Origin of the sequence: Rosenbergiella australiborealis (genome assembly GCF_018494035.1) — a bacterium.
Classification (GTDB): domain Bacteria; phylum Pseudomonadota; class Gammaproteobacteria; order Enterobacterales; family Enterobacteriaceae; genus Rosenbergiella; species Rosenbergiella australiborealis.
Genome location: NZ_JABBFO010000009.1, coordinates 1 through 57,671, shown reverse-complemented (window position 1 = coordinate 57,671; position 57,671 = coordinate 1). Strand labels below are relative to the sequence as shown.

Genomic DNA, 57,671 nt, shown 5'->3' with positions numbered 1-57,671 from the left:
TAGCGACGGGGAGCTTACTCCCTGTCATTCATCAGAAGGATTAATTAATAATGCATTGGCTTGGATCAATTCCTGCCGGATTATTCGCCTGTTATCTCTTTTGGATAGTCAGTAAACTTTTACGCTTGTCGCATAGAAAATCTATGCTGCATCGACGCTTATTCTCCCGTCACGGACGAGGTAAGCGCGGTGGTAAAACCAACGTAAGAGGTAAGCATGTTACCAGTCGAATGGGATCAGGCCCTGATCGAAAAGTATAATTCTTCGAGTCCACGCTATACGTCTTACCCCACCGCAGTAGAGTTCACGCCGCATTTTTCTGAAGAAGATTTTCGTCTCGCGACAGGCCGTTATCCGAATCGTTCTCTTTCTCTTTACCTGCATATCCCTTTTTGCCATCAGCTTTGTTACTTTTGTGGGTGTCATAAGGTGATTACGCGTCACCCTGAGAAGGCGGAACGCTATTTACAGCAGTTAAAAGCAGAAATTCGGCAACGTGCCACGCTTTTTAAGCAGCGGTTATTGACGCAAATTCATTTTGGCGGCGGAACACCGACGTTCTTAAATGATGAGCAATTAGCTGAATTGATGACATTAATACGTGAGGTGTTCAGATTACATAAAGATGCAGAGATCTCTCTTGAGCTAGACCCACGTCAATTTTCCGTAGAGCGATTGTCGGCATTACGTGCAATGGGATTTAATCGCTTAAGTATGGGGGTGCAAGATTTTAATCCCGCCGTTCAGCAACGGGTAAATCGTGAGCAAGATGAGGGACAGATTATTCAGTTACTCTCAACAATGAAGCAGCTCGGTTTTCGCTCAATCAATGTCGATTTAATTTATGGTTTACCGCTACAAACGGTTGAGAGTTTTGCGCACACGATCAAACAGGTAACCGCTTTACGCCCAGATAGGATGAGTGTGTTTAATTATGCTCATATGCCTGATTTATTCGCTGCTCAGCGTAAGATTAAAGTAGAAGAGCTACCGACGGCGGCTCAAAAGCTGAGAATACTGCAGCAGACCATTGACCAGTTACAGACGAGTGGTTATCAATTTATCGGTATGGATCACTTTGCCTTACCTGATGATGAACTCGCTCAAGCACAGCGTGCGGGCCGTTTACATCGTAATTTTCAGGGCTATACCACTCAAAGTGATACAGATCTATTAGGCGTCGGTGCCTCGGCGATCAGTATGGTCGGCGATACTTATAGCCAAAACGAGAAATCATTGACCGGCTGGTCAACAGGCTTACGCCAGAAGGGGAGTGCATTAGTTCGAGGGCTACGCTTGAGCGCTGAAGATATTTTGCGGCGTGACATCATCAAAAACTTAATGTGTCACTTTTCGCTAGAGATAGCAGAGATAGAAGCTTTAATCGATCAGCCTTTTTCCGATTATTTTGCCCAAGAACTCGGCTTACTCTCACCGATGGTACAGGATGGGTTGGTGACCATCACGGCCGAACGTTTGCAGGTGACAGCGAAAGGGCGTTTACTGGTTCGACATATCTGTTTGTGCTTTGATCACTATTCTCGAAAGCGTGCAGTACAGCAGGCTTTTTCCCGTGTTATTTAAAATAGGGCCTAAGGGATTTAGGCCCTATTAGGAGGTTACTCCATACCAAGTTCTTTGAGTTTACGGGTCAGTGTGTTACGTCCCCAGCCCAATAAGCGTGCAGCCTCTTGTTTATGGCCTCGAGTATGTTGTAGCGCGGTGGTTAATAGTACACGCTCCATTTCAGGTTGAGCCTCAGACAGTAAATCTTGATGGCCCGATCGTAGCGCGCGTTCCGCCCACTGTGCTAATAGTCCTGACCAGCTATCGGGAACATGGCTGGTGGAGGGTGCCTCATTAGGTACGGTGATATCAAAAAGTTCTGGAGGTAAGTCCTGCAGTAATACCTCTTGACCGGCAGCCATGACCGTTAACCAGCGGCAAGTATTTTCTAATTGCCGCACATTACCGGGCCAAGCCATATGTGTTAAAGCACCGATAGTATCGTTATGCAGAATTTTGGTTTCCACCCCTAATTCTCTCGCCGCGGTTTGAAGAAAATAGTTGGCTAAGCGCGGGATATCTTCGCGGCGTTCACGCAATGGCGGGAGATGTATACGAATTACATTGAGCCGGTGGAATAAGTCTTCGCGAAATTTACCTTCTTGTACGCGCAGTTCAAGATTTTGGTGAGTTGCCGCAATAATTCTGACATCCACTTTTACCGGCGCATAGCCCCCAACACGGTAAAATTGACCATCGGCTAATACACGCAGTAGACGGGTCTGTACGTCTAATGGCATATCACCAATTTCATCTAGAAATAATGTACCGCCATCGGCTTGCTCAAAGCGGCCTTGTCGTACTTGTCCAGCACCGGTAAAAGCGCCTTTTTCATGACCAAAGAGTTCTGACTCGATTAAATCTTTGGGAATCGCAGCCATATTTAGGGCGATAAACGGCGCTTTCACACGCGGGCTATGGCGATGTAAGGCATGGGCCACCAGCTCTTTACCGGTACCTGATTCACCATTAATTAAGACACTGATAGAGGAGCGTGATAGCCGACCAATAATCCTAAAGACATCCTGCATGGCAGGTGCTTCACCGATAATATCGGTAGTCGGGCCATCTTCTTGTTGATGACGCGGTTGCTGTTGTTCTTGGTAATGGCTAATCGCGCGTTCAGTAAGCGCGACGGCTTCGTCAATATCGAAAGGTTTTGGCAGGTAGTCGAAGGCACCTTGCTGATAAGCGCTGACTGCCGCATCAAGATCGGAATGAGCGGTCATAATGATGACCGGAAGCATAGGGTGGCGTTTTTTAATTTGTTTTAGTAACCCTAATCCATCCATACCAGGCATACGAATATCGGACAGTAAAACGTCTGGAGTTTTCGTTGCCAACGCATCAAGTACATCATGACTACTTTCAAAGGCTGTGCAGACTAAGCCTGCTCCTGTCAGTGCGCGTTCAAGCACCCAGCGGATGGAACTATCGTCATCGACGATCCAAACTATCCCTTGTTGCATAGAAACCTCACTGGCGTATAGGGAGAAAAATTGAAAATTCGGTATGACCTGGCCAACTCTTAAAGTCGATTTTACCGGAGTGTTGGTCAATTAAGCTGCGCGCGATAGAAAGACCCAACCCCGTTCCATTTTCGCGACCACTGACCATCGGGTAAAAGAGCGTATCGTGCAAATGTGTCGGGATACCTGGGCCGTCGTCTTCAATATCGATTTGTGCGACGAGGCGATACCGATTGCCGTGCAGTGTCAGTTGGAAGGCGGTTCGGGTACGCAGAGTGATGGTTCCGCCTTCACTTCCTAACGCCTGCAACGCATTGTTTACCATGTTGAGCAATACTTGCTCGATTTGGTCTGGATCATGCTGTAGTTCGGGTAGGCTTGGATCGTAGTCGCGTACTAAGGTGACATTATCGGGCAACTCCATCGACACGAGTTTTACGACACGCTCAGCAACCTGATGGATATTTTGCATAACATGCATTCCCGGTTGCTGTGGTCCCAACAAGCGGTCAACGAGATTTCTAAGCCGATCTGCCTGTTCGATAATGACGTTGGTATATTCTTTCAAGGCAGGATCAGGTAAGGCTTTAGAGAGTAGTTGTGCAGCCCCGCGTAACCCGCCTAAGGGATTTTTAATTTCATGCGCGAGTCCCCGAACGAGGTCGCGTGCAGCAATCTGTTGGGCGTGTTGTAGCTGCTCTTGGCTGAGACGGCGTTGATTATCCATCGGTGCCATCTCAAGTAGGATCTGTTGATCAGGTAAGGGCTGGGCGGTAAGTGCGAGGGTATGCGCACGTCCGTCGACAACGAGGGTGACTTCGCTATCGGTAAAGCCTTGTCCAACGCTTAGGCTTTCATGCATCACGTCGACATTCAGGGAAAAATAACCAGTGAGTTCTGGAAGTGGGGTTCCGAAGAGTTTACGAGAACTTTGGGCAAGTAATTGCTGCGCCGCGGGATTGGCATAATGAATCACTAATTCATGGTCGACCACTAAGACACAGTTGATCATTGAATTAAGGATCTGCACGGCATCTGAGGCGGTATTGCTAAGCATTACATCTCTCCAGAATAGGGGGCCCCGAGTTATTCGCGTAACCATTGCTTACTAGTATTGAGAAAAAAGCCCATCCGAAGATGGGCTAAGACTTCACGGCAACAGACTACAAGCGAAAATTAAACGCTGTAGTAAAGTTCAAATTCAACCGGGTGTGGCGTCATACGAACACGTTCACTTTCTGCTTTACGTAATTCGATGTACGCGTCGATAGTATCGTCGGTAAATACACCACCACGGGTTAAGAATTCGCGGTCTTCGTTCAGTGCATTAAGCGCTTCTTCTAAAGAACCTGCTACTTTTGGAATCTCTGCATCTTCTTCTGGAGGCAGATCGTAGAGGTTTTTGTCCATTGCATCGCCAGGATGGATTTTATTAATCACACCATCAAGGCCAGCCATGAGTAGCGCGGCGAAAGCTAAGTATGGGTTAGCCGCTGGGTCAGGGAAGCGCGCTTCGATACGACGTGCTTTCGGGCTAGCTACCACTGGGATACGGATTGAGGCAGAGCGGTTACGCGCTGAGTAAGCCAACATAACAGGTGCTTCATAACCTGGGACTAAACGCTTGTAGGAGTTAGTCGTTGGGTTAGTTAATGCGTTAAGCGCTTTAGCATGCTTGATGATACCGCCGATGTAGTACAGGGCAATATCTGAAAGGCCGCCGTATTTATCGCCTGCGAACAGGTTATTGCCGTCTTTAGAGAGCGACATATGGCAGTGCATACCTGAACCATTATCGCCAAACATTGGTTTTGGCATAAAGGTCGCCGTTTTACCGAAAACGTGTGCAACGTTATGTACGACATATTTATAGATCTGAATTTCATCCGCTTTTTTCACCATAGTGTTAAAGCGAGTCGCCACTTCGTTTTGACCTGCGGTCGCGACTTCATGGTGATGAGCTTCAACAACTAAGCCCATTTGCTCCATGGTTAAACACATGGCTGAACGGATATCTTGTGCTGAGTCGACAGGAGGAACTGGGAAATAACCACCTTTTAAACCTGGACGGTGGCCTTTGTTGCCGCCTTCGTACTCTTTACCTGTGTTCCACGCCGCTTCAATATCATCAATAGCAACGTGTGATCCTGAGGTTGATGAGCCAAAACGAATATCATCAAATAAGAAGAATTCTGGTTCTGGTCCAAAAAGAACGGTGTCTGCAATACCTGAGCTGCGTAGGAAATCTTCTGCACGTTTAGCGATTGAACGTGGGTCACGATCATAGCCTTGCAGTGTACCTGGCTCAAGAATATCACAACGAATAATTAGAGTAGGGTCTTCAAAGAAAGGATCAAGCACGGCGGTGGTAACGTCAGGCATCAGTACCATGTCGGATTCGTTAATACCTTTCCAGCCACCGATGGATGAGCCATCGAACATTTTGCCTTCTTCAAAGAAGTCTTCATTTACCTGATGTGCAGGAATGGTAACGTGCTGTTCTTTACCTTTACTGTCTGTAAAGCGTAGATCAACAAACTTGACTTCATGTTCGTTCATCAACGAAAGAACGTGTTCAACGGACATATCTACTCTCCTGAAAGCTCTATTGTCGTAGGGGGATGCGGGAAGCACTATGCTTATGAGGGCTCTCCCCTCTGACCCGTTATCCGGCAAGCGCCTAAAAACGTTTTTAGCTATCGTTTTCGCTTATTTATCTTAAAGCGAAAAGCGTGCCAACTTTTAAATAAACGAGAGAAAGCACAGCAGTAGCGTCTTCAGCTCATTATTGCTTCTGCGACGTAATGTAGCATTGCACTATTTATGTGCGTACTATTCAATATTTATGATCTTATTTGGTGCATTGCGGCGAAATCATGCTCATATTGCACTAGAAATGCACAAAATAAATGTAAAAATAGTGATACGAAAAAAAAACCGTATAAAGTGGCTGTGAATCGTGTGATCGTGTTCAGTCTTTCGCCTAATCCGTGTACAATAGCGCGCTATTTCTAATGCCTGAGGCAAAGCTGTGATCGAAAAATTGCGTAACATCGCCATCATCGCGCACGTTGACCATGGAAAAACCACCCTAGTCGACAAACTTTTACAACAGTCCGGTACCTTTGACGAGCGTACTGAAGCGACTGAGCGCGTGATGGACTCCAACGACCTGGAGAAAGAGCGTGGAATTACTATCCTCGCAAAAAACACCGCTATTAAGTGGAATGATTACCGTATCAACATCGTTGATACCCCGGGACACGCCGACTTCGGTGGTGAAGTTGAACGTGTTATGTCTATGGTCGATTCAGTATTGTTGGTCGTTGATGCGATCGATGGTCCTATGCCACAGACTCGCTTCGTAACGAAAAAAGCATTCGCCCACGGGTTGAAGCCAATCGTTGTGATCAACAAAATTGACCGTCCAGGTGCGCGCCCTGACTGGGTTGTTGACCAAGTCTTCGACCTGTTCGTAAATTTAGACGCTAGCGACGAACAATTAGATTTCCCGATCATTTATGCTTCTGCCATCCAAGGGATCGCGGGCAATGACCATGCAGATATGGCTGAAGATATGACGCCACTGTATGAAGCGATCGTGAAACATGTTCAAGCACCTCAAGTTGACCAAGATGGCGCGCTGCAAATGCAGATTTCGCAACTGGACTACAACAACTACTTAGGTGTCATCGGTATCGGCCGTATTAAACGCGGTAAAATCAAGCCTAACCAACAGGTTACGATTATCGATAGCGAAGGTAAAACACGCAACGGTAAAGTCGGTAAAGTACTGGGCCACTTAGGTTTAGAACGTATCGAGTCTGATCTGGCTGAAGCGGGTGATATCATCGCGATCACGGGTTTAGGTGAGCTAAACATTTCTGACACAATCTGTGATACTCAGAAAGTTGAAGCGCTCCCTGCACTAAGCGTCGATGAGCCAACAGTTACCATGTTCTTCTGTGTTAACACCTCTCCTTTCTGTGGTAAAGAAGGTAAGTACGTAACTTCACGTCAAATCCTTGACCGCCTGAAGAAAGAGCTGGTACACAACGTTGCATTACGCGTTGAAGAAACTGAAGATGCAGATGCTTTCCGCGTTTCAGGACGTGGTGAACTTCACCTATCTGTCCTGATCGAAAATATGCGTCGCGAAGGTTTCGAGATGGCAGTGTCTCGTCCTAAAGTTATCTTCCGTCAAATTGATGGCCGTAAGCAAGAGCCTTTCGAGAACGTAACCCTTGATATTGAAGAACAGCACCAAGGTTCTGTGATGCAAGCGATGGGTGAGCGTAAAGGTGACATGAAAAACATGGATCCAGATGGTAAAGGACGCGTACGTTTAGACTACGTGATTCCAAGCCGTGGATTAATCGGTTTCCGTAACGAATTCATGACCATGACTTCAGGTACAGGCTTACTGTACTCAACCTTCAGTCACTACGACGACGTACGTCCAGGTGAAGTCGGCCAACGTCAAAATGGCGTGTTAATTTCTAACGGTCAAGGTAAAGCGGTTGCGTTTGCACTGTACAGCCTGCAAGACCGCGGTAAGTTATTCCTCGGTCACGGTGCGGAAGTGTATGAAGGCCAAATCATCGGTATTCACTCACGTTCTAACGACCTGACTGTAAACTGCTTAACCGGTAAGAAACTGACTAACATGCGTGCGTCAGGGACTGATGAAGCGACAACGCTGGTTCCAGCAATCAAAATGACCCTTGAGCAAGCGCTTGAGTTCATCGATGATGACGAATTAGTGGAAGTAACCCCTTCATCAGTACGTATCCGTAAGCGTCATTTGACTGAAAATGACCGTAAACGTGCATCGCGTGGTGGTAAAGAGTCTTAATTCTCAGTCACTGAGCATTAAGCTAAACCTGAACCTTTTGGTTCAGGTTTTTTTTTACCTCAAGCACAGCATGGTTACCACGGTACACGGTAATAGAAACCTAAGTAATTTTTCTTAATCTCAATTGGTACAATTAGAGGGTCAGCTTTATAGTGTAGGGAAGTAGAACTTACGGGAGAAACGCCATGCTTTATATTTTCGATTTAGGAAACGTTATCGTCAATCTCGATTTCACCCGTGCGCTAGGTGTCTGGAGTAATTTGAGTGGGTCTCCCCTTGCTCATGTTCAACAACACTTTCAGTTTGGACCGCAGGTTGAGCGCCATGAAAGGGGGGAAATCTCGGATGAGCAATTTGCCGAAGCATTGTGCGAGGAGTTAGAGGTCAACCTCAGCTATCCTCAATTTGTGAGTGGCTGGCAGGCTATTTTTATCGGTATCAATCAACCTGTACTGACCGTGATTAAGCAGTTACGGGCTGAAGGTCACCGTGTTGTACTACTTTCCAACACCAATCAGATCCATACGGAGTTTTTAGCACACCAATATCCGGATTTATTAGCTATCGCTGACCATTGTTACTTTTCTCACCGTATTGGGTTACGTAAACCGGACACGGCGATTTTTCATCATGTCTTGACTGAAGAGGGTGTTGCGCCTGAACAGGCTTTTTTTGTCGACGATCTTTTAGAAAATATTGAGGCAGCCGCTCAACTAGGTATTCATACCTATCTGTACCAAGATGTTGAAGGTCTGGAGGCTGCCATCCAAGGTGCGAGTTATTTTGCGTAGGGAAACTGATCAGTGATGCGGGTTAAATTAAGGGCACGTTCCTTTTTTCGGTGGTTAGGAGTGCTATGGCGGCGGATTAACGATGACAATATGACAGTACAAGCGGGTAACCTTACCTTTGTTTCACTATTGGGGTTGGTACCGTTTGTGACGGTAATTTTTGCCATTTTCTCCGCATTTCCCGTCTTTAAGGATGTGAGTAGCGAGATCCGCCATTTTATTTTTCAAAACTTTGTTCCAACGACGGGCAGTGTTATTGAAGAGTACATCGACCATTTTGTGGTGAATGTGCATAGAATGACCGTGTTTGGGGCAATTGGCCTGATTGTCACGTCATTATTATTGATGTTCTCGATTGATAGCGCACTCAATAGTATTTGGCGCAGTTCACGTAAGCGGCCATTAGTTTTTTCTTTTGCGGTTTACTGGATGATTCTGACTCTTGGTCCTTTATTAGCCGGTGCAAGTATTGCGTTGAGCTCCTACCTGCTTTCTCCTCAATGGCTGAACATGCCTGGTATCAGTGAAGTGATCCAACTCGTTCTACGTAGCTTTCCATTGCTGCTATCGTGGCTGGGATTTTGGTTACTTTTCAGTGTCGTACCTACTTGTAATGTGGCGGGAAAAGATGCCCTAATCGGGGCATTGGTCGCGGGCATTTTATTTGAGATGGGTAAAAAAGTTTTTACGCTCTATGTCACGATGTTCCCGGCCTATCAGCTTATTTACGGTGTTCTTGCCGTCATCCCTATGCTCTTTCTGTGGGTCTATTGGACGTGGTGTATTGTGTTATTAGGGGCGGAAATTACTGTCTCCTTGGAGCATTACCGTAAACTTCGCCATCAGCGTCAACAAGAAGCGGATATTTCATGATTGCATTAATTCAACGGGTTTCGGCAGCTCACGTAACGGTGGACAACCACCAAGTCGGTAAGATTGACGCAGGGTTATTGGTGCTTCTCGGTATAGAAAAAGAGGACAACACGGCAACGGCAATTAAGTTGGCTGAAAAAGTCGTCAACTACCGGGTATTTAGCGATGAACAAGGGAAAATGAACCTCAATCTTCAGCAAGTAGCGGGCGAATTACTGGTGGTATCGCAGTTTACCCTTGCTGCAGAGACACAAAAAGGAATGCGCCCTTCGTTTTCAAAAGGCGCAGATCCTGACACTGCCCGCGAGCTTTACTACTTTTTTAGCGACTATTGTCGTCAGCTCGGAATAAAAACTGAAAATGGGCAATTTGCTGCGGATATGAAAGTCACCTTGACCAATGATGGGCCAGTGACCTTTTGGTTACAATGTTGAGGGAGAAGTAAAGCATGTACCAGTTACGCGTTCCACAAACTGCCAGAGATTTAGCCGAGTATTTTCAGTTCCGTTGGGAGATGTTACGTAAACCGCTAAATCAGCCGCCCGGCTCCGAACAGGATGCGTGGGATACTACCGCACATCACCAAATGTTGGTTGATAATAATAATCGAGTGGTCGGTGTTGGCCGTTTGTCTATTAGTGGCGATAACGAGGCTTCTATTCGTTTTCTTGCGGTATCGCCAGAGCTAAGGGGAAAAGGGCTCGGCCGATTATTAATCATGACATTAGAGTCTGTTGCGCGACAAGAAGGGGTTAAGCGAGTGACCTGTAGCGCACGGGAGGATGCCGTCGAGTTTTTTGCCCAGCTTGGGTATGTCAATCAAGGCCGAGTCACCACATCCCGCTCTACACGTATTCGCCATTTTTTGATGATTAAACCGATGGCATCAATGGATGATATTTTGCATCGTGCCGATTGGTGTGGGCAACTGCAACAGGCATGGTATCAGCATATCCCGTTAAGTGAAAAAATGGGTGTGCGCATCCAGCAATACACGGGTCAGAAGTTTATGACAACTATGCCAGAAACGGGTAATCAAAATCCGCATCATACCTTATTTGCAGGAAGCCAATTCTCCCTTGCCACGTTAACCGGCTGGGGACTGATTTGGTTACTGCTCAGAGAGCGCAAATTGGGTGGAACCATTGTACTTGCCGATGCCCATATTCGCTATAGCCAGCCCTTACAAGGCCGACCTACTGCCAGTGCAGATTTGGGGTCATTAAAAGGGGATCTTGATCGCCTTGCATGTGGCCGTAAGGCGCGTGTCAGCCTTGATGTGACGTTAAGCGATGAGCATCACCAAGGCGCCGTTTTCCAAGGTGTCTATCTTGTTCTTCCTGCGCAAGCTGAAAAGCCGTTAGAAGAGGGCGGTTCAGCTTCAGGTTAACCCCCGAAGATGCATGGCGCGAATTTGTATCTCGCGCCATGACTTACCGTATTAAGGCACTTTTTTTTGCGTAAAAGACGGGGTAGTAAAGGTTCCTTGCGCCGATCTTACGCCATCTGCCAAAGAGAAATTTCCTTCTAGTTTAAGGTCGAAATTGCCGGTTCCTTGAAGAGGGTGTTGCCAAAACCAATGATTGAATGCGGAGTAGGGGACTTTTTCACCGCGTAATGAGAGAGAGAAAGATCGTGGCGAAGATTGGGCAATGTCTACATCGCCAATGACTGGCCCATCACCGATTAATGCCTTGATTTCTTGAAGTTTGAGGCTATCACTGTTTGCCTTAATCTTAAACCATAGCGCTCTAACATCTTGGCGATTGAAGGTTGTGGTTGCGGCGTAGTATTCAGCATCACCGCGCCAGATACCCCATTGGTGATGTTGGGCAATTTGTAAATGATTGCCGGTAATATGGGTCGCCGTCATCTGAAAAGGGAAGTCTGGTGTGATATCAATCAGTAACCCATTATCTACACGTAATGTATTGAGAGTAATCGTATCGATAAAAGAGGGTAATTTTTCTTGCAAAAATGCCTGCCACGCCGAGGGTAAGACATAATGAATGTTGCTAAAGACAAGTTGATTTAGCAGTAAGTGGCGCTCTTTTTCCTGCCATTCACCTTCAGCAGAGACTGTTCCTTTTGCCCATCCGGCTGTAAAGCGATCAATGTGCAGATTCCCGCCGCTTCCCGTAAGCGAGAGATGGGGCTGTGACCACTCTTCGGTACCCAGAATAAGGCTTCCTGCATTTAATGATAGTTTTCCTTCAGGCGGTGTACTATTTCTGAGATTTATCCCTTCGGCTGAAAGGTCATTAATTACCCAGTCTGGCCCGACAATACTGAGATGGTTGACGCGTAGTTGTTTAATCGTGACATCAGTGGATAATTGTTGGGTAATGATATCCACTAAAGGCTTTTCAGTTTGAAAGCGTATATTATCCAGCGCTAGGTAGGGTATTTGCCACACGCCTTCTGCCGAACGTTCGAGCTGCCCTTCAAATGTCCCTCGGTCGACGGCCCCAGATAGGTGATGGATAGTGAGAATCTGGTGGTCTTTATCCCCTTGAGCAATGAGTTTATCAAATTGGCGGCCACCGACGTGAACGTTCTCGGCAGAAAAATTAAAGGTGAATTTTTTTCCTAGTACTGCTTGCTGGCTAGGTTGCCAAGGGATTACTACACCATCAATCTTCTTCGCTGATAAACAGTTTGTGGGATAAGGGTTTAATAGTTTAACCGCCTGAAGCTCTAAGCGATCTGCACTAAATGGCAGTGTCGCTTCAGGGGTTAAATTACTAAGTACTAGGCTACCTTGCTTGATGGTAATTTGGTCAAAATGAGAGGGTGTTAGTAGCTGACGGGCGGTGAGTGAAAAGGATAATTTATCCGTAATCAGTAGTGCCGGTTGACCATCTTCACCAAACGTCATGTTATCCAGTTCAAAGGTTAACGGGTGCGACCAACTATGTGTAAAACGCTCAATAGAGAGGTGATAAGCCGTTGCATCACTTATCCAGCGACACGCTGCGGCGATTCCCCATTGGCTGCGTAATATGCCATAACCTAAACTGATGAGGATGAGGAAAAGTAATATTAATGAGAGCAGCAATTTGAGGAGTAACTTCATCGACGTTTCCTAGTTAAGGACGAACTGTTGGTTATGCCTTAAAACCGTCGTGAGCTCAAGTGACATAATAACGACTGACTATCTGGATCAATAATCAGCCGTATCATTATGGCTTATTCTTCACGTGGTAAGACAAGATTAAGGATAATCGCAGTCACGCCTCCGGCAGCAATCCCTGATGAGAATAGCGTCCGTAACCATTCGGGGGCGAATTGAAGGATCTCTGGATGCTGCGAGACACCTAACCCAATTCCCAGTGAAAGAGCCATCACCATAATCGCCCGACGATTCAATGATTCACGTGCGACAATCCGCACCCCGGACGCAGCAATTGTACCAAACATAACTAAGGTTGCTCCTCCTAGCACTGGTTCAGGGATATTTTGTACGATATCACTGACAGCAGGAAATAGCCCTAAAAGTATCAACATGATGGCGACAATAAAACCGACATAACGGCTAGCTACGCCGGTCAGCTGAATGACCCCATTATTTTGCCCAAAGCAGGAGTTAGGGAAAGTATTGAATAGGGCTGAAACGCAGCTATTGACGCCATTGGCCAGTACACCGCCTTTCAAGCGTTTCATATAGAGAGGCCCTTTTACCGGCTGCTCAGAAACATCGGATGTGGCCGTAATATCACCGATGGTTTCAAGGGAAGTGACCATGAATACCAGCATTAACGGCAGCAGTAAGCTCCAATCGATAGCTAATCCATAGCGTAAAGGTTGTGGCCACATTACCCAAGCATGCTCACTCACCGGTAATGCATGGGGCAGTACACCCATTACCCATGCCACCAAATAGCCGATTAACATTGCTATAAATAGGGCCGCAATGCGTAAGTAGGGATTTTTTTGACGATTTAAAAGGATGATGGTGATTAATACGATACCGGCTAGCAGCAGATTAGTCGGCGCACCAAAACTATGATTTTCCATGGCGCTGAATCCACCGCCGACGGAGGTCAGCCCCACTTGAATCAGGGAAAGGCCGATAATCATGACGACAATTCCTGAGACGAGCGGTGTAATAACTCGTTGTACGTAAGGGAGTATTCGCGAGATGATCATTTCAGTGCAGGAGGCGAGCATTAAAGTACCAAAGAGTGCTGCCATCATGTTTGAGGTATCGGCCCCCCCATTTTGTAAAGCGAGCCCCCCCATGATCAGGGGCGAAACAAAGTTAAAACTGGTTCCTTGAATCGACAGTAGTCCCGAACCGATAGGTCCCCAAGTTTTAATCTGTAATAAGGAAGCGATACCGGAGGCAAATAGCGACATACTAAGGATATGCCGTGTATCTTCTGCGGGTAAATGCAGGCCTTTACAAATGAGTAGGGCGGGGGTAATGACGGCGACAAACATAGCGAGTAAATGTTGTAAGGCCGCAAAAATCGCTTGTCCCAACGGAGGACGGGCTTCCAAGTTATAAATCAGCTCACTACGCGCATCAGGTAGCGTATTTTCAGTCGATTCGATACGTTCGGCAGACATGGTTTTTCTCTGGCAGAGGGATAAAAAGGGGCAATTCTAAAGGAGATAGTTACGATTGCAAACGATTGCTTATACCAAGTTGAGGATTTAGATGTTAAACGTTACTGAACAGTGTTTTAGCAGGAAGCCAACGTTCAATCAGCGCTTGAGCTTGTTGCGGATAATGTTGGTGAACATGTTTAGCAATACGTTGAATATCTGGGATTAGGCGTTGGTCACGCAGTAAATCAACGACCTTAAATTCAGCATTTCCAGTTTGCTTAGTTCCCAACAATTCCCCAGGGCCACGAATCTCAAGATCATGTTGAGCAATGATAAAACCATCATTGGTATCACGAAGAACCTGTAAGCGTTTTTGCGCAGTTTGACTTAATGGCGGCTTATAAAGCAGCACACAATGAGAAGCAACAGCTCCCCGCCCCACGCGACCTCGTAATTGGTGTAGTTGTGCTAAACCAAGGCGCTCAGCGTTATCAATGATCATCAAACTCGCATTCGGTACATCGACACCGACTTCGATGACCGTCGTGGCAATCAGCAATTGTAACTCGTGTTGTTTAAATTGCTGCATGACAAGCTGTTTCTCTGCGGGCTTCATTCTGCCATGGACTAAGCCTATCCGCATTGTGGGTAGCGCGTGTTGTAGTTCTACTAACGTATTCTCTGCGGCTTGTGCTTCAAGTTGCTCTGATTCTTCAATTAACGTACAGACCCAATAGGCCTGCCTTCCCTGTGCACAGGCCTTCTCAACACGTTCCACAATTTCACTACGTCGGGAATCGGGAATCGCGACAGTAGTGACCGGGGTTCGCCCAGGGGGGAGCTCATCGATTGTTGAAGTGTCTAAATCGGCATAAGCGGTCATGGCAAGCGTCCGCGGGATAGGTGTTGCTGTCATAATTAACTGATGGGGATGAAAGCCTTGTTGCTGCCCTTTTTCCCATAACGCTAATCGTTGGTGGACACCAAAGCGATGCTGTTCGTCAATAATTACCAAGGCTAAATGCTGAAACTGGATGTGCTCTTGAAAGAGCGCATGAGTGCCGACCACCATTTGCACTTCACCGCGCGCAATCTTTTCTTGCTCGGCAATCCGCGCTTTACCTTTTTGCTTTCCTGCTAACCAACCGACTTGAATACCAAGAGGCTCAAACCATACCCGGAAATTATGGGCATGTTGTTCTGCTAATAATTCAGTTGGAGCCATCATCACCACTTGCTGATCAGCCGCAATGACTTGCAATGCAGCCAGCGCGGCGACCAGTGTTTTCCCGGAGCCGACATCACCTTGTACTAGACGTAGCATGGGGTAGGGTTGGGTCAAATCTTGTTCAATTTCCTTTACGACACGCTGTTGCGCACCCGTTGGTTTAAACGGTAACTGTGATAATAGTTGATCGGTTAAGCGATGGTCGGGCTGAAAAGATAATGCGCGATATTGCTGTGCCCCAGCGCGCGCCGCTAACATACTCAGTTGGTGAGCTAATAACTCTTCCGTGATCAGCCTGACTTGAGCTGGATGGCGGCCCTGTTCTAAATCACCAAATTGTATTTCGGGAGGCGGCCGGTGGAGAAGCTGGAGTGCATCGGGAAGAGAAAGCATTCCACGCGATAATTCAGCAGGTAATAGTTCTTGAATCGGATTTTGCTGTAACAGGACTAACGCCTGGTCCGTTAAATTACGCAGTGTCGCTTGGCGAATCCCTTCCGTTGCCGGATAAACTGGTGTCAGGGTTTCTTGGAGAGCGACAGGGTGCTGTTCATCTTGCTGACGGTATTCGGGGTGAATAATTTCTGGACCGCGTGCTCCACGACGAATTTCGCCCCATGCCACAATTTTTTTTCCCACTGCGAGCCCATTCTTCATCCCCGCATTGAAATTGAAAAAACGGAGGGTGAGCGTTCCTGACCCATCGCTAATTTGGCAGACGAGCATGCGTCGTCGTCCAAAGGTAATTTCGCTATGAAGCACTTCGCCACAAACGGTAGTGTGAGAACCGGCTTGTAGGTCGTTGAGAGCAGTGAGATGTGTACGATCTTCATAGCGTAGTGGTAGGTGAAGAAGGAGGTCTTGGAGTGTATGCAAGCCGATTTTCGCTAATTTTTCTGCCTGGCTGGCACCGACACCTGTTAGCGTAGTAAGCGGAATAGCATCAAGCAGGCGACCTTTCATCGTTTTCTTGTCGCTTGCATACTGTCCCACCATGCTTGTTCAGCATGAATCTTACCATCTTGGTCGATATGGGGGTAAGGTAAACCTTTGTGTTTGGCTACCCGCGCGAGCGTCGGGAAGCCACCTTCAAATAAGAGGCGTTGTTGCTCTGCATGCTCGATATCGCTGTAGGAACGTTGATATAAACCAGCGATGTGCCGCTGACGCTGGGCTTCATAAAGAATAAGCGCAGAGGCGACCGAGACATTTAGCGATTGCACCATGCCTAACATTGGGATAACGATATGATGATCGGCAAGAGATAGTGCTGTATCACTGATCCCTGTTTTTTCTTGCCCCATAAGAATACACGTTGGCTTGGTATAGTCTATATCGCGAAAATCAATAGCATTTGGGCTTAAGTGAGTAGCAAGAATTTGCATATTCAGCGATTTTAACTGATCAACGGCTCGCTCAATCGAGTCGTGAGTATGAACGTTGACCCAGTTGTTACTGCCAGCCGAGGAGGATGCGGCTGTACGCATACGGTCTTCTGGCCAAACCGCGTGAATATGATGAATACCCACCGCATCGGCAGTGCGTATAATGGCTGAAATATTGTGAGGCTTATGCACTTGCTCAAGACAAACCGTAAGGTCAGGCTGGCGGCGTGCCAGCATTTCCTGTATTCGAGTAAGGCGTTGCGTATTCATCAGGTCAATTTCGATTACGTTGGACTTTTATGACATCTGACATTACGCGCAATTTACGCATAATATTCGCTAAATGGACACGATCGTGAACGGTGAGTCGCAAATAAGCAGTATAGACACGGCCATCGCGTTCTTCGGTATTTAGGCTCTGGATATTGGAGCGTTCTTGATTGATCGCTGCCGTTAAGTTAGCCAATACACCTTGGTGGTTAAACATATCCACTTTCAATTCGGCAATAAAATCTTGTTCCGTGTGGGTGTCCCACTCGACCGGCATAAATTTCTCGGCGTCTTTACTCACGCCACGTATATTGCGACATGATTCATGGTGAATCACCAATCCTTTTCCGGGACTAATATGTGCCAGGATCGGATCACCAGGGATGGGACGGCAACACTTCGCAAAGGTAAGTAATACCCCTTCAGCCCCTTTGATTGGTAGCTTATGGCGTTTTGATGTACCGGTTGGCGTTGTGTCCTGAGCCTCAGGTTGTGGTAGCAAGTTTTTTGCCACAACAACACTCATCGCATTGCCTAACCCAATTTCAGCCAGTAGATCGTCGAAACTGGCGAGTTTCATTCTTTCCAGTTCGTGCTGGATATTCTCTTGGGGAACGTCAGCTAATTTTTTACTACCACCTAGCGCGTGGCTGAGTAATCGACGGCCCAGTAATACGGAGTCTTCACGTTTTAGGTTTTTCAACAGCTGGCGAATTTTCGCGCGTGCTTTAGAACTGACAACAAAATTTAGCCATGCCGCATTAGGACGAGCACCGGGAGCCGTAATAATTTCGATGGTTTGTCCACTGGTCAACGGCTGCGATAACGGATAGGGTTGTCGGTCGACTCTTGCTCCAACACAGGCATGTCCGATGTCGGTATGGACGGCATAAGCAAAATCCACAGGCGTTGCTTCTGCCGGGAGTTCGACGATGCGTCCTTCCGGGGTGAAAACATAGATTTCATCCGGGAATAGATCGGATTTTACACTTTCGATAAATTCAAAGGAGTTACCCGAACTTTGTTGGAGCTCGATTAAGCTCTGTAACCAACGCTGGGCACGAAGCTGCGCGGTTGTAACACTTTCACCTTGTTGCTTGTAAGCCCAGTGTGCAGCCACACCCATTTCTGCCATCTGATCCATATCTTCGGTACGGATCTGAACTTCGACGGGCACACCATGCGGGCCAATCATCGACGTGTGTAGAGATTGATAGCCGTTCGCCTTGGGGATAGCGATGTAGTCTTTCATCCGTCCAGGACGTGGCTTGAATAAGCTATGCATCTGGCCTAAAACACGATAGCAAGTGTCAATATCCTTGACGATGACCCGAAATGCGTAAATATCCATAATGGAATGGAAACGCTGCTCTTTCAGATGCATTTTGCGATAAATCGAGTACAGGTGTTTTTCACGTCCGCTGACCCGACAAGGGATCCCTGCCTCTTGTAGACGCCCTTCGATTTCACTCAAAATACGTTGGATCATCTCTTTGCGGTTCCCTCTAGCCGCTTTGACCACCTCTTTGATGACCCGGTAACGGTTAGGATACAGGGCTTCAAAGCCTAATTCTTCTAACTCTGTCTTTAGGTGGTGAATACCTAAGCGGTGGGCAAGGGGGCTATATATTTCGAGGGTTTCTAAGGCAATACGTCGGCGTTTATCGGTACGTAACGCGCCGAGGGTACGCATATTATGCGTGCGGTCAGCCAGTTTTATCAGGATCACGCGGATATCTTGCACCATCGCCATGATCATTTTGCGAAAGTTTTCTGCTTGGGCCTCTTTTTTATCCTGGAATTTTAACTTATCCAGTTTAGAGACGCCTTCCACTAACTCGGCAACGCTTTCACCAAATAGCTGCTCTATCTCTTGATAGGTAACGGATGTGTCTTCTATCACGTCGTGAAGCAGGGCAGCCATGAGGGTCTCATGATCCATTTGCATTCTTGCAAGAATACAGGCTACCGCTACTGGGTGAGTGATATAAGGCTCGCCACTTGAACGTGTTTGTCCTTCGTGAGCATCACGCGCGATGAGGTAAGCCTGCTTGAGTCGCAGAATATGCTCTTCAGGCAGGTACTTTTCGATCAGTTGGTTAAGGCTTTCAAACAGATACAAGGGCTACCTTCACAATATGAATTAACGACGGCCTTCGGCGATAGCATTGACAGCTTGTAGTTCAGCGGCTTCTTGCTCGTGCTGGTCTTGGCGCTCACGCACATCTAAAATAGAGTTAGTGATTAAACCTTCTTCGATTTCGCGCAGTGCGATTACCGTTGGCTTATCATTTTCTTCAGGAACCAGCGCATCTTTACCACCGACTTGTAATTGACGTGCGCGACGGGCAGCGACTAATACTAAGTCAAAACGGTTGCCCACTTGTTCTACTGCATCTTGTACGGTTACGCGTGCCATATAGGTATTACTCCACTGATCTGGTATGAATAAGGCATGATACTGAAGCGAATTCAGTCTGCCAATAATTTGCTAATAAGAGCGCTATGTCGAGATTTTTGACGATGCATTCGCAAACGTTCTGCGCGGATAATCGTTTTTAAATCCGACAGCGCGAGATCAAAATCGTCATTAACGATCAAATAATCGTATTCGGCATAATGGCTCATTTCATCAACCGCTTTGGCCATTCTCGACGCAATGACGTCACTATCATCTTGACCACGCCCACGCAATCGACGATCAAGTTCGTCTTGTGAAGGCGGCAGAATAAAGATACTCCGCGCGCTCGGCATATGTTGACGAACTTGTTGAGCTCCCTGCCAGTCAATATCTAAGAAAACATCAACGCCCGTCGCAAGCACTTGTTCGATGGCATGGCGCGAGGTGCCGTAATAGTTCCCAAACACTTCCGCATGTTCAAAAAAAGCATTATCGGCGATCATCGCGATAAATTCTTCTTTTGTCACGAAATGATAATGTTCACCGTGCACTTCGCCGGGACGAATGTTGCGCGTGGTGTGTGAGATAGAAACCTGAGTATCGTACAGCGGCTGAGTCTTCAGCAGCGCGTGGATCAAACTCGATTTACCCGCACCACTGGGAGCGGAAACAATAAATAATGTACCTTGGGCCATAGTCTTCTTGGATTAGATAAAGAGCGGGGACAATATCGAAGGCATTATACACAGCCTTTGCCAATGAAGCAGTATTTTGTCTAAAAAGCACAGAAAAAGTACGTATTTTAAACAGAGTAAACGTTTATTCTGTCGGTAATACAGGTAGTACAGGGGGATAACGTATGGGGAAGCTGCCAGTGAGGGCGTTGAGAGGTGTGATCAATCAAGCTAAATATTAATTAAACACTTCAATGAAAGATCTTGAGAAAAATCTCTCCAAATGTATGAATATAAAAGATTATATCAACAAGGATGAGATAATAATGCGTAAAATAATATCGGTAGTTATAGGTGTATTAGGGAGCGGCTTTCTTTGTGGTGCGTATGCCAGCGACAGTCGGGCTTTTAATGAGGGGAATACCACGGTTGATCTTGGCCTCGGCACCTTAAGTGGTCAGACTAAAGAGCGTGTCTATGATCCCAGTAGCGGGCATAAAGATAGTCAACTTAATTGGCGTTTTAAAAATGCTGCAATAATCAAGGGTGGGGTAGAGTGGCAAGTGCTACCTCAGATTTCTCTTGGCGCTTCAGGTTGGGCAACACTCGGTAAGCGTGGAGGGGTGATGAACGACTATGATTGGGAAGATGAAAACCAATCGAGTTGGACGTCAAAGAGTTACCATCCGAGCACTGAGCTAAATCGTGCGAATCAGTTCGATCTTAATATGAAGTATTGGTTTCTCAACGATGATGGCACACGTCTAGGGGCAATGCTCGGTTATCAGCAAACCCGTTATCGTTTTAGCGCCTATGGGGGAGATTACAATTATAATAACGGTCAATATGTGGGGGAGTTGCCGAGTGATTTACTTGCAATTACCTACCGACAAACGTTCAAAACACCTTATTTAGGGCTATTGGCGAACTATCGTTACCAACGCTGGGAAGTTGGAGGGAGCCTAAAATACAGTGCTTGGGGTAAAGCCTCTGATCTTGATGAGCACTATCTCACGGATACGACCTTTGTTTCTAAAATTGATAAGCAGACCTTCTATTCTCTTTCATTAAGTGCCGGTTATTACCTCACGGAAAATGCGAAGCTGTATCTCGAAGGAGTATGGAGTCGTAACCTGAATAAAAAGGGATGGAGTCGCTATGATGATCGGGATGTCGGTATTCAAGATGCTGCGTATAATAGCGCAGGGATTGAAAATTATTCGTTAATGGGTAGTGTTGGGTTACGTTATACCTTTTAATTACTCAGTACTACCACTACCTATCATGTGTCTGTGAGTTTCGATGAGCTATATCAACTCTAGTCATGGTGTATGGTATATTATTGTCCGCGACCTCAATGCACAATATAGTCATTGAGGTCAATTGTCGTATTGCCTTACTTCCTTTTATCCATCATTCTGGGGTTGCTATGATCAAAAAAATCGGTGTATTGACCAGTGGGGGAGATGCCCCAGGTATGAACGCAGCTATTCGTGGTGTCGTTCGTGCAGGCCTTGCTGAAGGATTAGAATTGTATGGTATTTACGACGGTTATTTGGGGTTATATGAAGACCGGATGGTGAGTTTAGATCGCTACAGCGTATCAGATGTCATTAATCGGGGGGGAACTTTCCTAGGATCAGCCCGCTTCCCTGAGTTTAAAGAAGAGGCGATTCGTCAAATTGCGATTGAGAATATGCGCAAGCGTGGTCTGGATGCCTTGGTCGTTATTGGTGGAGATGGGTCTTACATGGGCGCAAAACGCCTGACTGAAATGGGCTTTCCTTGTATCGGACTTCCCGGCACGATTGATAATGATGTTGCGGGTACCGATTATACGATTGGTTATCAAACTGCGCTTGAAACGGTTGTCGAGGCGATAGATCGCTTACGCGACACCTCCTCTTCACACCAACGTATTTCTATCGTCGAAGTTATGGGACGGCATTGCGGTGATTTAACGCTCTCCGCTGCTATTGCAGGTGGATGTGAATTTGTCGTTCTCCCTGAAACGCCTTATACCCGTGAAGAGCTCGTCAGTGAAATTCGTGCTGGGCTTCAAAAAGGGAAAAAACACGCGATCGTTGCAATCACTGAATTGATTTGTGACTGTGCAGAACTTGCTCGCTATATCGAGAAAGAGACGGGAAGAGAGACGCGCGCCACGGTTTTGGGCCATATTCAACGTGGCGGTGCACCTTGTGCGTTTGACCGTATTCTTGCCTCAAGAATGGGTGCGTATGCGGTCGATTTATTACTGCAAGGGTTTGGCGGACGTTGTGTTGGTGTACAAAATGATCGAATGGTACATCACGACATCATTGATGCTATTGAGAATATGCGTAGGCCTTTCCGTGGGGATCTGATGGCAACCGCTAAGCGTCTTTATTAGCCGTAAAATGTTATATGCTTTTGAGATATAAAAATTCACTTTTTATTCTTTAAGTTCTGAAACATCTCATGTCACTCTAGCTGTCATTAACGACAAGGGGTGACTATGAACAAATGGCAAATCGGAATTGGACTGCTGATGGTATCTGCTAGTGTGCTGGCGAAAGATTATCAGTTGTTGAATGTATCTTATGACCCAACGAGAGAGTTCTACGAGCAATATGATAAAGCTTTCTCCGCTTACTATAAGCAGCAAACCGGTGATAATGTCGTTGTTAGGCAGTCGCATGGTGGTTCCGGTAAGCAAGCAACGTCAGTCATCAACGGTATTCGTGCGGATGTAGTGACTTTAGCGTTACAATCCGATATTGATGCCATTGCGCAACGCGGTCGTATTGATAAGCAGTGGCAAGCTCGATTACCGGATAACTCCGCGCCTTACACCTCAACTATCGTCTTCCTCGTGCGTAAAGGAAACCCGAAAGGTATTCACGACTGGAGCGATCTCATTAAGCCGGGCGTTAATGTTATTACGCCGAATCCAAAGACGTCGGGTGGTGCTCGTTGGAACTATCTCGCGGCATGGGGATATGCGCTTGATGCTCATCACGGTGATCCTAAGCAGGCAGAGGCCTTTGTCAGGGCTCTATATAAAAATGTTCAAGTTCAAGACTCTGGTGCCCGTGGGGCCACTAATACGTTTGTTGAACGAGGTATTGGTGATGTGCTGATCGCTTGGGAAAATGAAGCCTACTTGGCGGTGAATAAGCTGAAAAAAGATCAGTTTGAAATTATTACTCCCAAAGAGTCTATTCTGGCTGAGCCGACGGTAGCGGTAGTTGATAAAGTGGTGGATGAAAGAGGAACCCGCACGGTAGCGGAAGCCTATTTGAAATATCTTTATTCGCCAGAAGGACAGCAGATTATTGCACAAAATTATTATCGTCCTCGGGATCCAGCCGTAGAGAAACAATACGCCTCAGTGTTTAAACCTCTACATTTGTTTACGGTCGATGAAAAATTTGGTGGCTGGGCTAACGCTCAAAAAATTCACTTCAGCGATGGCGGTACATACGATCAAATTATGAAGCCATAGTTTTTCGCTGACATTTCGCTGAGAAGTCGTACACTGGGTACATTTCTTCTCGGCGGAATTGTTATCGTGCGTTCAGGATGTTTAAAAAAAATAGTCGTAACAACCAGTCTGCTTGCCGTATTGGTCGTGGCTTTCTTTGCCTACCGCTTCCACGCGCATAGCGATGTGCTGTGGCGAATCGTTTCACAGCAGTGTATTCCTCACCAGAGACAATCCCAACAGCCCGAACCCTGTCAGCATGTCGACCTTGCCCAAGGTTATGCGCTATTAAAAGATAATGTTGGTATTGCCCAATATTTACTCATCCCCACCGATAAAATATCCGGTGTTGAAAGCCCGGCACTTCTCCAACCCCAGACCCCTAACTATTTTTATCTTGCTTGGCAGCAATTGCCTCAATTGAATGAGAGACTGGGTCGACTCGTACCTCCTACTGACTTAGCGCTTGCGATCAATGGAAAATGGGGAAGAAGTCAAAACCAATTACATATTCACCTATCCTGCTTACGTGGTGATGTACAGCAACAGTTAAACGACTATCAAACAGTTATCACGTCGAAGTGGCAAACCTTGCCTTTGCTAAATCATCAATATTGGGTACGTTCTTTGTCGCTGGAACAGCTTCAGGCTGAATCACTGTTTCGGCAGATTTATGCTGATTTTCCAAATATCGATCCAAAGAGTGGCCAAGTCGGTATTGCTTTAACACAATTGGCGGATGGGCGATTAGTCGTCATGGTTTTGAGGACGGATTGGCTAAAAGGCGTTTTAGGTTCAGCGGAAGAGCTGCAAGATCATCAGTGTCGAGTGGTCTTTGATAAATATCGCAGCTAGGCTGCGATATTTGACAAGGTTAGGCTTTGGCCGCTGCTGCTGCTTTGACGATAACACTAAATGCATCTGCTTTTAGCGATGCACCACCCACTAAGGCGCCATCGATATCTGGCTGGCCGAAGAGTTCAGCTGCATTTTTGTCATTGACCGACCCGCCGTACTGAATAATGACTTGCTGAGCAACGTCACTATTCTGTTTAGCGATATGTTCACGAATAAACTTATGGACAGCCTGCGCTTGTGCAGGGGTTGCTGATTTACCTGTACCAATCGCCCACACTGGCTCATAGGCGATGACGGCATCTTTAAAGGCATCAACGCCTTGAGCTGTAATAACGGCATCAATTTGGCGCGCGCAGACTTCTTCGGTTTTACCCGCTTCATTTTCTGCTTCGGTTTCACCGATACATAGCACAGGGATCAAGCCTTGTTGCTTCATAATCGCGAATTTTTTGGCAACCAGCTCATCACTTTCATGATGGTAAGTACGACGTTCTGAGTGACCCAGAATGACGTAGCGCACACCGATATCTTTCAACATTTCTGCTGAGGTTTCACCCGTAAACGCTCCTGAGAGATTGACGTCGATATTTTGCGCGCCAACTCCGATTTCACTGCCTTCGACGGCGGCCACCGCTTGGGTAAGATAAAGGGCGGGTGGAGCAATAACGACTTTACACCCTTGTACATCAGCGAGAGCGTCACGCAGGCCATTAATTAAGTCCGCAGTAAGTTGCTGACTGCCGTTAAGTTTCCAATTACCCATTACTAATGGATGTCGCATGCTTTCCTCCGCATTACGCGCTTAAGTAAAATGCTAGTACGTATGTGTAATAGCGTCTCTGTTTACTATAAAGGGGGATAAACCACTTGGCTTGCTTAGGATCACAAACCAGTGGATCATTTTATATCGTTAAGCACTAATTTAACTGGTTCTGCAGCAAAGGTCATACCCCCTTCACCCTTATCGGATAAAATATATCGCACAGCCCCTTCATTCGATAGCGTATAGGCTTTTCCTTTGCCCACCGTCAACAGTTGCTCAAGATGCTCATGGCTCTGTTTTAGCGTCAACTGGGGAGAAAAAAATTGAATCATATCGATGATGTAGTTCATGGCTTGTTGGCGAGATGGCATAGCTTGATTTCCCGGAACGGGTAACCACGTAATTTGTATCGATTTAATTTTTCCTGTGCCAATCTCAAGAGCCGTAGAGGCATAAAGAGTTTCGCTAATTTTTGTCGCAGCGATGGTGACGACTTTTTGTACCGGGCCACTTTTTAGTGCCCGAAATTCTTGCAGTGGCGTCGAGGGAAATTGCTGGCTAAATTGTTGGCGAAATTGGGTGATGGTTAGTTCAAATGTTGGGGCATCCGGTAATAAATAGGGTGCTGTCGTAGGTAAAGGCACGGATACGGGATGCGCCGTGGCTGAATCAGTAAGTCCATCGACTACCATAATCAGGAGAAAGAGGGCGACGTATCTCATGCGTGACCTTACCAATAATGCTCGCTAGTGATGTGACCAGGTTTTCTTCGTAAGTGTTTACGAAGACCCCGTTTTTCTTTCAAATACTTTTGAGTTTCTCGTACCATTTCAGGGTTACCGCAGATCATCAGATGACTGTTTTCTTCTGAGATCTGTGTATTCACTGCAGCCTCTAACGATCCATCATCCAGTAATGCTGGCACACGACCTCTCAAACTACCTTCTGCATCTTCACGGCTGACGACGGTTTGTACACGTAGCTTATTGCCATAGCGCAGCTTAAGTTGCTCGAAGAGAGGGAGGTAGCTTAAGTCGGCGGCATAACGGGTAGCATGAACGAGGATAATCGTCTCAAATCTCTCGAGATCTTCACCTTGTTGTAAAATAGAGAGGTAGGGGCCAATTGCCGTCCCCGTGGCAATCATCCATAACTCTTTTGCTTCAGGAATTTCTTCTAAAACAAAATATCCGGCTGCTTCTTCAGTCACTAATACTTCATCCCCTGGTTGTAACGACAGTAGTGCGGGGCTTAAATGTCCATCAGGGACATGAACAAGGTAAAATTCAAGGGGGGTTTGCGAAGGTGCGTTCACATAAGAGTATGCCCGTTGAACTGTCTCGCCTTCCAGAGTTAGGCTGAGTTTAGCAAATTGTCCAGCCGTAAACGGTGCGATAGGTGCATCGACAATTAAACTAAAAAGTGTGTCAGTCCAGGCTTTAACCTCAATAATTTTTCCTGTACACCATACAGCCATGATTATCTCCAATAAATTTTTCTGTCGTTAGGGGGTCAACCTATGCGTTGTTTTCAGCCACTGCGTGGTCCGTTGTTGACCATCAATGACGAGACTATGGACGGTTATTGATGATCCAGAGACTTCGATACCTTCCAGTAAATCCCCCCCAGTAATTCCGGTTGCACAAAATAGAACATTATCGTTTTTAGCGAGATCGTCCAATTGCAGTACGTTTCCTAGGGTCAGTCCCATTGCTTTGCAACGCCCTATTTCTGCAATACTGGCATGCTGGTGTTCTGGGCTAGCGCCTTTTACTTGTTCGCGCGTCAGTAACCGAGCTTGCATATCGCCACCCAATGCTCGAATGGCTGCGGCAGAAATTACGCCTTCCGGTGCCCCTCCAATACCATACATAACATCAATCGGTTGGGCCGGAAAGCATGTCAATAAGGAGGCAGAGACATCACCATCAGGGAAGGTAAACACACGTACACCAAGTTTATACAGGTCGGAAATGATCGGCGCATGGCGCGGTTTATCCAATATAGAAACTGTTAGCGCTGAGAGCGGTTTTTGTAATGCCTGACTGATAAGATGAAGGTTCTCTTCAAGGGACAGATGCAGATCGATAACGCCTTTTGCTTGAGGGCCAACAATCAGCTTTTCCATATACATGTCTGGTGCATGGAGGAGCGTCCCAGCCTCGGCCACTGCCATAACAGAGAGGGCATTCGTTTGTCCGCAAGCGGTCATTCTTGTCCCTTCAATCGGGTCAACAGCGATATCGATCTGTACACCGTCGGATTGCCCCACTTTCTCGCCAATGTAGAGCATGGGAGCTTCGTCGATTTCACCTTCGCCAATAACAATGGTGCCGTCGATAGACATTGTATTGAGCTGTCGGCGCATCGCATCAACAGCGGCACCGTCGGCGAGATTTTTATCGCCCCGACCTAACCACTGGAAACCAGCAATAGCTGCTGCTTCGGTAACGCGGTAAAAGGGATGTGTGAGAGTGTGTTTCATACTGAATTATTGGGTTAGTCAGAGAAAACAGAGCACCAGTGTAACATAGTGAGCCGCGCGACGGTGATCTCCTGCCATCGAGCAGGAGGCCATGAGTGCTATTCTTCTTTTTCCCAGCCTTTGACGCGAGAGACCGCTTTTTTCCAGCCGGCGTAACGATAATTACGCTCGGTAGTCTCAATGGAGGGGCGGAACGTTTTTTCAACAATAGACTTAGCACGAACTTCCTCGAGATCATTCCAGAAACCTACTGCAAGACCAGCTAAATACGCAGCCCCCAGCGCGGTCACTTCTTTGACTTGTGGGCGCTCGACATGTGTACCCAAAATATCGGCTTGGAATTGCATTAGAAAGTTATTTGCTACGGCTCCGCCATCGACTCGCAAAGTTTGTAGGCGAGTGTTGGCATCATGCTGCATGGCTTCGAGCACATCTCGAGTTTGGAAAGCGATAGATTCTAACGTAGCACGAATAATATGATTGGTGTTGGTCCCACGAGTAAGACCAAAAATAGCGCCCCGGGCGTAAGGGTCCCAATAGGGGGCGCCTAAGCCGGTGAAAGCGGGGACCATATAAACGCCATCAGAATTTTTTACTTTATTAGCAAAGTATTCTGAGTCGTCAGCATCATTGAAGAGCTTTAATTCATCTCTCAGCCATTGAATCGAGGCCCCACCGATGAATACGGCGCCTTCTAATGCGTAGTTGACCTCTCCACGTGGACCGCACGCAATGGTAGTCAGTAGCCCATTTTTCGAGGTGATCGCTTTTCTACCCGTATTCATCAACATAAAGCAGCCGGTGCCATAGGTATTTTTGGCCATCCCTGGCTTAACACAAAGTTGTCCATAAAGAGCCGCTTGTTGATCGCCAGCAATGCCTGCAATAGGAATACGTGTTCCGCCTTTACCACCGATATTGGTCTGACCGTAGATCTCGGATGACGCTTTGACCTCGGGCAATAGTTCTCGTGGAATATCGAGCAGGTCGAGCATCTTTTGATCCCACTCAAGCGTATGGATATTGAATAGCATGGTACGTGATGCGTTGGTGTAATCCGTAATATGAACTCGGCCTTGGGTCATTTTCCAGACAAGCCATGTATCGACAGTTCCAAATAAAAGCTCGCCTCGTTTTGCGCGTTCACGCGCGCCTTCAACGTGGTCGAGAATCCACTTAATTTTAGTTCCTGAGAAGTAAGGATTAATAACTAAACCTGTTATATTGCGAATATCATCTTCATAGCCTTCTTCTTTGAGTTCACCACAGTAATCGGCGGTACGTGGATCTTGCCAAACGATGGCATTATAAATCGGCTTACCACTTTGTTTATCCCAAATAATGGTTGTTTCGCGTTGGTTGGTAATACCGATAGCAGCAACTTCATCTGAATGAATACCAGCATGGGCTAAGACTTCAATTAATGTCGAGCTTTGTGAAGCCCAAATATCCATGGGATCATGTTCTACCCAGCCGGTTTTCGGATAGAGTTGGGCAAATTCACGCTGAGAAACGGCAATAATATTTGCATCATGGTCAAGTATGACCGCTCGAGAGCTTGTGGTGCCTTGATCTAACGCGACGATATATTTCTTTTCTTTTGTAGACATAGTCAGTTCCTCTTCGCCCTGAGTATTAGCGTTTCTGTTCTTGAACCGAGGTTTGGTGAGCTTGGGAGCGTTCTTGTGTAATGCCTGTCGTTAAGGGTAAATGGCGACCAATCATTGTGCGGTAAAGTAATGCACCAATAAGCGCACCCACAATTGGTGCAAAGAGCGGAATTAAGAAGTAGGGCATGACCTTTCCACCCGTTAAGGCAATATGTCCCCATCCGGCTAACTCTGCAAAAATTTTAGGTCCAAAATCACGAGCAGGATTTAAAGCAAACCCCGTAAGGGGACCAAAGGCTGCACCGATAGCAGCGACTGATAGACCAATTAATAATGGCGCTAACGGGCCACGGGGAATACCGTTGCCGTCATCGGTCAACGCCATGATAACGCCCATTAATACCGCTGTGATGACCATTTCAATGAAGAAAGCCTGCGCTAAAGAAAGACGTGGATCGGGATAAGTCGAAAAAATTCCTGCCATCGGTAAGCTATCAATAGTACCGCGTATTATATGATGGGTTTGCTCATAGTCGATAAACAGGTTTTGATATAAAGCATAGACAAGGGCGACAGAACAGAATGCTCCGGCAGTTTGTGCGCAGATATAGGGAACTAGTTTACGGGCTTCAAAATTTCCAAATACACAAAGTGCAATACTGACCGCTGGGTTGAGATGAGCGCCGGAGACCCCAGCACTGACATAAGCCCCCATTGTCACAGCGAGTCCCCAAACAATACTGATTTCCCATTGGCCAAAATTAGCGTTCGCTAATTTTAATGCTGCGACACAACCCACGCCAAAAAAGAGAATTAGACCCGTTCCGATAAATTCTGCAATACACTGCCCGATGAGTAGGTGGTGTGTTTTACTCATAGTGGACTCCTTGGTAGGGAGAGACATGACGACAGTTACTCTTCGTTAAATCTCTATTGTATTTTTCTTGTGAATTTATCGTTAACGAAAAAAAACGCAAAATACCGCACGTAAAAAGTGTGTTGTTGCTCATGAAAATGTGCGTTTTCGCAATGCTTTAATTTTTCTCACACTTTTTCACTGAGAAAAATAGGCCAGACTTCTCCTGAAATGGTTTCCCCTCTGGACTTGCACCGTCTGGCTCCATACAATCAGACTATCAGCGTAGCTTTACAGTGCATCACTGCGATACATTGAAAGGATGCGGTTATCAACGCCTGGCGTTAATTGGAGAGAGTAACAATGTCATTTGAAATGTTTGAAAAATTAGAAGCAAAAGTGCAGCAGGCGATTGACACTATTACCCTGCTACAAATGGAAATTGAAGAATTAAAAGAGCAAAACAGTGCCCTTAAGCAAGACGCACAACAAGCCGCTGGCAATCATGAGTCGTTAACGCGTGAAAATCAGCAGTTGAAAGAGGAACAAACGCAGTGGCAAGAGCGCCTGCGTGCTTTACTCGGTAAAATGGACGAAGTATAGAGAAAAGATGGCGGGCAGCTCAGCTGTCCGCCGTAACGAGGCTTACTCGTCTTCAGCGCCTTCAGCCAATGGTGTGTCTGAAAGGATAATGCCGGTATTGTCAGCATAGATATAATCCCCAGAAAAAAACGTCACGCCACCAAAATTGACGCGAATATCGCTTTCTCCCAAGCCGTCACCAGAAGCGCCCGCAGGAATGGCCGCAACCGCTTGGATACCGATATCCAGCTCAGCCAATTCGTCGACTTGACGCACTGAACCGTAAATAACAATTCCTTCCCAATGGTTATTTGCAGCAAGCTGAGCAAGTTGAGCATCCAGTAAGCCACGTCTTACCGAGCCCCCGCCATCAACAAGTAGAACTCTACCTGAGCCATCCTCGTCTAACAGATCATAGAGTAGCCCATTGTCCTCGAAACATTTTACTGTCGTGATTTGACCACCAAAAGAGGTACGCCCACCAAAGTTAGAGAACAGTGGTTCAACCACATTCACTTCTTCGTGATAAATATCACAGAGCTCGGAAGTATCATATTTCATCGTCGTTTCATCTGGTTGCCAGAGGTAGAGTGAGTATATCTCTTTCTAGGAGATGCGGCAAAGGCCTTGGGTACGTTTTGGCGGGAGGGGATTCACCCAAAGATTATCTCTTTGGGTGAAAGACAGGATGTGTTAGAGAATAAAGCGGCTTAAATCTTCGTCCGCGACTAATACATCGAGATGTTTACTCACATAATCAGCATCAATCGTTACCGTTTCCCCAGCGCGGTCGCTGGCTTCAAAAGAGATATCTTCTACTAGCTTTTCAAGTACGGTATACAGACGACGAGCACCGATATTTTCGGTTGTTTCGTTGACTTGCCATGCGGCTTCAGCAATACGACGAATACCATCGTCGGTAAAGTCGATATTAACGCCTTCTGTATTCATCAGAGCCTTATATTGCACAGTGACGGACGCTGTCGGCTCGGTAAGAATACGCTCAAAATCATTAACAGTTAGTGCTTGCAGCTCAACGCGGATCGGTAAGCGACCTTGTAATTCAGGAATAAGGTCTGAAGGGCTTGCGACTTGGAAAGCACCAGAAGCAATAAATAGGATATGGTCTGTTTTTACCGTGCCATGCTTAGTGGAGACGGTACAGCCTTCCACTAGCGGTAATAGGTCGCGTTGTACTCCTTCACGGGAGACATCCGGTCCAGAGGATTGGCCACCACGCTTACAGATTTTATCGATTTCATCGATAAAGACGATACCGTGTTGCTCAACGGCTTCAATGGCCTGTTGCTTCAGCTCTTCAGGGTTAACCAAGCGTGCTGCTTCTTCTTCAATCAGCAGTTTCATGGCTTCTTTAATTTTCAGCTTACGCGATTTTTGTTTTTGGCTACCCATATTTTGGAACATGGATTGTAGCTGATTGGTCATCTCTTCCATGCCAGGAGGCGCCATAATCTCAACGTCCATAGGCGACGCGGCTAAATCAATCTCGATTTCTTTATCGTCTAATTGACCTTCACGTAACTTTTTACGAAAAGATTGACGAGTCGAGGATTCTTCTTGAGTCCCTTCAGACTGCCCCCAATTATTTTTCGCTGGGGGAATCAGTACATCTAGAATGCGGTCTTCAGCATGTTCAACTGCGCGCGCTTTATTTTTTTCGATCGCTTGTGAACGTACCATTTTCACGGCGGCTTCAGTTAAATCACGGATGATAGAGTCGACTTCTTTACCGACATAGCCCACTTCCGTAAATTTAGTGGCTTCCACTTTAATGAACGGCGCATTAGCCAGTTTCGCAAGACGGCGAGCAATTTCTGTTTTACCCACCCCCGTCGGGCCAATCATGAGGATATTTTTCGGTGTCACTTCGTGGCGCAGCTCATCGTTAAGCTGCATACGGCGCCAGCGGTTACGTAGCGCGATAGAAACTGCACGCTTAGCATTGTCTTGGCCAATGATGAACCGATTAAGTTCGCTAACGATTTCGCGAGGAGTCATTTCAGACATAATTTACTCCTTATCCCCTGAGTTGAGTTCTTCGATCGTGAGATTGTGATTAGTATAAATACAGATATCACCAGCAATCTCGAGTGCTTTTTCAGTGATCTCACGAGCATCTAATTGTGTGTTTTCTAATAATGCGCGGGCGGCAGCTTGAGCATAAGGACCGCCTGAGCCGATAGCGATCAGGTCGTTTTCTGGCTGAATAACGTCACCATTACCACTAATAATGAGAGAGGCATTCTCATCGGCTACCGCAAGCAGAGCTTCCAATCGACGTAGCATACGATCAGTTCGCCAATCTTTTGCTAATTCAACAGCGGCTTTAACCAAATGGCCTTGGTGCATCTCTAATTTACGCTCAAAAAGCTCAAATAGCGTAAAGGCATCAGCAGTGCCTCCGGCAAAGCCCGCAATGACTTTATCGTTATAAAGGCGACGTACTTTTTTCACGTTACCTTTCATTACCGTATTTCCGAGCGTCGCTTGGCCGTCACCACCAATGACGACTTTGCCGTTACGTCGTATGCTTACTATCGTTGTCACGGGCTGCCCCTTTATCTTTAGAAATAAAAACTCCGCGACGAAGCGCGGAGTCACTTATTGAAGCATATGGGGGTGGGATAAAAACTTTCAACCCCCAACAGAAAGAGTTATACAGTTTGTATGTCCAGAATTTTTTAACTCTTTAATAACGGAATCAACTTTAGCCCGCTGATTATAAGGTCCGATAACGACGCGGTTCCACCCGCCCCCAGTGGTGACTCGGCTTTCAAATCCTTCAAAAGCCAGTTTTGCACGAGTCGATTCTGCCTGTGCTGCACCTTTGAAAGATCCACATTGAATCAACCAATGTTTAGATGACGATTCTGGCGTTGTAGGAACAGTTTCTGATGCAGAAGCCGTTGATCTCTCAGATTGTGAGTAACTCGGTTTTGCCGCAGTAATCGGTGCGCCGTGCTGCTGTTGCTGCTGGAGTTGACGCTCTAATTGTTGGCGTTGTTTTTGTTGATCGCGATAGAGCTGTTGTTGGCGATCAAGTTGTAAGCGTTTTTGTTGTTCTGCGTAAGCTTGTTGCTGGCGATCATGTTGTAATTGCAGTTGACGATTTTGCTCTTGCAGTTCTCTATTTGCCGACTGAGAGGGTCGTGATTGGTTAAGCTGCTGCTGTTGGGAAATAAACTGCTGCTCTTGTTGTTGATATTTCCGTTGTAGGGCAGCATTTTGCTGTTGTTGACGTAATGTCTGCTCTTGCTGCTCAGGAGTTTGTTGGTTCCAAGGTACTTCACTTAATTGCGTCGGTTGCTGGCGCATATCTTCAGCCATTTGTGCTAATAGCTGACGCTGCTCATCGGTAAGCTGAGTCGGCGATTTTACTTCGCCACCGGCTGTCGGCTCAACTGGGCTTGGTACCGTAATTTGGCGATTTTCTAACTCTTTAATATATTTCCAACGCTCTTCCGGTTTTGGGGGTAATCCATTGGTTACCGTTTTATGAGGCACCATTTCTTTTTCCGCTTGCTTTTTGTGGTGGGCAAGCACAGCCAATGCACCAATGAAAAGGACTAATGCCGCTGCCGCAATACCAACAATTATCTTAGAAAGACCAGAGTTTGCTTTGGAATTTTTACGTCGGTTATTATTTCTTTTTCGCTGCGTTGTTGATGAACGTTCGCGTCCTACATAGTCTTTTTGTGCCACACCGGTACCGATATTATTTAAGCCAGCTTAAAAGGCAAGATTGCCTGAAGAATTGATTAATAACAATTACTACTATGTTACTTAACCGAATGAAGTTTGACCAGTAAACTCTAGTTGAGATTTTGATTATTCGAGGATAATTTTTCAGTATTTATGGTTAGCGCGTAGACTGCCGTAAAACTAGCTCCGTTTCCAGAAGGTAAGAGCGATTGGTTATAGGTTTTCCTTCCATAAGATCCATTAATAATGTAATCGCCATTTCCCCTTGAGCCATCCTAGGCTGTGAAATAGTCGAAAGAGGGGGATCGGCATACTGACACTCTTCGACACCATCAAAACCGATTACTGACATTTGTTTTGGAATAGCGATACCTAATTGTTTAGCCCGATATATTACGCCCAGTGCCATTTTATCATTATGACAAAAGATGGCGTCAGGTGGAGGGGTTAGTTGCATAAGATGGTCGGTAGCCGAAATACCGGACGTAAAGGAAAAATCGCCACGTACTAAATAGTAAGGGTTTAAGGTTATGTTATTACGTTTTAAGGCTTGTAGATAACCTTGGCGTCGATATTGACACAACGTTAACTCTTCGGGGCCAGTTAAGCACGCTATACGTTGATGGCCTCGTTGTATTAAATAATCCACTGCATTGAAGGACGCGGTTAAATTATCAATATGAACGGTAGGAAAAAGTGTTTCTGACGAATAAGGATTGATGACAACAATCGGAGCTGTTCGACTGTTGGCGAGATGATCGGGGGATATGCCGATACAGATTAGCCCATCATACCCTTCAGGAACTCCCTTAGCGTGCTTGAAATCGCGCTCAACAGATTGATAAGCACAATCAAATAAGTAGATGGTACAGTGTTGTTTTTTCGCTTGTATTTCAATACCGCGGATCATTTCGCTATAAAAGCTATCTGTAATATCTGAAATAATCACCATGACTTTACGCCAAGGCAGATTTGCACCCTGAGGTAAGATTCGGCTAAGTGGGTAGCCTAATGCATGAGCCGCTATTTCAACACGTTGCCGTGTTTTAGCCGATACTTTTTCAGGTGCGGTGAACACGCGAGAGACTGTGGCAGCAGAAACACCGGCTTGCAATGCAACATCTCTCATGGTAGTTGAGGAGAGATAAGGGATATTTTTCAATGCGTAACTCCTCGTTGAACGATCTGCTAAGTTAACGTGATACACATCAATGGTGGTTAATTCACACCATGTAGATCGTAACAAACAGAAATAACTAATTGTTATTCATCGATTAACTTTAAGAGTTACTTCACAAATTTTTACCTGTCAGCTCTCTATAGGGTCAATATCTAATGACCACTTCACTTTTTTTTCACCGATAACGGTTCCTATCAACGATAGACTTTGTGTGAGCAGTTGTTGAAGACGAACGCGTGAGGGGTGTTGAATAACCAATTGCCAGCGCCAACGACCTTGCCGTTTGGCATGTAATGCAGGAACAGGGCCAATCACCCAACACTCTTGCTCTTTTAATGGACTTGCTTCGATTAAATTACGCAGTTGTTGCAGAAAGCGCTCTACTTGAAGGCTATCGTGATGTTCAGCACGGAATATAGCCTGGCTTGTATAGGGAGGAAGTTGTAGCTGTTGGCGTAGAGCCAACGTCTCAGAGGCAAATTGAAAATAGCCTTTTCCCAGCAAGGTTTGAAGTAACGGATGCTCAGGCTGATGAGTTTGTAACACGACCTCACCTTGTTTTCCGGCTCGTCCGGCTCGTCCGGCGACCTGTACATAGAGCTGGGCAAAATGTTCTGTTGCACGAAAATCAGCAGAAAACAGCGCGCCATCAACATCTAATAGTGCCACTAAGGTTACATCTGGAAAGTGATGGCCTTTCGCGAGCATTTGTGTGCCGATGAGAATCCGGGATCCTCCTTGATGAATTTGTTCTAGATGCTGTTCAAGCATTCCTTTTTTACGTGTTGTATCCCGGTCAATACGTGTGAGAGGCGTACTAGGGAATAACCCATGTAAATGCTCTTCAAGCTGCTCTGTTCCTAGACCGGCGGGCATGAGATGTGAAGAGCCGCAGTCGGGGCACTGCCAAGGAATCGGTCGCTGGCTATCGCAGTGGTGGCAGCGTAGGCTTCGTTGTTGCTGATGATAAGTATAATAGTGATCACAGCGTTGACACTCTGCCAACCACCCGCAATCGTGACACAACAACGCGGGCGCGTAGCCACGACGATTGAGAAATAATAGTACCTGATTGCCTGCCTGAAGATGGGTATGGATCTTCCTAATAAGCGGTGGCGACAGTCCAGATTGTAAGCTGACAGATTTTAGATCGATTAACTGTTGTTGTGCCGTCGTGGCATTGCCTGCACGACGGGTTAGATTGAGCTGTCGATATTTCCCGATTCGCACATTGTACAAGGTCTCTAATGCAGGAGTCGCTGATCCAAGGATGACAGGAATGTTTTCTTTATTTGCTCGAAATACTGCAAGGTCACGAGCGTGATAGCGCCAACCTTCCTGTTGTTTATAGGAACTATCATGTTCCTCATCGACAATAATAATGCCCGGTCTGGCGAGCGGCGTAAAAAGTGCTGATCGGGTACCGATGATGATGGCGACTTGACCCTTCTTACTTTTCAGCCAGACATTAAGGCGTTCGGTATCATTAAGGCCCGAATGAATAACTTCAATTGGAGCCTGAAAGCGTTCTCGAAAACGGGCAATTGTTTGTGGGGTTAAGCCGATCTCGGGAACCAATACTAGCGCTTGTTTACCTTGCGCTAAGACGTTTTCTAAGACACTGAGATAGACTTCTGTTTTACCAGAACCGGTAATTCCAGCCAGTAACCAAGGACTAAACTGTTGATCCGTGCTGTGTATTGCCCCTACCGCGGTGGCTTGTTCAGTGGTTAACTTATATCGTTCACCTAACACTTGAAAGTGTGGTCGCCAATCATTAGTTTCTTCAGGGAGTTCAACGAGGTCGCACCATCCTTTTTTCCGTAAGGCTTGTAAGGTGCTTTCGGTAATATCGACGGTCGCGACCGCAGATCGTAATAGCCCCCGTTGTCGTAGCAACGTTATGGCTTGGCGCTGTTTCTCTGCGCGTTTTATACCACTAGGATCAACGGTACGCCCCAGCTCTGTCAGTCGCCACTCGTAGATGATCGGCGAGCGCGCCGCTTTACCTTGACGCAGAGGGATCGGAATTGCATGAAACAGAATTTCACCTAGAGGATAGTGATAGTAGCGATTTGCCCAAGTGAGTAATGCCCATAAAGACGATGAGAAAAGGCTGTCAGTGTCGATAATCTCATCAATCGGTTTAAGTTGTGCTGGGCTCAGATCACTTTTATCGCTATGAGCCACCACAATCCCTATCATTTTTCGGCGACCAAAACTGACGCGTACTCGACATCCTATTTGGGGAGTCGAAGAGGTATCGGCCGTATAGTCGTAGAGTTTTGGGAGAGGAACCGGTAAAGCTACCTTAATGATGGTCATGCATTACTCATTTTCAGTGAACTTAAACGACAAGTGTAACGTTTCTCGCGAACTGATTGAAATCGTCATTTGCATGTTGTTGTCTATTTTCTGTATAATATGTCGCCTTCGTTAGACAGCGGATTTATTTCGCGCGAAGACATACACTTAATTATATTATTAATCGCGTGTGGTGCTGTGCAAGCTGGGCTTGGCACGGAGAGCGACACGGCCTTCTACTGAGGTTATCCCATGAAAAAAGGTATTCATCCAGAATATAACAAAGTTACCATTTCTTGTTCTTGCGGTAACGTTATCGAGACTCGTTCAACCCTGCGTCAACCATTAAACTTGGACGTATGTGGTAACTGTCACCCATTCTACACCGGCAAGCAACGTGTTGTAGACACTGGTGGCCGTGTTGATCGCTTCAACAAGCGTTTCAGCATCCCAAGCTCTAAATAAGTTTCTTTACGTGCGGGTGTCAGATCCGCAGTACGAAAAAACCCGGCTAAGCCGGGTTTTTTTATGGGAAAATTTTAGCGTTAGTATTCCCATGTATCAGGATCAATTCCCATTTCACGCATAATGAGTTTTGCCGTTTCAGGAATTTCATCGCTTCTTTCTTTACGTAAATCGTTATCATCGGGCAGAGGTTGACCAGTAAAGGCATGCAGAAAAGCTTCGCATAGTAGTTCACTGTTAGTCGCATGACGCAAGTTATTCACTTGCCGACGAGTCCGCTCATCCGTCAGTATTTTTAATACTTTTAGTGGGATTGATACAGTGATTTTCTTAACTTGCTCACTTTTTTTGCCATGTTCAGCATAAGGGCTGATATATTCGGCATTCCACTCGGCCATGGGGTACCTTATTTTAAATGTTAAGTACGGGAATTCAGCGTATTATGCCAGATATTGCAGATAAAACTGGATTTATCGGTCTATAACCGTCTAAAACAAATAATCTCTTCTAAGACCTGACTTTCTGTGCTGATTTTACCCTTTATCGATGTATTGCTCAATCTACACTCATACCTATTTGGATGTCTAGATGTGTTGACGTCTATTTTCCACAAGGCTATGCTAGAGACCACTTTCTGACTCTCGGTTTATTTTCTATGACACAATTCAAGCAGGCGACAATTGCGGTACGCAGCGGTTTAAATGAAGATCACCAATATGGTTGCGTCGTACCCCCTATCCATCTTTCGACGACCTATAATTTTACTGATTTTAACCAACCTCGTGCTCATGACTACTCTCGTCGTGGCAATCCTTCGCGGGATGTTGTTCAGCAAGCCTTAGCTGAGCTAGAAGGCGGTGCTGGTGCAGTCATGACTAATACTGGGATGTCAGCGATTCTGCTTGTCACGACCGTGTTTCTTAAACCGGGGGAATGGTTAATTGCCCCGCACGATTGCTACGGTGGAAGTTATCGATTGTTTGATAGCTTACAAAAACGCGGTGCCTTCAACGTGAAATTTATTGACCAAGGAGATCCTAGAGCGGTCAGTGAAGCACTTGCGTTAAACCCTAAACTCTTCTTGATTGAAAGTCCGAGTAATCCTCTGTTACGGGTCGTCGATATTGAAGGATTATGTAAAGCGGCTCGCGAAGTTGGGGCAACAACGGTTGTTGATAATACGTTCTTAAGCCCTGCGTTACAAAATCCTCTTCAGCTCGGTGCTGATTTGGTGGTGCACTCTTGTACCAAATATTTAAATGGGCATTCTGATATTGTCGCAGGAACCGTTATTGCTCGTGATCCACAACATGCCAAAGATTTAGCGTGGTGGGCGAATAATATTGGCGTAACTGGTGCAGCATTTGATAGTTATCTTTTATTAAGGGGTATGCGTACCTTATCGTTGCGGGTAAAAGCGGCCCAAGAGAATGCACTCGCGATTGTGGATTATCTGAAAAAGCAACCTTTGGTAAGTAAACTGTACCATCCTTCATTGCCAGAAAACCAAGGTCATGAATTTGCGCGTCGTCAACAGCGAGGCTATGGAGCGATGTTGAGCTTTGAGTTAGCCGGTGACGAAGCGATGGTTCGCCATTTTCTGAAATCACTTCACCTTTTTACCCTCGCTGAATCACTAGGGGGTGTAGAAAGTTTGATTTCCCATACGGCGACCATGACGCATGCAGGGATGTCTGCTGAGGCTAGAGCCGCGGCAGGTATTTCGGAGACATTACTCCGTGTTTCAGTGGGAATTGAAGATCATCATGATCTTATTGCAGACCTTGACCAAGCATTTCAAAGTCTATCGAAGGAGTAATTATGGTCAATGGTGTCGATCTGCAAAGCGAAAATAGACGGCAGTTACATAAATTTGGTGGTAGTAGCCTTGCCGATCGGCGTTGTTACTTGCATGTCGCTGAAATTATGGCGGAGTATAGTCATGCTGGAGACCTTATGGTGGTTTCTGCGGCTGGAAGCACGACTAATCAGCTGATTAATTGGTACCGTTTAAGCCAAACCGATCGACTTTCCGCTTTCCACGTCCAGCAGCATCTCAGACGCTACCAACTTGAACTGGTGGAAAGCCTGCTTCCTCCTGAGTTAGCTGAAACTGTCGCGACTCAATTTGTTGCGGACTTAGAGCAGCTCTCTATTTTGCTTGATGGTGAAGGCAGCGATGCGCTTTATGCCAATGTGGTTGGCCACGGGGAGTTATGGTCCGCACGTTTAATGAGTGCGGTCTTAAATTACTCAGGTATTGATGCTCAATGGATAGATGCTCGGACTTTTTTACGCGCAGAACGAGCAGGGCAGCCTCAAGTAGATGAAACAGAGTCTTTTCCGCTGTTCCAACCTATTTTGGCGCAATACCCTCATAAACGCCTTGTGATTACTGGTTTTATTTCAGCTAATCGTGCCGGAGAGACGGTACTTTTAGGGCGCAACGGTTCTGATTATTCTGCAACGCAAATCGGGGCGTTGGCGGGGGTAAAACGCGTTACGATTTGGAGCGATGTTGCTGGGGTATACAGTGCTGATCCACGCGTAGTTTCGGATGCTTGTCTACTGCCATTATTACGCCTGGATGAGGCAGCCGAGCTGGCTCGCTTAGCCGCACCGGTATTACATGCACGAACTTTGCAACCGGTAGCAACCAGCGATATTGATTTGCAGTTACGTTCCAGTTATCAGCCTGAAGCCGGCTCAACGCGAATAGAACGAGTATTAGCTTCTGGTACAGGAGCGCGGATTGTCACGAGTCATGAGGAAGTCTGTTTAATTGAAGTACAAATCGGCCCTCGTCATAACTTTGAACAGTTATTAAAAGATATTGATCTCTTTTTGATCCGTACCCAACTTCGTCCCCTCGCGCGTGGGGTACACAGTGATCGTCAGTTATTACAACTATGTTATGCCTCAGAATTCGTTGAGAGCGCCTTATTCCAATTGCAGGCTTCAGGGTTACCCATTGGATTGCGATTACGGGAAGGACGTGTATTAGTCGCGATGGTGGGGGCCGGTGTCACGCGTAATCCTTTACACTGCCACCGTTTTTGGCAGCAAATTAAAGACCTTCCGGTTGAATTTGTTTGGCAATCAGAAGATAAACTGAGTTTAGTCGCGGTACTTAGAAAAACACCGCTTGCAGCTGTTGTACAAAATCTTCACCAATCCCTTTTCCGAGCCGAGAAACGTGTTGGTATTGTCTTGTTTGGTAACGGTAACATCGGTTCTCGTTGGTTAGAGCTCTTTGCCCGTGAACAAGAAAATCTTTCCGGCCGTACTGCTATTGATTTTGTCCTGGCCGGTATTGCCAATAGTCGTCGCAGTCTACTGAGTTATGAAGGGTTAGACGCTGTACATAGTTTGACGGATTTTGATCGAGACGCGACAGTGTTGGATGAAGAGTCTTTATTCCTTTGGATGCGAGATCATCCCTTCGATGATTTAGTCGTGATGGATGTGACTGCAAGTGAGACTTTAGCAGAGCAATATCTTGATTTTGCCAGTTATGGTTTTCATGTGATCAGTGCCAATAAAGTGGCGGGTGCTGCCCCTAATCAGCGTTGGCGACAGATTCGAGATGCCTTTGATAAAACCGGTGGGCACTGGTTAACTAATGCAACCGTCGGAGCGGGTCTGCCGATCAATTATACTGTGAGAGATTTACACAATTCGGGGGATAAAATTCTCTCGATTAGTGGCATTTTCTCAGGAACCCTCTCTTGGCTTTTCTTACAATACGATGGCACCACACCGTTCAGTCAATTAGTGGATCAGGCTTGGCAACAAGGTCTCACAGAACCGGACCCACGCATTGATTTATCGGGTACCGATGTTATGCGTAAGCTGGTTATTTTAGCCCGTGAAGCAGGATCGGACATTGAACCACACCAAGTAAAGGTTGAGTCGTTAGTCCCTGAGAATTGTCGAGAAAATACCATGGACTATTTCTTTGAGAATAGTGATGCCTTAGATGATCAGATCCAACAGCGTTTTGAGGCGGCACAAGAATTAGGGTTGGTATTACGTTACGTGGCCCGGTTTGAGGCGCGTGGTAAAGCAAAAGTCGGTCTTGAGGCACTGCGCCCTGACCATCCATTAGCCGTGTTATTACCGGGCGATAATGTTTTTGCGATCGAGAGCCGTTGGTATCGGGACAATCCTTTGATTATACGTGGTCCAGGGGCTGGTAGAGATGTGACCGCAGGCGCTTTACTCTCCGACCTTAATCGATTAGCCAAACTCATTTAATTAAGATTAAAAAAGCACCTTCTCTACACCGAGCCTAAGGAAATCGTTAACCTTTACGCTCGGTGTAAATAGCGGGTGCTTTTGTCTGTCGCCTACACTTTAGCCTGTATTACGCATTCCTGCAGCCACACCGGCAATGGTGACCATTAATGCTTGTTCCACATTAGGGTCAGCAGGCAAATTATTCGCTTCCGCATGGCGTGCACGATGTAATAATTCAGCTTGTAAGACATTCAGTGGATCCGTATAGACATTGCGTAGTGCAATGGACTCCGCAATCCATGGGTGATCAGCCATCAGGTGTGCATCGTTTGCGATAGTTAATACTGTTTTGATATCTTCCGACAACTGTTCACGTAGCTGTTTGCCCAGTGGCCATAGCGCTGGATCGACTAATCGTTGGTCGTAATATTCTGCTAACCATAAATCAGCTTTTGCAAAGACCATCTCTAGCATACCGATACGCGTTGAAAAGAAAGGCCAGTTGCGGCACATTTCTTCGAGGTTTTTTTGTTGGCCTTGGCGGATAGCATTGGTTAATGCAGCCCCCGCACCTAACCAAGCAGGTAGCATTAAGCGGTTCTGGGTCCAAGCAAATATCCAAGGGATTGCACGCAATGATTCAACGCCACCGGTTGGACGTCGTTTGGCAGGGCGTGACCCTAAGGGCAGTTTACCCAGCTCTTGTTCTGGGGTGGCTGAACGGAAATAGGGAACAAAATCTTTGTTTTCACGAATATAGCCGCGGTACATATCACAAGAGTCTGCAGACAGTTGTTGCATTACCTCACGCCATTCTGGTTTCGGCTCCGGTGGGGGAAGCAAATTAGCTTCTAAAATGGCACTGGTATAGAGGGTTAAGCTCGCAATAGTGATTTCGGGTAAGCCGTATTTGAAACGGATCATCTCACCTTGTTCAGTCACGCGAAGCCCACCGCGTAAGCTACCAGGAGGTTGAGAGAGCAAAGCCGCATGAGCCGGTGCTCCACCACGACCAATGGAACCACCCCGTCCGTGAAATAGTGTGAGTGCGATACCTGCCTTTTCACAGGTTTTAATCAGTGCATCTTGAGCTTGGTACTGCGCCCAGCTGGCAGCCATGACACCCGCGTCTTTCGCGGAGTCAGAGTAGCCAATCATGACCATTTGCTTACCTTGAATAAAGCCACGATACCAATCAATGTTTAGTAGCTGAGTCATAACGCTATCGGCATTATTTAAATCATCAAGCGTTTCAAAGAGCGGCGCAACCGGCAGAGCATAACGAATACCAGACTCTTTGAGTAATAGATGAACGGCAAGAACATCAGAAGGCGTTTTAGCCATTGAGATCACGTAGGCAGCAATCGAACCTTGAGGTACCTCTGCGGCCACTTGACAAGTATCTAGCACTTCTTGTGTCGTATCACTCGGTTGCCAATGACGAGGAAGGAGAGGGCGAGGTGAGTTGAGCTCTCGAATTAAGAAGGCTTGCTTATCGGCTTCAGACCAACTTTCGTAATCACCTAATCCCAAGTAGCGGGTAATTTCAGAGATGGCTTCAGTATGACGAGTGCTTTCTTGGCGTAAATCAATACGTACTAGCGGTACGCCAAAGCATTTTACGCGACGCAAGGTATCGAGTAGATGTCCATTCGCGATGGTTCCCATGCCACATTTTTGTAAGGACTGATAAAGAGCATATAAAGGAGTCCAAAGCTGTTCGTTACTCACAATAACATCTTTGGGTGGAGTGACTTCTTTATCTTTTAGGCGTGACTCTAAGTAATTTTGTGTCGAGATAAGCTGTGAACGAAGACGTTTTAGAATAAAACGATAAGGCTCCTGTACCTCAGCATCCTGACATAACGACCTGACTGTCTCATCACAGTTTGACATTGAGAGTTCAGAAATGAGTACCGTCATATCTTTAATGAAAAGATCGGCCGCTTTCCAGCGGCTGAGCCGGATTGCTTGGCGGGTAATCGTAGCGGTAACGTTTGGGTTACCATCACGATCTCCTCCCATCCAAGAGGTGAATTTTACCGGCACAAAATCTACAGGCAGTGTGATCCCGAAATTCGCTTGAACTTGCTCGTTTAATTCACGTAGAAAAGCCGGGACACCTTCCCACAGACTATTTTCTACGACAGCAAATCCCCATTTCGCTTCATCAATCGGCGTCGGTCGCTGTTTACGGATCTCATCGGTATACCATGCTTGCTCAACGAGCTGACGAAGACGGCGCATGATTTTTGATGTTTCATATTCCGTTAAATCATTATGATCCAGTCGGTCAAGACAGTTGTTCACTTCTACTAATTTATGGATTAACGTCCGGCGAGTAATTTCTGTCGGGTGCGCGGTCAGTACTAATTCAAGAGACAGCGCTTCAATTGCCTGACAGATATCTTTTTCAGTAATATTTTCGATCTTCTTCAGTCGCTCAAACGTCGTCTGTAAGATTTCTGGTGGGCTTTCACCCGGCGACTGGTGTGAAATTGTTTGGTATTGTTCAGCAACATTCGTCAAATTGAGAAACTGGCTAAATGCACGGGCAACGGGCAGCAGTTCATCATTCGATAAATTTTGTAAGGTGGTGAGTAGTGCTTCTCGGTCTTCCTCGCTACCGGAACGGGAGCCTTTAGAGAGTTTTCTTATCGATTCAACACGTTCTAAGATGTCATCGCCTAAGGCATTTTGTATTGTCTCGCCAAGCAGTTTGCCAAGCATACTGACGTTACTACGCATAGCTGAATATTGTTCGTTCATGTGACGCTTCTACCCCTTACCTGTTAGCTGCCCATTAATTTTTGTTATTGGTTTTCTGTATACCTATCTAGCCATGTTACTGAATAAACGTCAAATTTGAGAAAAATATTCAGTCAGTTATCCTTATAGGGAATTAGTTGGTTTTCATATTTTTATGGCTAATTATGCTGAATTTCCACTCCCTATAAAGCGTTTTAACCTATCTATTCCTACCTTGTCATGATCTCCGACTTAGCAAAAATGATGGATTAATTTTTTCAGTAATCTATCGGTGGGATCGATAAATTTAGTTTCCAAATATTCATCGGGCTGATGCGCTTGTTCGATCGATCCCGGGCCTAACACTAGAGTTGGGCAGAGTTGTTGGATGAAGGGGGCTTCAGTGCAGTAATTCACAATTTCTGTTTTAGTACCGAGGACTTTTTCGATAAGCGTTACCAGTGGGTGGTGAACGGGGCACTCATACCCGGGAATAGGTGGATGTAAATCGGTAATGGTTAATCGTCCTGGCCATTGCTCGCTGATTGGGGCGAGGGCTTGTGCCAAGAGTTCGTGAAGATCTGTCAGTGAGAGACCTGGTAGCGGACGAATATCCATATGCAGTTCACAACAGGCACAAATTCTATTCGGTGCATCACCTCCAGAAATTTTCCCAAAGTTCATCGTAGGGTAGGGGATAACAAATCCCTCATGATGAAAACGATCCTTGAGCTGGCGGCGTAGTCCTTGAAGTTCAGTGATTGAATCATGCATAAGCTCGATCGCATTGATCCCTTTTTCTGGATCACTTGAGTGCCCGGAATGCCCTTCAATACGAATTGCTTTAGAGAGGTGGCCCTTGTGCGCGCGTACCGGCTGCAGTGATGTAGGCTCACCTATAATCGCACAGTCTGGTCGAATAGTGGTGGATTGTGCGAAATAACTGGCGCCTGCCATCGTGGTTTCTTCATCAGCGGTCGCTAAAATATAAAGAGGTTTGGTGAGTTGAGTTAAATCTATTTCAGTGAGTGCCGTAAGGATAAAGGCAAAGAAGCCTTTCATATCGGCAGTGCCTAATCCATATAGGCGATTATCACGCTCGGTTAGGGTAAAAGGGTCTTGTGTCCAGCGTCCCTCATCGTAGGGCACGGTATCAGTATGACCGGCCAGTAATAAGCCCCCACTTCCTTTGCCATAGGTTGCCAGCAAATTAAACTTATTTCGCGTATGCGGTACAGGCTGAAGTTCAACAGCAAATCCTAGTTGTTCAAACCAGTTTGCTAATAGCTCAATCAGCGGTCTGTTACTTTGATCCAGTACAGATTCTGTACCACTGATTGATGGTGTTGCGATTAATTGGCGATAAATTTCAATAAATGGTGGTAATTTGTTATTCACGGTTGACGCTCCTTTAATTAGGATGTACAAATATTCATGCAAATTATGTGAATAAAAATACATTATTGAGTGTCGTGATGACAATGATTTATTCACGATTCAAGGGAAAGTAGCAACTTAACCCGCACCTGTTTACGAGAGCTAAGAAAGGTCTTTTCTAATGTTGAATGCATTGATTGTTGGCGCTAGCGGCTATGCCGGTGCGGAACTGGCAACCTACCTGAATCGTCACTCTGAAGTTAACCTTGCTACGATAGCGGTATCTGCAAAAAGTGAAGATGCGGGTAAATTATTATCAGATCTTTATCCTCAACTCAAAGGTCGCGTTGATCTCGTCTTACAAGGTATGAGTGATCCACAGGCATTGGCTGAGCAACATGATGTTGTGTTTTTAGCTACCGCTCATGAAGTGAGTCATGATTTAGCACCTATTTTTCTTAAGGCCGGTTGTACGGTCTTCGACCTTTCAGGCGCTTACCGTGTTAACGATCCTGAATTCTATACCCGCTATTATGGCTTTACCCATCAGCATACTGATTGGTTAGCTAAAGCTGTTTATGGTTTGGCTGAATGGCAGGCGGAAAAGATCCAAGATGCGCAGCTTATTGCAGTACCTGGATGTTATCCTACGGCAGCACAATTAGCACTTAAACCCTTATTAGACCGTCAATTACTTAATACTGATTTCTGGCCAGTGATTAATGCGACCAGTGGTGTAAGTGGGGCTGGGCGTAAAGCTTCATTAAAGACGAGTTTATGTGAAGTTAGCTTACAACCTTATGGGATTTTTACACATCGCCATCAACCTGAAATCGCGACGCATTTGGGTATTCCCGTTATCTTTACACCGCATTTAGGCGATTTTCCTCGCGGTATTTCTGAGACGATTACTTGTCAGTTAAAAACTGCTGTTTCCCGTGAGGAAATTATTGCGATTTTTCATCAGGCTTACGATAACCAACCTCTTGTTAGATTCTACGATGAGGGGGTGCCTGCTTTGAAAGGCGTAATTGGTCTTCCTTTTTGCGACATCGGTTTTGCTGTAGAAGGTAAGCATCTGATTTTAGTGAGTGTCGAAGATAACCTGTTAAAGGGTGCGGCATCACAGGCAATACAATGTTTGAATATCCGTTTTAATTATTCGCCTACCCTTTCTTTACTTTAAGAAGAGTCCATTACTATGGTAAATCCATTAATCATTAAATTAGGTGGCGTTCTTTTAGATAGTGAAGAAGCGCTAGCTCGGCTCTTCGATGCATTACAGCTTTATCGTCATCAACATCAGCGACCTTTAGTGATTGTTCATGGCGGAGGGTGTTTAGTCGACGAGTTAATGAGTCAACTTAATCTTCCTGTTAAAAAACAAAATGGATTACGTGTTACTCCGGCTGACCAAATTGATATCATTACTGGCGCTTTAGCAGGGACGGCGAATAAAACGCTATTAGCTTGGGCAAAGAAATATGCGATTTCCGCTGTGGGATTATCCTTGGGTGATGGCAATATAGCTCAAGTCACGCAGCTGGATGAGTCATTAGGCCATGTTGGCAAAGCAAGTGCTGGCGACCCTGCACTTTTACACACGCTTTTAGCCGCAGGTTATTTGCCGATTATCAGTTCTATCGGTATTACCGATGAGGGACTTCTGATGAACGTCAATGCCGATCAAGCGGCTACGGCCTTGGCGTCAGCGTTGGGCGCAGATTTAATTCTCCTTTCTGATGTCAGTGGTATTCTTGATGGAAAAGGGCAAAAAATTGATCTGATGTCGGCGCAAATGGCAGAGACCCTCATCAATCAAGGTGTGATTACTGATGGGATGATTGTTAAAGTTAATGCAGCACTGGATGCGGCACGCTCGTTGGGCAGACCCGTCGATGTTGCCAGTTGGCGACATGCTGAAAAACTGCCAGACTTATTTAATGGCCTTGCCATTGGTACGCGGATTGTTGCGTAAATTAAAGAATATTTTCAAGGATCTATAATGCAAACTCAAAATATCAATAAAATCGTTTTAGCCTATTCAGGTGGTTTAGACACCTCGGCGATTATTCCTTGGTTGAAAGAGAATTATGGCTGTGAGGTTGTTGCTTTTGTCGCTAATGTTGGACAGGATCCTGCCGATCTGGAAGGCGTAGAGAAAAAAGCATTACAATCTGGGGCAACTGAATGTCACGTCGTTGATCTGCGTGAAGAATTTATCCGTGAGTATGTTTACCCAGTTCTACAAACCGGTGCTCTTTATGAAGGAACCTACTTGTTAGGAACTTCGATGGCTCGTCCTATCATTGCTAAAGCGCAAGTTGAAGTGGCATTAAAAGTGGGAGCAGATGCTCTATGTCACGGCGCGACAGGTAAGGGTAATGACCAAGTTCGTTTTGAAAGTACGTATGCCGCGCTAGCACCTCAATTAAAAGTTGTCGCACCTTGGCGTGAATGGGATTTACGCTCGCGTGAAGCGTTATTAGATTACCTCAAGCAACGCGATATCCCGACGACTGCGAGTTTAGAAAAAATCTATAGCCGTGATGAGAATGCATGGCACATCTCCACCGAAGGTGGCGTATTAGAAAGCCCGGCTAATGCTGCAAATCAGGATTGCTGGGTATGGACTGTTGACCCTATCGATGCGCCTGATCAGCCTGAAGAAGTAACGATTACGGTTGAGAAAGGTAAAGTGGTTGCGGTGAATGGTGAAAGATTAAGCCCATTCCAAGCGTTAGAGAAATTGAATATTCTTGGCGCAAAACATGGTGTTGGCCGTATTGATATTGTTGAAAACCGTTTAGTGGGAATGAAATCACGCGGTTGTTATGAAACGCCGGGTGGCACTATTATGGTCAACGCATTACGTGCCGTTGAGCAGCTTGTTTTAGACCGCGATAGTTTCAAATGGCGTGAACAGCTTGGCTTAGAAATGTCCTATGTTGTTTATGATGGTCGCTGGTTCACTCCTATTCGTAAGGCATTACAAGCTTCCGCTGAATCGTTAGCCGAAGGCCTTAACGGAGAGGTTGTGGTACGTTTATATAAAGGCCATGCGACAGCAATTAAGAAGAAATCTGAGAACAGCCTTTATTCCGAAGAGTTTGCAACCTTTGGTGAAGATGAAGTGTATGATCACAGCCATGCGGAAGGATTCATTCGTCTTTATTCACTCTCTTCACGTATCCGGGCATTAAAACAACAATAAGTTTTCAATACCTTGCTTTTAGGTGGCCAGAGTGGCCACCTTATCATCTATTTTCGGGAGATTTACCATGGCATTGTGGGGCGGACGGTTCACGCAGGCAGCCGATCAGCGGTTCAAACATTTCAACGATTCATTACGTTTCGATTATCGCTTAGCTGAGCAGGATATTATCGGCTCGGTTGCATGGTCAAAAGCACTTGTGACCGTTAATGTACTAACGGTTGAAGAGCAACAGCATCTTGAGCAAGCACTGGCGACATTACTTAATGAAGTGCGTGAAAACCCAATGCAAATTCTCGAAAGTGATGCAGAAGATATTCATAGTTGGGTGGAAGGTCAACTCATCGAGAAAGTTGGTGCTTTAGGGAAAAAGCTACACACCGGACGGAGTCGCAATGATCAAGTCGCCACGGATTTAAAGTTGTGGTGTAAATTTCAAGTCAGTGAACTGATAACGGCCGTACGATCACTACAACGTGCATTAGTGGAAACTGCCTCTCAGCACCAAGATGTCGTTATGCCTGGTTATACCCATTTACAACGGGCACAACCTATCACCTTTGCACATTGGTGTTTGGCCTATACCGAGATGCTAGCCCGCGATGAAAGTCGCCTTGAGGACGCCTTAAAGCGTCTTGATGTTAGCCCGTTAGGTTGTGGTGCGCTCGCAGGAACGGCTTATCCTATCGATCGCGAACAATTAGCAGAGTGGTTAGGTTTCGCCAGTGCGACGCGTAACAGTCTTGACTCAGTGTCTGACCGCGATCATGCGTTAGAGCTGATGAGTCATGCTTCTATTAGTATGATGCATTTATCGCGCTTTGCTGAAGATATGATTTTCTTTAATTCTGGTGAAGCGGGATTCATTGAATTATCAGATAAAGTCACTTCAGGTTCATCATTGATGCCGCAGAAAAAGAACCCGGATGCTCTAGAGCTTATTCGCGGTAAATGTGGTCGCGTACAAGGTGCATTGACCGGGATGATGATGACGCTAAAAGGTATCCCTCTGGCATATAACAAAGATATGCAAGAAGATAAAGAAGGACTCTTTGACGCTCTTGATACGTGGCTAGAGTGTTTGCACATGAGCTGCTTAGTGTTGGAAGATATTCAGCTTAATACTGCACGTTGCAAAGAAGCCGCAGAACAAGGTTATGCGAACTCGACAGAATTAGCTGACTATCTCGTCGCGAAGGGTGTCCCTTTCCGTGAAGCTCATCATATTGTAGGTGAAGTGGTGGTCGCAGCCATTAAGCAGGGTGTTCCGCTTGAACAGCTTTCACTCGAGCACTTTAAGCAATTTAGCAATGCTATTGAAGAAGATGTTTATCCGTTACTCTCTTTACAGTCTTGTTTGGATAAACGTAATGCTAAAGGTGGTGTTGCCCGTGAGCAGGTCACCTATGCCATTGAGCAAGCGTTAGCTCGATTAGCTTAAAAAAAAAGCGGACGAAAATTCGTCCGCTATCCCTGGTGTGGCTTACATCTTCTTATAATAATTTATACTGCGAAGTGCTTTTCTAAATCGTCACTGCCTCCAATATGGCGGCCTCCGATAAACACTTGTGGCACGGTAGAACGACCAGTGATTGCGCGTAAGCTCACAGTAGTCGCGTCCTGCCCTAAGACTAATTCTTCGTATTGCAGACCTTTATCTTGCAGTAGCTGTTTGGCTTTTGCACAGAATGGGCAGCCTGGCTTAGTAATGATTGAAACAGATTCTTGTAGTTTGTGATCTGGTGCTAAGTATTTCAGCATAGTGTCAGCATCAGAGACTTCAAACGGGTCACCTGGTTGGTCTGGTTCGATAAACATTTTTTCAATTTTACCATCGCGTACCAGCATAGAGTAACGCCATGAACGCTCACCGAAGCCTAAATCGTCTTTCCCGACCAGCATGCCCATACCACGGCTGAAATCACCATTACCATCTGGAATAAAGGTAATTTTCTCAGCGTGTTGATCTTGTTTCCATGCATTCATAACGAAAGTATCGTTAACTGATACACAAAGAATGTCATCAACGCCATGTGCAGCAAATACGCTGTGCAGCTCGTTGTAACGCGGTAGATGGCTTGAAGAACAGGTCGGTGTGAATGCACCTGGTAAAGAGAAAACAATCACAGTTTTATTTTTGAATAAGTCATCAGTGGTCAGATCGACCCACTTGTCGCCCTGGCGAGTGTGAAAAGTCACTTGTGGGACGTTCTTACCTTCTTGGTTTTCTAATGGCATGCTGTACTCCACTATTTAATATAGGTTAGCTGTTTTGATGTGCTAATAGTATAAGACATTCCTTGATAGGGCTAATCGTTCGTTGCTATGCTACCTATCGTTACGACCTATCATGAAGGAAGGGTATTAATGAACATCCGTGATCTGGAATATCTTGTTTCTCTGGCAGAACATCGTCATTTTAGACGAGCTGCTGATGCTTGTCATGTCAGCCAACCGACTTTAAGTGGCCAAATTCGTAAGTTAGAAGATGAGTTGGGAGTGATGTTACTTGAAAGAACCAGTCGCAAAGTATTATTCACCCAAGCGGGTTTACTTCTTGTTGACCAAGCAAGAACGGTATTGCGTGAAGTAAAAATTTTAAAGGAAATGGCGAGTCAGCAGGGTGAAACTATGTCGGGACCTTTACATATTGGGTTGATCCCGACAGTTGGTCCTTATCTCCTGCCACACATCATCCCGATGCTACACAAAAGTTTTCCAAAACTTGAGATGTATCTGCACGAGGCGCAAACTCATCAGCTTTTAGCCCAATTGGATAGCGGTAAATTAGATTGTGCAATCATGGCTCTGGTCAAAGAGTCTGAAGCCTTTATTGAAGTACCTCTATTCGATGAGCCAATGAAATTAGCGGTGTACAGTGATCATCCTTGGTGTCAGCGTCAAACTATCCCTATGTCTGATCTTTCCGGTGAAAAATTACTGATGTTGGAAGATGGTCATTGTCTGCGTGATCAAGCAATGGGGATATGCTTTCAAGCCGGAGCGAATGAAGATACACATTTTCGTGCTACTAGCCTGGAAACACTACGCAATATGGTTGCTGCCGGAAGCGGGGTCACCCTCATGCCAGCATTGGCAATTCCGAGCGAAAGGGAGCGGGATGGCGTTTGTTACATCGGCTGTGAGTCACCCGTACCTCAACGTACTATCGCGCTGATCTATCGTCCTGGTTCGCCCCTGCGTAGTCGCTATGAGCAACTTGCAGAGGCGATAAGTGCACATATGTATGCACTGCCTGCTGATGTATTAAAACAGTCTATTTAAGCCATTCAGCGCGGCAACACGGTAGGCTTCAGCCATCGTTGGATAGTTAAAGGTGGTGTTTACGAAATATTCAATTGTATTACCACCATTTTTTTGCTCCATGATGGCTTGTCCGATATGAATAATTTCAGCCGCACGTTCGCCGAAACAGTGGATACCCAAAATTTCTTTTGTTTCACGGTGGAAAAGAATTTTGAGACTCCCGACATTCATGCCAACGATTTGTGCGCGCGCTAAATGTTTAAATTGAGCGCGCCCTACCTCATAAGGAACTTTCATTGCGGTTAGCTGTTGCTCAGTTTTCCCAATAGAACTGATTTCTGGAATAGTGTAAATCCCAGTGGGAATATCTTCAACTAAGTGCGCTGTTGCCGCGCCTTTTATAATAGCTTGTGCAGCAATACGCCCCTGATCATACGCGGCAGACGCTAGGCTTGGGTAGCCAATGACGTCACCCACCGCAAAGATGTGGGGTTGCTGGGTTTGATACATATTGTTGACCTTGATTAAGCCTCTACTGTCGGCTTCAAGTCCCGCATTTTCTAAGGAGAGTGTATCAGTGTTACCGGTACGTCCGTTGGCAAATAGTAAGCAGTCGGCTTTCATCTTTTTACCCGACTTAAGGTGCATAATAACCCCATCGTCGGTGCCTTCTACTTTCTCGAACTCTTCATTGTGGCGGATGACAACGCCATTATTCCAGAAGTGATAAGAGAGTGAATCTGACATCTCTTGATCTAAGAAAGCGAGCAGGCGGTCACGAGTATTAATTAAGTCAACTTTTACCCCTAATCCCCGAAAAATAGACGCATATTCGCAGCCGATCACGCCTGCACCATAGATAATCACATGATTCGGTTCATGTTTTAATCCTAAGATGGAGTCGGAATCATAGACGCGCGGATGGGTAAAATCGATATTATCTGGATGGTAAGGGCGTGAACCACAGGCAATGACGAATTTTTCTGCGGTTAACAGCTCAACAGAGCCATCATGGGTGGTCAGTTCAAGTGTATGCGCATCAATAAATCGTGCATCACCTTGGAATAACGCACAGTGATTTCTTTCGTAAAATCCTTGGCGCATATTCGTTTGCTGCTGAATGACATTTTCAGTATGTTTAAGGATATCGGAAAACGAAGAGCGTAATAAACGAGTATGGTCGCTGTAGAGAGGATTTAAATTAAATTCAATGATACGGCTTACGGCGTGACGTAATGCTTTAGAAGGAATTGTTCCCCAGTGCGTACAGCCACCACCAATATTGTGATAGCGTTCTACCACAGCAATGTGGGCACCTTGCTTAACGAGGCCCATTGCTGCACCTTCACCACCAGGTCCTGAACCAATGACAATGGCGTCGTAATCAAAAGACTTTTTCATACCCATATGTCCTATATCTCTATACATTTTTACAACCTGATTCTAACATCTCCACGATATTAGCTAAATGGCAAAACGATTTTTCCGCATTTCTACGCAAAAATTTAAGTAACAGAGCGTAATAATGTTTCCCCCGCTGTACGCTGAAACTTTGGTATAGTCTTATCATGAAAGATAAAAAGGCAGAAGTCATGGGCGTTAGAGCGCAGCAAAAAGAACGGACAAGACGAGCGCTTGTTGAGGCTGCATTTAGCCAACTCAGTGCCGAACGAAGTTTTGCTAGCTTAAGTTTACGAGAGGTCGCTCGTGAAGCAGGCATTGCGCCAACCTCTTTCTACCGACACTTTAAAGATGTTGATGAACTCGGTCTGACGATGGTTGATGAAAGCGGTTTGATGTTACGTCAACTCATGCGTCAAGCACGACAGCGTATTGCCAAAGGTGGCAGTATTATTCGTACCTCTGTTGCGACCTTCATGGAGTTTATCGGTAATAATCCAAATGCCTTTAGGCTTTTGTTACGTGAACGCTCAGGTACCTCATCAGCGTTTCGTGCCGCGGTCGCTAGAGAAATTCAACACTTTATTGCTGAGTTAGCCGATTATTTAGAACTCGAAAATCATATGCCGAGAAGTTTCACTGAAGCACAAGCTGAAGCGATGGTCACCATTGTTTTCAGCGCCGGAGCTGAGGCTTTAGATATTGATCTTGCTCATCGTCGGCTGCTTGAGGAGCGTCTAGTGCTGCAACTTAGGATGATTTCTAAGGGGGCATACTATTGGTATCGTCGGGAACAAGAGCGGTTGGCGATGTATAACGAAGAGCATGAAGGATGAACCCTATAAATAATAGGGCTCCATAATTTTATCGTAGTGTAAGAAGAACGCCAGATTCCATATGATGAGTGTAGGGGAATTGGTCAAATAGAGCGACACGCGAGATAGTATGAGTTTCTGTAAGGACAGAAAGGTTTTCACACAGCGTTTCGGGATTACAAGATATATAAAGGATACGCGGGTATTGCTGTACCATTTTAAGGGTCTGCTCATCCAATCCACTACGGGGTGGGTCGACAAAAATGGTTTCGCAATTGTATGACTGTAAATCAATCCCTTTTAGTCGGTTAAATTTTCTTACGCCTTGCATTGCTTGCGTAAATTCTTCCGCTGACATGCGGATAATTTGTACGTTTTTAACCTGGTTGGCGGCAATGTTGTATTGCGCTGATTCTACAGAGGGCTTTGCAATTTCAGTGGCAAGAACGTGCTCGAAATTCTTCGCTAATGCGATGGAGAAATTTCCATTACCACAATAAAGCTCAAGAAGATCACCAGTCGAATCTTGGGTAATTTTTTGTGCCCACTCAAGCATGGAAATATTTATCGCGGCGTTTGGTTGTGTGAAGCTATTTTCCACTTGGCGATAGATAAGAGTTTCGCCATGAACGTTGAGGGTTTCTTCTATATAGTCTTTATCTAGGACGATTTTAGTCTTTGTCGCTCGGCCGATAATATCGAGGGTAAAACCTGATTGCCGTAATTTATCACGTAACTGACTCGCTGCAGCTACCCAATCATCATGCAATGGGCGGTGGTAAAGTAAGGTCACTAAAGCCTCACCACTCAAAGTCGTAAGATAATCAATTTGGAAGATCTTATGTCGAAGTACCGGGTCCTGCTTAATCGCTTCAATCATGATTGGCATCAGTTGATTAATTAACTCACTGGCGGCCGGAAACTGATCAACACGAATACGTGACTTTGTCTGTTGATCAAACATGATGTGATACAACTCGTCACCTTCATGCCAAAGACGAAACTCCGCGCGCATACGGTAATGACTCACAGGTGAACGGAAAACTTCAATTTCTGGATGTTGATAGGGTGACAATAACTGGCTGAGGTGTTGCTGTTTTTCAGTCAGTTGAGAATCGTATTGCGTTATTGGGAGATGTTCCGGAGTCATAAAGTGAACCTATAAAAGAGCCTGATCAGTGATGAATTGTAGGGATTCTAGATTTGATGTCCAGTTTCTATCGTTATCGACTACTGAGTTAACAGAGCTGAGAGTGGTATCATGGTGAACATAATCAGGCGTGCACGAGAAAAAAATGGTTATCCCAATGCAACATTCTTTAGAACAGCAATCTGTAACCGAGATAATGTCTCCCACAATACTCATTATTGATTCAGGCGTTGGTGGACTCTCCGTTTACAGCGAGATCGTAAAGCTATTACCTGCTGCATGCTACCTTTACGTTTTTGACAATGATGGATTTCCTTACGGAACTAAAGAAGAGTCATTCATTATTGAGCGGGTTATACAGATCACTCAACAAATGGCACAACGTTATACGATTGATCTCGTCGTTGTAGCGTGTAATACCGCAAGCACAATAACATTGCCTCGACTTCGTGATACTTTTGATTTTCCGATTATCGGCGTGGTACCAGCGATTAAACCAGCAGCACAAATGACGAGAAATGGTGTGATAGGGCTTCTTGCAACGAGAGGAACCATTCAACGCGAATATACGTATGCCCTTATTAAGCAGTTCGCCACAGACTGCCAGATAGAAATGCTAGGGGCCTCTTCACTAGTGGAACTGGCTGAACGTAAGCTTCGTCGGGAAAAGGTAAGTCTTCAAGCTGTTTATGATGCAGTGAAAGAATGGCTACAACTTACAATCATACCGGATACGATAATTTTAGGGTGTACTCACTTCCCATTATTAAAAGAAGAACTCCAGCAAGTTTTTCCAAAGGGAACCTGCTTTGTTGATTCCGGTGCAGCGATTGCCCGTCGTGCAGTATTCCTGTTGGGCAAAGGTAAGTCGGCTCCCTTGGTTAAGCAACATAACGTTGCTTTTTGTACGGTCAAAGACCCAAAAACAACGTTACTTTTGCCTGTTTTAAGTGAATATGGCTTTGAAAGGTTAGAAATTCTCGCAAATAATGAGCGAAAAGCATGAATTTTAATCGGTCAGCATTTTTTTTTAAATAATCCCTTGCGCTCTCGGCGGAACTCCCTATAATGCGCATCCACTGACACGGCAAAGCACGATACG

At 45.8% G+C, this 57,671-nt stretch carries 49 protein-coding genes; 21 read left to right on the top strand and 28 right to left on the bottom strand.

Going from position 1 to position 57,671, the window contains the following annotated elements; translation table 11 throughout:
- Window positions 1–216: 216 nt before the first annotated feature.
- A complete protein-coding gene (gene hemN / locus HGT73_RS10395) occupies window positions 217–1,584 on the top strand; it encodes an oxygen-independent coproporphyrinogen III oxidase (RefSeq protein WP_214214533.1) in 1,368 nt (455 codons plus the stop codon).
- 35 nt (window positions 1,585–1,619) lie between these two features.
- Here the strand turns inward: hemN and glnG are convergent, their stop codons facing one another.
- The 3 genes from glnG to glnA form a co-directional block, all read right to left on the bottom strand.
- Window positions 1,620–3,035: a nitrogen regulation protein NR(I) gene (glnG, locus tag HGT73_RS10390; RefSeq protein ID WP_214214531.1), complete on the bottom strand. Its 1,416-nt coding sequence runs from the start codon at window positions 3,033–3,035 to the stop codon at window positions 1,620–1,622.
- Window positions 3,036–3,042: 7 nt separating this feature from the next.
- Complete coding sequence (gene glnL, locus HGT73_RS10385) at window positions 3,043–4,092, bottom strand: nitrogen regulation protein NR(II) (RefSeq protein ID WP_214214529.1); 1,050 nt, start codon at window positions 4,090–4,092, stop codon at window positions 3,043–3,045.
- Window positions 4,093–4,211: 119 nt separating this feature from the next.
- A complete protein-coding gene (glnA, locus tag HGT73_RS10380; protein WP_214214526.1) occupies window positions 4,212–5,621 on the bottom strand; it encodes a glutamate--ammonia ligase in 1,410 nt (469 codons plus the stop codon).
- Window positions 5,622–6,066: 445 nt separating this feature from the next.
- Between glnA and typA the strand changes: the two genes are divergently transcribed.
- From typA to fabY, 5 genes are all read left to right on the top strand, one after another.
- Window positions 6,067–7,890, top strand: a complete 1,824-nt coding sequence (gene typA, locus HGT73_RS10375) for a ribosome-dependent GTPase TypA (RefSeq protein WP_214214524.1) — start codon at window positions 6,067–6,069, stop codon at window positions 7,888–7,890.
- 185 nt (window positions 7,891–8,075) lie between these two features.
- Window positions 8,076–8,681 carry an HAD-IA family hydrolase gene (locus HGT73_RS10370; protein WP_214214522.1) on the top strand — a complete coding sequence of 202 codons (606 nt, stop codon included), beginning with the start codon at window positions 8,076–8,078 and terminating at the stop codon, window positions 8,679–8,681.
- A 15-nt stretch (window positions 8,682–8,696) separates the two neighbouring features.
- Window positions 8,697–9,554 carry a virulence factor BrkB family protein gene (locus HGT73_RS10365; protein ID WP_214214694.1) on the top strand — a complete coding sequence of 286 codons (858 nt, stop codon included), beginning with the start codon at window positions 8,697–8,699 and terminating at the stop codon, window positions 9,552–9,554.
- Entirely contained in the window at window positions 9,551–9,988 is a 438-nt protein-coding gene (gene dtd, locus HGT73_RS10360; protein ID WP_214214520.1) for a D-aminoacyl-tRNA deacylase, read from the top strand. The genes HGT73_RS10365 and dtd overlap by 4 nt, the downstream gene beginning before the upstream one ends.
- Before the next feature lie 14 nt (window positions 9,989–10,002).
- Window positions 10,003–10,944, top strand: coding sequence for a fatty acid biosynthesis protein FabY (gene fabY / locus HGT73_RS10355; RefSeq protein ID WP_214214518.1), 942 nt, complete (start codon window positions 10,003–10,005; stop codon window positions 10,942–10,944).
- Between the two features lie 51 nt (window positions 10,945–10,995).
- On the opposite strand, the gene HGT73_RS10350 is transcribed toward fabY, so the two are convergent.
- The 7 genes from HGT73_RS10350 to gmk form a co-directional block, all read right to left on the bottom strand.
- Window positions 10,996–12,630 (bottom strand): AsmA family protein, encoded by a 1,635-nt coding sequence (locus HGT73_RS10350; protein WP_214214516.1) that lies wholly within the window; start codon window positions 12,628–12,630, stop codon window positions 10,996–10,998.
- 113 nt (window positions 12,631–12,743) lie between these two features.
- Window positions 12,744–14,126 carry a uracil-xanthine permease family protein gene (locus HGT73_RS10345; protein WP_214214514.1) on the bottom strand — a complete coding sequence of 461 codons (1,383 nt, stop codon included), beginning with the start codon at window positions 14,124–14,126 and terminating at the stop codon, window positions 12,744–12,746.
- A gap of 94 nt (window positions 14,127–14,220) precedes the next feature.
- Window positions 14,221–16,299 carry an ATP-dependent DNA helicase RecG gene (gene recG / locus HGT73_RS10340; RefSeq protein WP_214214692.1) on the bottom strand — a complete coding sequence of 693 codons (2,079 nt, stop codon included), beginning with the start codon at window positions 16,297–16,299 and terminating at the stop codon, window positions 14,221–14,223.
- The gene (trmH, locus tag HGT73_RS10335) at window positions 16,296–16,991 is read right to left on the bottom strand and encodes a tRNA (guanosine(18)-2'-O)-methyltransferase TrmH (RefSeq protein ID WP_214214512.1); all 696 of its coding nucleotides are present in this window, start codon (window positions 16,989–16,991) and stop codon (window positions 16,296–16,298) included. Before trmH ends, recG begins: the two co-directional genes overlap by 4 nt.
- 4 nt (window positions 16,992–16,995) lie before the next feature.
- Entirely contained in the window at window positions 16,996–19,113 is a 2,118-nt protein-coding gene (gene spoT, locus HGT73_RS10330; protein ID WP_214214510.1) for a bifunctional GTP diphosphokinase/guanosine-3',5'-bis pyrophosphate 3'-pyrophosphohydrolase, read from the bottom strand.
- A 21-nt stretch (window positions 19,114–19,134) separates the two neighbouring features.
- Window positions 19,135–19,410: a DNA-directed RNA polymerase subunit omega gene (rpoZ, locus tag HGT73_RS10325; protein WP_214214508.1), complete on the bottom strand. Its 276-nt coding sequence runs from the start codon at window positions 19,408–19,410 to the stop codon at window positions 19,135–19,137.
- 53 nt (window positions 19,411–19,463) lie between these two features.
- Window positions 19,464–20,087, bottom strand: coding sequence for a guanylate kinase (gene gmk, locus HGT73_RS10320; protein WP_214214506.1), 624 nt, complete (start codon window positions 20,085–20,087; stop codon window positions 19,464–19,466).
- A 305-nt stretch (window positions 20,088–20,392) separates the two neighbouring features.
- Here gmk and HGT73_RS10315 point away from each other — a divergent pair, with 305 nt between their 5' ends.
- From HGT73_RS10315 to HGT73_RS10300, 4 genes are all read left to right on the top strand, one after another.
- Window positions 20,393–21,325, top strand: coding sequence for an omptin family outer membrane protease (locus HGT73_RS10315; protein WP_214214504.1), 933 nt, complete (start codon window positions 20,393–20,395; stop codon window positions 21,323–21,325).
- 170 nt (window positions 21,326–21,495) lie between these two features.
- Window positions 21,496–22,458, top strand: a complete 963-nt coding sequence (pfkA, locus tag HGT73_RS10310; protein ID WP_214214690.1) for a 6-phosphofructokinase — start codon at window positions 21,496–21,498, stop codon at window positions 22,456–22,458.
- Between the two features lie 105 nt (window positions 22,459–22,563).
- Window positions 22,564–23,553 (top strand): sulfate ABC transporter substrate-binding protein, encoded by a 990-nt coding sequence (locus HGT73_RS10305; protein WP_214214502.1) that lies wholly within the window; start codon window positions 22,564–22,566, stop codon window positions 23,551–23,553.
- A 66-nt stretch (window positions 23,554–23,619) separates the two neighbouring features.
- Window positions 23,620–24,387: a CDP-diacylglycerol diphosphatase gene (locus HGT73_RS10300; protein WP_214214500.1), complete on the top strand. Its 768-nt coding sequence runs from the start codon at window positions 23,620–23,622 to the stop codon at window positions 24,385–24,387.
- Window positions 24,388–24,406: 19 nt separating this feature from the next.
- Here HGT73_RS10300 and tpiA read toward each other — a convergent pair whose 3' ends face one another.
- From tpiA to HGT73_RS10270, 6 genes are all read right to left on the bottom strand, one after another.
- On the bottom strand, window positions 24,407–25,171 hold the full coding sequence (gene tpiA / locus HGT73_RS10295) for a triose-phosphate isomerase (RefSeq protein ID WP_214214498.1): 765 nt from the start codon (window positions 25,169–25,171) through the stop codon (window positions 24,407–24,409).
- A gap of 116 nt (window positions 25,172–25,287) precedes the next feature.
- A complete protein-coding gene (locus HGT73_RS10290) occupies window positions 25,288–25,875 on the bottom strand; it encodes a DUF1454 family protein (protein WP_214214496.1) in 588 nt (195 codons plus the stop codon).
- 8 nt (window positions 25,876–25,883) lie between these two features.
- On the bottom strand, window positions 25,884–26,630 hold the full coding sequence (gene fpr, locus HGT73_RS10285; RefSeq protein ID WP_214214494.1) for a ferredoxin--NADP(+) reductase: 747 nt from the start codon (window positions 26,628–26,630) through the stop codon (window positions 25,884–25,886).
- 27 nt (window positions 26,631–26,657) lie between these two features.
- A complete protein-coding gene (glpX, locus tag HGT73_RS10280; protein ID WP_214214492.1) occupies window positions 26,658–27,638 on the bottom strand; it encodes a class II fructose-bisphosphatase in 981 nt (326 codons plus the stop codon).
- Window positions 27,639–27,736: 98 nt separating this feature from the next.
- Window positions 27,737–29,248 carry a glycerol kinase GlpK gene (gene glpK, locus HGT73_RS10275; protein ID WP_214214483.1) on the bottom strand — a complete coding sequence of 504 codons (1,512 nt, stop codon included), beginning with the start codon at window positions 29,246–29,248 and terminating at the stop codon, window positions 27,737–27,739.
- 25 nt (window positions 29,249–29,273) lie between these two features.
- Entirely contained in the window at window positions 29,274–30,125 is an 852-nt protein-coding gene (locus HGT73_RS10270) for an MIP/aquaporin family protein (RefSeq protein ID WP_214214481.1), read from the bottom strand.
- Between the two features lie 342 nt (window positions 30,126–30,467).
- Here HGT73_RS10270 and zapB point away from each other — a divergent pair, with 342 nt between their 5' ends.
- Window positions 30,468–30,707 carry a cell division protein ZapB gene (zapB, locus tag HGT73_RS10265; protein ID WP_214214479.1) on the top strand — a complete coding sequence of 80 codons (240 nt, stop codon included), beginning with the start codon at window positions 30,468–30,470 and terminating at the stop codon, window positions 30,705–30,707.
- A 42-nt stretch (window positions 30,708–30,749) separates the two neighbouring features.
- Here zapB and rraA read toward each other — a convergent pair whose 3' ends face one another.
- From rraA to priA, 6 genes are all read right to left on the bottom strand, one after another.
- The gene (rraA, locus tag HGT73_RS10260; RefSeq protein WP_214214477.1) at window positions 30,750–31,247 is read right to left on the bottom strand and encodes a ribonuclease E activity regulator RraA; all 498 of its coding nucleotides are present in this window, start codon (window positions 31,245–31,247) and stop codon (window positions 30,750–30,752) included.
- A gap of 132 nt (window positions 31,248–31,379) precedes the next feature.
- A complete protein-coding gene (gene hslU / locus HGT73_RS10255; RefSeq protein ID WP_214214475.1) occupies window positions 31,380–32,714 on the bottom strand; it encodes an HslU--HslV peptidase ATPase subunit in 1,335 nt (444 codons plus the stop codon).
- Between the two features lie 3 nt (window positions 32,715–32,717).
- A complete protein-coding gene (gene hslV, locus HGT73_RS10250; protein WP_214214472.1) occupies window positions 32,718–33,254 on the bottom strand; it encodes an ATP-dependent protease subunit HslV in 537 nt (178 codons plus the stop codon).
- A gap of 87 nt (window positions 33,255–33,341) precedes the next feature.
- Entirely contained in the window at window positions 33,342–34,409 is a 1,068-nt protein-coding gene (gene ftsN / locus HGT73_RS10245; RefSeq protein ID WP_214214470.1) for a cell division protein FtsN, read from the bottom strand.
- Window positions 34,410–34,566: 157 nt separating this feature from the next.
- Window positions 34,567–35,571, bottom strand: a complete 1,005-nt coding sequence (locus tag HGT73_RS10240) for a DNA-binding transcriptional regulator CytR (protein WP_214214467.1) — start codon at window positions 35,569–35,571, stop codon at window positions 34,567–34,569.
- A 147-nt stretch (window positions 35,572–35,718) separates the two neighbouring features.
- On the bottom strand, window positions 35,719–37,914 hold the full coding sequence (gene priA, locus HGT73_RS10235) for a primosomal protein N' (RefSeq protein WP_214214465.1): 2,196 nt from the start codon (window positions 37,912–37,914) through the stop codon (window positions 35,719–35,721).
- Between the two features lie 231 nt (window positions 37,915–38,145).
- On the opposite strand from priA, the gene rpmE reads away from it, so the two are divergent.
- Window positions 38,146–38,358, top strand: coding sequence for a 50S ribosomal protein L31 (gene rpmE / locus HGT73_RS10230; RefSeq protein WP_214214463.1), 213 nt, complete (start codon window positions 38,146–38,148; stop codon window positions 38,356–38,358).
- An 80-nt stretch (window positions 38,359–38,438) separates the two neighbouring features.
- Here rpmE and metJ read toward each other — a convergent pair whose 3' ends face one another.
- Window positions 38,439–38,756, bottom strand: a complete 318-nt coding sequence (gene metJ / locus HGT73_RS10225; RefSeq protein ID WP_214214461.1) for a met regulon transcriptional regulator MetJ — start codon at window positions 38,754–38,756, stop codon at window positions 38,439–38,441.
- Between the two features lie 257 nt (window positions 38,757–39,013).
- On the opposite strand from metJ, the gene metB reads away from it, so the two are divergent.
- Window positions 39,014–40,177: a cystathionine gamma-synthase gene (gene metB / locus HGT73_RS10220; protein ID WP_214214459.1), complete on the top strand. Its 1,164-nt coding sequence runs from the start codon at window positions 39,014–39,016 to the stop codon at window positions 40,175–40,177.
- Window positions 40,178–40,179: 2 nt separating this feature from the next.
- Window positions 40,180–42,615 (top strand): bifunctional aspartate kinase/homoserine dehydrogenase II, encoded by a 2,436-nt coding sequence (locus HGT73_RS10215; protein ID WP_214214457.1) that lies wholly within the window; start codon window positions 40,180–40,182, stop codon window positions 42,613–42,615.
- A 99-nt stretch (window positions 42,616–42,714) separates the two neighbouring features.
- On the opposite strand, the gene ppc is transcribed toward HGT73_RS10215, so the two are convergent.
- Together ppc and argE are read right to left on the bottom strand one after the other, a co-directional pair.
- On the bottom strand, window positions 42,715–45,366 hold the full coding sequence (gene ppc, locus HGT73_RS10210; protein ID WP_214214455.1) for a phosphoenolpyruvate carboxylase: 2,652 nt from the start codon (window positions 45,364–45,366) through the stop codon (window positions 42,715–42,717).
- A gap of 231 nt (window positions 45,367–45,597) precedes the next feature.
- Window positions 45,598–46,743: an acetylornithine deacetylase gene (gene argE, locus HGT73_RS10205; RefSeq protein ID WP_214214452.1), complete on the bottom strand. Its 1,146-nt coding sequence runs from the start codon at window positions 46,741–46,743 to the stop codon at window positions 45,598–45,600.
- Window positions 46,744–46,903: 160 nt separating this feature from the next.
- On the opposite strand from argE, the gene argC reads away from it, so the two are divergent.
- The 4 genes from argC (at window position 46,904) to argH (ending at window position 51,377) form a co-directional block, all read left to right on the top strand.
- On the top strand, window positions 46,904–47,908 hold the full coding sequence (gene argC, locus HGT73_RS10200; RefSeq protein WP_214214450.1) for an N-acetyl-gamma-glutamyl-phosphate reductase: 1,005 nt from the start codon (window positions 46,904–46,906) through the stop codon (window positions 47,906–47,908).
- 15 nt (window positions 47,909–47,923) lie between these two features.
- Complete coding sequence (argB, locus tag HGT73_RS10195; RefSeq protein ID WP_214214448.1) at window positions 47,924–48,700, top strand: acetylglutamate kinase; 777 nt, start codon at window positions 47,924–47,926, stop codon at window positions 48,698–48,700.
- Between the two features lie 27 nt (window positions 48,701–48,727).
- Window positions 48,728–49,936, top strand: coding sequence for an argininosuccinate synthase (locus HGT73_RS10190; RefSeq protein ID WP_214214446.1), 1,209 nt, complete (start codon window positions 48,728–48,730; stop codon window positions 49,934–49,936).
- Window positions 49,937–50,003: 67 nt separating this feature from the next.
- Entirely contained in the window at window positions 50,004–51,377 is a 1,374-nt protein-coding gene (argH, locus tag HGT73_RS10185) for an argininosuccinate lyase (RefSeq protein ID WP_214214444.1), read from the top strand.
- Between the two features lie 62 nt (window positions 51,378–51,439).
- Here the strand turns inward: argH and HGT73_RS10180 are convergent, their stop codons facing one another.
- Window positions 51,440–52,174: a glutathione peroxidase gene (locus HGT73_RS10180; RefSeq protein WP_214214442.1), complete on the bottom strand. Its 735-nt coding sequence runs from the start codon at window positions 52,172–52,174 to the stop codon at window positions 51,440–51,442.
- Window positions 52,175–52,303: 129 nt separating this feature from the next.
- Here HGT73_RS10180 and oxyR point away from each other — a divergent pair, with 129 nt between their 5' ends.
- Entirely contained in the window at window positions 52,304–53,221 is a 918-nt protein-coding gene (gene oxyR, locus HGT73_RS10175) for a DNA-binding transcriptional regulator OxyR (protein WP_214214440.1), read from the top strand.
- On the opposite strand, the gene sthA is transcribed toward oxyR, so the two are convergent.
- Window positions 53,204–54,604: a Si-specific NAD(P)(+) transhydrogenase gene (gene sthA, locus HGT73_RS10170; protein WP_214214438.1), complete on the bottom strand. Its 1,401-nt coding sequence runs from the start codon at window positions 54,602–54,604 to the stop codon at window positions 53,204–53,206. The two genes, oxyR and sthA, sit on opposite strands and share 18 nt — an antisense overlap.
- A gap of 191 nt (window positions 54,605–54,795) precedes the next feature.
- Here sthA and fabR point away from each other — a divergent pair, with 191 nt between their 5' ends.
- On the top strand, window positions 54,796–55,440 hold the full coding sequence (gene fabR, locus HGT73_RS10165) for an HTH-type transcriptional repressor FabR (RefSeq protein ID WP_214214689.1): 645 nt from the start codon (window positions 54,796–54,798) through the stop codon (window positions 55,438–55,440).
- 28 nt (window positions 55,441–55,468) lie between these two features.
- Here fabR and trmA read toward each other — a convergent pair whose 3' ends face one another.
- On the bottom strand, window positions 55,469–56,569 hold the full coding sequence (trmA, locus tag HGT73_RS10160; RefSeq protein WP_214214436.1) for a tRNA (uridine(54)-C5)-methyltransferase TrmA: 1,101 nt from the start codon (window positions 56,567–56,569) through the stop codon (window positions 55,469–55,471).
- Between the two features lie 157 nt (window positions 56,570–56,726).
- Here trmA and murI point away from each other — a divergent pair, with 157 nt between their 5' ends.
- Complete coding sequence (gene murI, locus HGT73_RS10155) at window positions 56,727–57,575, top strand: glutamate racemase (protein WP_214214435.1); 849 nt, start codon at window positions 56,727–56,729, stop codon at window positions 57,573–57,575.
- The last annotated feature ends 96 nt before the right edge of the window (window positions 57,576–57,671 follow it).

Coding starts and splice junctions, on each gene's coding strand:
- glpK (WP_214214483.1), bottom strand. CDS start 29,248: ATGTCTACAAAAGAAAAGAAATATATCGTCGCGTTAGATCAAGGCACC.
- zapB (WP_214214479.1), top strand. CDS start 30,468: ATGTCATTTGAAATGTTTGAAAAATTAGAAGCAAAAGTGCAGCAGGCG.
- trmA (WP_214214436.1), bottom strand. CDS start 56,569: ATGACTCCGGAACATCTCCCAATAACGCAATACGATTCTCAACTGACT.
- metB (WP_214214459.1), top strand. CDS start 39,014: ATGACACAATTCAAGCAGGCGACAATTGCGGTACGCAGCGGTTTAAAT.
- HGT73_RS10190 (WP_214214446.1), top strand. CDS start 48,728: ATGCAAACTCAAAATATCAATAAAATCGTTTTAGCCTATTCAGGTGGT.
- HGT73_RS10215 (WP_214214457.1), top strand. CDS start 40,180: ATGGTCAATGGTGTCGATCTGCAAAGCGAAAATAGACGGCAGTTACAT.
- metJ (WP_214214461.1), bottom strand. CDS start 38,756: ATGGCCGAGTGGAATGCCGAATATATCAGCCCTTATGCTGAACATGGC.
- rpoZ (WP_214214508.1), bottom strand. CDS start 19,410: ATGGCACGCGTAACCGTACAAGATGCAGTAGAACAAGTGGGCAACCGT.
- hemN (WP_214214533.1), top strand. CDS start 217: ATGTTACCAGTCGAATGGGATCAGGCCCTGATCGAAAAGTATAATTCT.
- priA (WP_214214465.1), bottom strand. CDS start 37,914: ATGACCATCATTAAGGTAGCTTTACCGGTTCCTCTCCCAAAACTCTAC.
- glpX (WP_214214492.1), bottom strand. CDS start 27,638: ATGAAACACACTCTCACACATCCCTTTTACCGCGTTACCGAAGCAGCA.
- recG (WP_214214692.1), bottom strand. CDS start 16,299: ATGAAAGGTCGCCTGCTTGATGCTATTCCGCTTACTACGCTAACAGGT.
- glnA (WP_214214526.1), bottom strand. CDS start 5,621: ATGTCCGTTGAACACGTTCTTTCGTTGATGAACGAACATGAAGTCAAG.
- dtd (WP_214214520.1), top strand. CDS start 9,551: ATGATTGCATTAATTCAACGGGTTTCGGCAGCTCACGTAACGGTGGAC.
- argC (WP_214214450.1), top strand. CDS start 46,904: ATGTTGAATGCATTGATTGTTGGCGCTAGCGGCTATGCCGGTGCGGAA.
- HGT73_RS10180 (WP_214214442.1), bottom strand. CDS start 52,174: ATGCCATTAGAAAACCAAGAAGGTAAGAACGTCCCACAAGTGACTTTT.
- trmH (WP_214214512.1), bottom strand. CDS start 16,991: ATGAATACGCAACGCCTTACTCGAATACAGGAAATGCTGGCACGCCGC.
- HGT73_RS10365 (WP_214214694.1), top strand. CDS start 8,697: ATGCGGGTTAAATTAAGGGCACGTTCCTTTTTTCGGTGGTTAGGAGTG.
- HGT73_RS10305 (WP_214214502.1), top strand. CDS start 22,564: ATGAACAAATGGCAAATCGGAATTGGACTGCTGATGGTATCTGCTAGT.
- oxyR (WP_214214440.1), top strand. CDS start 52,304: ATGAACATCCGTGATCTGGAATATCTTGTTTCTCTGGCAGAACATCGT.
- HGT73_RS10270 (WP_214214481.1), bottom strand. CDS start 30,125: ATGAGTAAAACACACCACCTACTCATCGGGCAGTGTATTGCAGAATTT.
- HGT73_RS10345 (WP_214214514.1), bottom strand. CDS start 14,126: ATGTCTGCCGAACGTATCGAATCGACTGAAAATACGCTACCTGATGCG.
- fabR (WP_214214689.1), top strand. CDS start 54,796: ATGGGCGTTAGAGCGCAGCAAAAAGAACGGACAAGACGAGCGCTTGTT.
- ppc (WP_214214455.1), bottom strand. CDS start 45,366: ATGAACGAACAATATTCAGCTATGCGTAGTAACGTCAGTATGCTTGGC.
- pfkA (WP_214214690.1), top strand. CDS start 21,496: ATGATCAAAAAAATCGGTGTATTGACCAGTGGGGGAGATGCCCCAGGT.
- HGT73_RS10370 (WP_214214522.1), top strand. CDS start 8,076: ATGCTTTATATTTTCGATTTAGGAAACGTTATCGTCAATCTCGATTTC.
- fabY (WP_214214518.1), top strand. CDS start 10,003: ATGTACCAGTTACGCGTTCCACAAACTGCCAGAGATTTAGCCGAGTAT.
- glnG (WP_214214531.1), bottom strand. CDS start 3,035: ATGCAACAAGGGATAGTTTGGATCGTCGATGACGATAGTTCCATCCGC.
- HGT73_RS10290 (WP_214214496.1), bottom strand. CDS start 25,875: ATGAGATACGTCGCCCTCTTTCTCCTGATTATGGTAGTCGATGGACTT.
- fpr (WP_214214494.1), bottom strand. CDS start 26,630: ATGGCTGTATGGTGTACAGGAAAAATTATTGAGGTTAAAGCCTGGACT.
- tpiA (WP_214214498.1), bottom strand. CDS start 25,171: ATGCGACATCCATTAGTAATGGGTAATTGGAAACTTAACGGCAGTCAG.
- argB (WP_214214448.1), top strand. CDS start 47,924: ATGGTAAATCCATTAATCATTAAATTAGGTGGCGTTCTTTTAGATAGT.
- argH (WP_214214444.1), top strand. CDS start 50,004: ATGGCATTGTGGGGCGGACGGTTCACGCAGGCAGCCGATCAGCGGTTC.
- glnL (WP_214214529.1), bottom strand. CDS start 4,092: ATGCTTAGCAATACCGCCTCAGATGCCGTGCAGATCCTTAATTCAATG.
- murI (WP_214214435.1), top strand. CDS start 56,727: ATGCAACATTCTTTAGAACAGCAATCTGTAACCGAGATAATGTCTCCC.
- rpmE (WP_214214463.1), top strand. CDS start 38,146: ATGAAAAAAGGTATTCATCCAGAATATAACAAAGTTACCATTTCTTGT.
- rraA (WP_214214477.1), bottom strand. CDS start 31,247: ATGAAATATGATACTTCCGAGCTCTGTGATATTTATCACGAAGAAGTG.
- HGT73_RS10315 (WP_214214504.1), top strand. CDS start 20,393: ATGCGTAAAATAATATCGGTAGTTATAGGTGTATTAGGGAGCGGCTTT.
- HGT73_RS10350 (WP_214214516.1), bottom strand. CDS start 12,630: ATGAAGTTACTCCTCAAATTGCTGCTCTCATTAATATTACTTTTCCTC.
- gmk (WP_214214506.1), bottom strand. CDS start 20,087: ATGGCCCAAGGTACATTATTTATTGTTTCCGCTCCCAGTGGTGCGGGT.
- sthA (WP_214214438.1), bottom strand. CDS start 54,604: ATGAAAAAGTCTTTTGATTACGACGCCATTGTCATTGGTTCAGGACCT.
- hslU (WP_214214475.1), bottom strand. CDS start 32,714: ATGTCTGAAATGACTCCTCGCGAAATCGTTAGCGAACTTAATCGGTTC.